The organism is Streptomyces sp. NPDC091280 (assembly GCF_044768565.1).
GTDB lineage: Bacteria > Actinomycetota > Actinomycetes > Streptomycetales > Streptomycetaceae > Streptomyces.
Genome location: NZ_JBIVUZ010000001.1, coordinates 225,913 through 280,715 on the forward strand (window position 1 = coordinate 225,913; position 54,803 = coordinate 280,715).

The following is a 54,803-nucleotide window of genomic DNA, read 5'->3' on the forward strand; positions in this document are numbered from 1 at the left end:
CCTCGTCCACACTCACCCCCATGAACATCAGCGTCCGCACGGCACGACCCGCCGAATACGCGCCCCTCGGCGACATCACGGCCCAGGCCTACCTCCAGGACGGCCTCCTCGACTTCGGTGAAAGCGACTCCTATCTGGGCGAGTTGAGAGCCGTGGCGCGCCGGGCCGCAGCCGCGGACGTGCTGGTGGCCGTCGACGGCGAGCACCTCCTCGGCGGAGTGACCTTCGTCCCGTCCGGCGGCCCGATGGCCGACATCGCCCGGCCCGGCGAGGCCGAGATCCGGATGCTCGCGGTCGCCCGCGACGCCCGCGGCCAGGGCGCCGGCGAGGCCCTCGTCCGCGCCTGCGTGGACCGCGCCCGCGCCACCACGGGCTGCACGGCCGTGGTCCTGTCGACCCAACGCACCATGCACGCCGCCCACCGCGTCTACGAACGCCTCGGTTTCACCCGCTCCCCCGAGCGCGACTGGAATCCCCTGCCGGAGCTCACCGACATCACTCTCCTCACCTATGAGTTGACACTCTGAAACAGCCGCGACACAACATCTGGGGGTGCCATGACTGCCCGGCACAAGATGTATGCTCATGCTCGCTGTCGCCGCAGGGGAATCCGGTGCGAATCCGGAACTGTCCCGCAACGGTGTACTTGCGTGCATTCGCACGCCTGGTCAGTCCGAGGACCTGCCGACGGCGCGCCCGGCCACCCGGCCTGGCGCATGACGTCCGGGCCTCGTGGAGTGGGCCGGTGGACGCGACGCCCCGTGCGCTCGTGAGCTGCCGCCTGCCCTCCGCAAGACCCCGTGCCGAGCGAGGGAGAGCCCCACCGTGACCATCGCGCCAGCAGAGCCGGCCTCAGCGACCCAGGCGAGCGAGGACACCGCGGCCGGAACCGCCGTTCCCGGAGCGGTCGTTCCCGCCGAGGGCGTTCCCGGAGCCGAGGGTCCCGGAACCGACGGTCCCGGTGCCGCGATCCTGCGGACCCTGACCGAGCTGACCGCCGACCTTCCCGACGCCGACCCCGGCCGGGTCGCCGCCGCCGCACTGCGCGGCCGGTCCGCGCACGCGGACGAGACGGAACTGCGCGAACTGGCCACGGAGGCCGCCGCCGGCCTCATCTCCGAGGACCCGGTCTACTCCCGGCTGGCCGCCCGGCTGCTGACGATCAGCATCGCCGCCGAGGCCGCCTCGCAGGGCGTGACGACCTTCACCGAGTCCGTCGCCGTGGGCCACCGCGAGGGCCTCGTCGCGGACCGCACCGCCGAGTTCGTGACCCTGCACGCGCCCCGCCTCGACGCGCTGATCGACACCGCGGCCGACGACCGCTTCGGCTACTTCGGACTCCGCACCCTGCACAGCCGCTACCTCCTGCGGCACCCGATCACCCGCAAGGTCATCGAGACCCCCCAGCACTTCATGCTGCGCGTGGCCGCCGGGCTCGCGGACGACACCGCGCTCGATCCGCGGACGGGGACCCGCGCGCTGGACGAAGTGGCCGCGCTCTACGGGCTGATGAGCCGCCTCGACTACCTCCCCTCCTCCCCCACCCTCTTCAACTCCGGCACCCGGCACCCCCAGATGTCGTCCTGCTACCTCCTCGACTCCCCGCTGGACGAGCTGGACTCCATCTACGACCGCTACCACCAGGTCGCCCGCCTCTCGAAGCACGCCGGCGGCATCGGTCTGTCGTACTCCCGCATCCGCAGCCGGGGTTCGCTGATCCGGGGCACGAACGGGCACTCCAACGGCATCGTCCCGTTCCTGAAGACGCTGGACGCCTCGGTCGCCGCGGTGAACCAGGGCGGCCGGCGCAAGGGGGCCGCGGCCGTCTACCTGGAGACCTGGCACTCCGACATCGAGGAGTTCCTGGAGCTGCGGGACAACACCGGTGAGGACGCCCGCCGTACGCACAACCTGAACCTGGCGCACTGGATCCCGGACGAGTTCATGCGCCGGGTGAACGAGGACGGCAGCTGGTCGCTGTTCTCCCCCGCCGACGTGCCCGAGCTGGTCGACCTGTGGGGCGAGGAGTTCGACGCGGCCTACCGCGCGGCCGAGGAGAAGGGCCTCGCGCGCAAGACCATCCCGGCCCGTGACCTCTACGGCCGGATGATGCGCACCCTCGCGCAGACCGGCAACGGCTGGATGACGTTCAAGGACGCGGCCAACCGCACCGCCAACCAGACGGCCGAGCCGGGCCACACCGTCCACTCCTCGAACCTGTGCACCGAGATCCTGGAGGTCACGGACGACGGCGAGACGGCGGTCTGCAACCTGGGCTCGGTGAACCTGGGCGCGTTCGTCGACACGGCGACCGGTGACATGGACTGGGAGCGGCTGGACGAGACCGTCCGCACCGCCGTCACCTTCCTCGACCGGGTCGTGGACATCAACTTCTACCCGACCGAGCAGGCGGGCCGCTCCAACGCCCGCTGGCGCCCGGTCGGCCTCGGCGCGATGGGCCTCCAGGACGTCTTCTTCACACTGCGCCTCCCCTTCGACTCCCCGCAGGCACAGGCCCTTTCGACGCGGATCGCCGAGCGTGTGATGCTCGCCGCGTACGAGGCCTCCGCCGACCTCGCCGAGCGCAACGGCCCGCTGCCGGCCTGGGAGAAGACCCGTACCGCCCGGGGTGTCCTGCACCCCGACCACTACGGCGTGGAGCCGGCCTGGCCGGAGCGCTGGGCCGCGCTGCGGGAACGTATCGCCCAAGTCGGCCTGCGCAACAGCCTGTTGCTGGCCATCGCGCCCACCGCCACCATCGCGTCCATCGCCGGTGTCTACGAGTGCATCGAGCCGCAGGTCTCCAACCTCTTCAAGCGCGAGACGCTGTCCGGCGAGTTCCTCCAGGTCAACTCCTACCTGGTGAACGAGCTGAAGCAGCTCGGCGTGTGGGACGCCCGCACCCGTGAGGCGCTGCGCGACGCCAACGGCTCGGTGCAGGGCTTCAGTTGGATCCCGGCCGATGTCCGCGCCCTGTACCGCACCGCGTGGGAGATCCCGCAGCGCGGCCTGATCGACATGGCCGCCGCCCGCACCCCGTTCCTGGACCAGTCGCAATCCCTGAACCTGTTCCTGGAGACGCCGACGATCGGCAAGCTCTCCTCGATGTACGCGTACGCCTGGAAGCAGGGCCTGAAGACGACGTACTACCTGCGCTCGCGCCCGGCGACCCGGATCGCCCGCGCGGCCCAGGCGCAAGCCCAAGCCGCCATCCCCGTACAGCAGTTGACCCCCGACGAAGACGCGGTGGCCTGCTCCCTGGAAAACCCCGAGTCCTGCGAGGCCTGCCAGTAATGACCACCCCGAACACCGAGAAGAACCTTCTCGACCCGGGCTTCGAGCTGACCCTCCGCCCCATGCGCTACCCGGACTTCTACGAGCGCTACCGGGACGCGATCAAGAACACCTGGACCGTCGAGGAGGTCGACCTCCACTCGGACGTCGCCGACCTCGCGAAGCTGACGCCGGGTGAGCAGCACATGATCGGGCGGCTGGTCGCGTTCTTCGCGACGGGCGACTCGATCGTGGCGAACAACCTCGTGCTGACGCTGTACAAGCACATCAACTCCCCCGAGGCGCGGCTCTACTTGAGCCGCCAGCTCTTCGAGGAGGCGGTGCACGTCCAGTTCTATCTGACGCTGCTGGACACCTACCTCCCCGACCCGGAGGACCGGGCCGCCGCCTTCGACGCGGTGGAGAACATCCCCTCCATCCGCGAGAAGGCCGAGTTCTGCTTCAAGTGGATCAACGAGGTCGAGAAGCTGGAGAGCCTCCAGACCAAGGCGGACCGCCGCCGCTTCCTCCTCAACCTGATCTGCTTCGCCGCGTGCATCGAGGGGCTCTTCTTCTACGGCGCGTTCGCGTACGTCTACTGGTTCCGCAGCCGGGGTCTCCTGCACGGCCTGGCGACCGGCACCAACTGGGTGTTCCGCGACGAGACCATGCACATGAGCTTCGCGTTCGAGGTGGTCGACACCGTCCGCAAGGAGGAGCCGGAGCTGTTCGACGACCAACTCCAGCAGCAGGTCACGGACATGCTGAAGGAGGCCGTCGAGGCGGAGTTGCAGTTCGGGCGCGATCTGTGCGGCGAGGGTCTGCCGGGCATGAACACCGACTCGATGCGCCAGTACCTGGAGTGCGTCGCGGACCAGCGCCTCCAGCGGCTCGGGTTCGCGCCCGTGTACGGCTCCGAAAACCCCTTCTCCTTCATGGAGTTGCAGGGCGTGCAGGAGCTGACCAACTTCTTCGAGCGCCGCCCGTCGGCGTACCAGGTGGCCGTGGAGGGCACGGTCGACCTCGACGAGGACTTCTAACCGCGCACAGCCCGGCGGCCGTAGCGGCCATAAGGCTGCCGTAAGGACTCGGCCGGCCCATGGAGCGTCCATGGGCCGGCCATGGAGTTTCTATGGGGCGGCAAAGTTCTTGAGGGGCATCTGTTCCCGGTCTCCTCGCCCCGGCTACGTTCTGCGCGTCCTGTTCATGTCATGCACAACGGCACCACGGAACGCTCAAAGTGTCATGCCCATGACGACGTTCAACGCCGCCGCTACGCGCGTCACAGGCCTGCCACCACGCCGAGGAACCCCACTCCAATCGACTCGACGGAGGCAGTACCCCCATGCGTGAGAAGCCCAGACGAAGCCTGCGAAGAATCCTTACGGCAGCGCTGCCCGCCCTCGCCCTGAGCGTCTTCGGCCTGGTGGCCGCGGCGCCCGCCGGCGCGCAGCCGGTCACCCACGCCACCACCCAGTCCGCGCAGGTCTCGAAGGTCGCGCAGAACGCCAAGGCGCTGACCGCCCCCGCGGCCCAGGCCGTCCACTCGACCGGCAAGGCCGGGCAGAAGGTGCCGACCGAGCACCTGTGCGCGACCGCGGCCCCGGGCCACGCGGCCTGTTTCGCCCAGCGGCGCACCGACATCAAGCAGAAGCTGGCCGCCGCCGTGCACGCGGACGCCGCCGCGGCCGTGTCCGGCCTCAGCCCGGCCAACCTGCACAGCGCGTACGCGCTGCCCTCGACCGGCGGTTCCGGCCTGACGGTCGCCGTGGTCGACGCGTACAACGACCCCAACGCGGCCTCGGACCTGGCCACTTACCGCTCGAACTTCGGCCTGTCCGCCTGCACGGTGGCCAGCGGCTGCTTCAAGCAGGTCAGCCAGACCGGCTCGACCACCTCCCTGCCGACCAACGACAGCGGCTGGGCGGGCGAGGAAGCGCTCGACATCGACATGGTCAGCGCGGTCTGCCCGAACTGCAACATCATTCTGGTGGAGGCCAGTTCGGCCACCGACTCCGACCTCGGCACCGCCGAGAACGAGGCCGTGGCGCTGGGCGCGAAGTTCGTCTCCAACAGCTGGGGCGGCTCCGAGTCCTCCTCGCAGACCAGCGAGGACACCTCGTACTTCAAGCACCCGGGTGTCGCGATCACCGTCTCCTCCGGTGACGAGGCCTACGGCGCCGAGTACCCGGCGACGTCCCAGTACGTGACGGCCGTCGGCGGCACCGCCCTCTCCACCTCGTCCAACACCCGCGGCTGGACCGAGTCCGTGTGGAAGACGAGCAGCACCGAGGGCACCGGTTCCGGCTGCTCGGCGTACGACTCGAAGCCGTCCTGGCAGACCGACACCGGCTGCACCAAGCGCATGGAGGCCGACGTCTCCGCCGTCGCCGACCCCGCCACCGGCGTGGCCGTCTACGACACCTACGGCGGCTCCGGCTGGGCGGTCTACGGCGGCACCAGCGCCTCGTCCCCGATCATCGCGGGCGTCTACGCGCTGGCCGGCGCCCCGGGCACCAGCGACTACCCGGCGAAGTACCCCTACTCCCACACCAGCAACCTGTACGACGTCACCAGCGGCAACAACGGCTCCTGCTCGACGGCGTACTTCTGCACCGCCGAGACCGGCTACGACGGCCCGACCGGCTGGGGCACCCCGGACGGCACCGCCGCCTTCACCGCCGGCACCACGACCGGCAACACGGTGACCGTCACCAACCCGGGCAGCCAGTCCACCGCGACCGGCTCCACGGCCAGCCTCCAGATCTCGGCCACGGACAGCGCGAGCGCGACCCTCACCTACAGCGCGAGCGGCCTGCCCACCGGCCTGTCGATCAGCAGCTCGACCGGGCTGATCTCCGGCACCGCGTCCACCGCCGGCACCTACGCCGTGACGGTGACCGCGACCGACTCCACCGGCGCCTCCGGCTCGGCCTCCTTCACCTGGACGGTCAGCACCTCCGGCAGCGGCACCTGCACCTCGTCCCAGCTCCTGGGCAACCCGGGCTTCGAGTCGGGCAACACCACCTGGACCGCGAGCAGCGGTGTCATCACCAACTCCAGCAGTGAGGCCGCGCACGCGGGCTCGTACTACGCCTGGCTCGACGGCTACGGCTCGACCCACACCGACACGCTCTCCCAGTCGGTGACGATCCCGAGCGGCTGCACGGCCACGACGTTCACCTTCTACCTGCACATCGACACGGCCGAGACCACCACCAGCACCGCGTACGACAAGCTGACGGTCACCGCCGGTTCGACCACCCTGGCCACCTACTCCAACCTCAACGCGGCCAGCGGTTATGTCGCGAAGTCCTTCAGCCTGTCGGCCTTCGCCGGCAGCACGGTCACGCTGAAGTTCAGCGGGGTCGAGGACTCCTCGCTCCAGACCAGCTTCGTCGTCGACGACACCGCCGTCACGACCGGCTGACACCCTCATGAGCTGAGCCCCGGCCGTCTCGCAGCGGCCGGGGCTCTGTCATGTCCACGAATACTTCACTTCCCGCGGCGGATCCGGATGCGTCCGTGACACGTCAAAGGGGCAAGGAGGTCCCCCCATGCGTCGATCCACCCTCGCCCCGTCCCTCGCCGTCGCCACCCTGGCACTCGCCCTCACGGGCTGCGGCGGCACGAAGTCCGACACCGGCAGCGGCAGTGTCTCGCCGTCCTCGTCCCCCACACCGAGCAGGAGCGCTCCGGCCTGCACGGCGAAGGAGCAGCTGGCCGCCACCGACAGCAACGGCACGTTCTGTCTGAAGACCGGCAGTACGGTCCGGATTCTGCTGGACGGGACGGCGACCCGGCCGTGGACGCAGGTCAAGACCGCCGGCAGCGGCCTGGAGGCCACCAACAGCGGGATCCTGATCCGGCCCGGTGACGCGAGCAACGCGTTCAAGGCGGTCTCGGCCGGGACCGTGAAGCTCACGTCGTCCCGGCCGCTGTGCGCGACGGCTCCGCACAAGATCTCGTGCAAGGGCATTCAGGAGTGGTCGGTCACCGTCGTGGTGACGAAGCCATGATCCGGTGGGCGGTCCGGATCTGACGGTCGATGCGCCGCTCGTGCGCGATGCCGAGCAGCGACGGGAACGCCACGACGACGAAGATGCCGAAGACGGTCAGAAGGGCGATGAGGTTGTCCGCGACTGTGTTCATGGACACTACTGTCCCGCTTTACACTCCTTACCGTGAGTGGCAGTACTGCCGTACACCCTCGATTTACTGCCAGATCCGGCGCACACTGGCGGCATGCTGAGAAACGTGGCCGTGGTCCTGCTCGACGGCGTGCATCCCTTCGAACTCGGCGTCGTCTGCGAGGTGTTCGGCCTCGACCGCAGCGACGAGGGCCTGCCGGTCTACGACTTCGCGGTCGCCTCGGCCGAGGGGCCGACGCTCGCCACCCACGCGGGCTTCTCGCTGGCCGTCGGGCACGGGCTGGAGCGGCTGGAGAGCGCGGACCTGATCGCCGTACCGGCCGGCGCGGCCTACGCGGCGCGGGAGTACCCGCCGGAACTGCTCGACGCGCTGCGGCGGGCCGTGGACCGGGGTGCCCGGGTGCTCAGCGTCTGCTCCGGGGTGTTCGTGCTGGCGGCGGCCGGGCTGCTGGACGGGCGGCGGTGCGCGGTGCACTGGCACCACGCGGAGCTGCTGGCAAAGCGGTACCCGAAGGTCGTCGTGGAGCCGGACGTGCTGTACGTCGACGCGGACCCGGTGATCACCTCCGCCGGTACGGCCGCCGGTATCGACGCGTGTCTGCACATCGTGCGCAAGGAGCAGGGCCCGGAGGTCGCCAACGCCATCGCCCGGCGGATGGTCGTACCGCCGCACCGCGACGGGGGCCAGGCGCAGTACATCGAGCGGCCGTTGCCGCGCTCGCAGTGCGACACGGTGGGCGAGGTGCTGGTGTGGATGGCCGAGCACCTCGACCAGGAGGTCACCGTCGAACAGCTCGCCGCGCGGGCCCACATGTCGCCGCGGACCTTCGCGCGCCGTTTCCAGCAGGAGACCGGGACCACGCCGTACCGCTGGATCCTGCGTCAACGGGTGCTGCTGGCACAGCAGTTGCTGGAGGGGACGGACGAGACGATGGACACCATCGCCTGGCGCGCCGGCTTCGGCACCGCGCCGGCGCTGCGCCATCAGTTCGTCCGCGCGCTGGGCACCACGCCGCACGCCTACCGGCGCACGTTCAGGGGCCCGGAAGCCGCCTGAACGCACGCCTGCCGCCTCACCTGGGGATCGGCCTGACCATCAGCCGGTGCGGGTGGAGGGTGATGCCGACGCGGGTGGTGTCGTAGGAACCGGACACCCGCTCGAAGCGGTACCTCGTCGCCACCGCCGCCGTGATCAGGCTCAGCAGGGCCATCGAGAAGTGGTCGCTGGGACACTTCCGGTTGCCCACGCTGAACGGGCTCATGGCGAACTTCGGTACGTCCTTGGACCGTTCCGGAAGCCAGCGGTCGGGGTCGAACTCCTCGTTGCGCGCATACGAGCGGGGGTCGCGCTGGATCGCGTAGGGGCTGTAGATGATGTCGGCCCCGGCCGGAATCCGATAGCCGCCCAGTTCGGTGTCGGTGACCGCCCGCCGCGTCAATATCCAAACGGCGGGCCACAGCCGCAGGGTCTCGACGAGGACATTGTTGGTGTGGGTGAGCGCGCGGACGTCGTCGAATGCCACCGGGCGTCCGCCCGTCACGGATTCAACTTCCGCACATACCTTGTCGGCGTGTTCCGGGTGTTCGGTGAGGACCTGGAGCAGCGACATGATCGTGGACGCGACGGTTTCACTTCCGGGGGTGAGGATCGCGACCACCTGGTCGTGGATCTCCTGTTCCCCGATCGGGTCGCCATTCTCGTCGGTCGCCTCCAGCAGCGCCGTCAGCAAATCGTCCGGCTTTTGACCAGATGCCCGGCGTTCGGCGACGATCTCGTCGACGAGGAGATGCAAATCGGCCAGTGCCCGGTCGAATTCGCGGTTGGCCGGAAGAGGCAGCCGGTAGAGCGGTCCGGCCGGGACGACCATCCGCCGGTACATGCCCCGGAACACGGTGGCGAGCGCGAGGCACAGCCGCTCGGCGCGCTCGTCCATGAAGTCGCCGCGCAGCAGACAGCGGGCCGCGATCCGCACCGCGACCCTGAAGGCCTCGGAGGTGCAGTCGACCGTCCCGCCGTGTCGCCAGCGTTCGGTGAGCGCGTGCGCCTCCTCCTCCATGATCGCCCCGTAGCCGGGGATCGCGTCGAGCCGGAACGCGGGCTGGATGATGCGCCGTTGGCGCCGGTGGGTGGGCCCGTTGGCGGTGGCCACCCCTTCCTTGCCGAGCAGTCCCTCCAGGGACTCCCACAGCGGGCCCGCGATGATGTAGTCGGGGCTCAGCGCCACCGCCCCGGTGAGGGCCGGCGCGGTGACGGCGTACACCGTCTTGGGGCCGAGGCGCAGCCGGACCACGTCACCGTGGTCGCGGAGCCCGGCCATGAAGGCCAGCGGGTCGCGGACCAGCTTCCAGCCGTGGCCGAGAAGCGGGACACCGCCGCCCGCGACGGGCGGCTCGGGGGTCTCCGGCACCTCGGGGGGAGCGGGCTTCACAGACTCGACGGTCATTTCTCACCTGCCGCTTCGTTGTCGACGTACGGGGGTGTGGACCGGTCGTCCCAGCTGTCGACCATGTAACGGCCGGACTCGTGGTGGAACCAGTAGACGGAGCTGAACCAGTTGCGCATATTGCCGAGACAGGACCGTACGGCCGCGTTCAATTCCATTCCGTGTACGGTGCCGTCGTCGAGCCGGTCGGCGAACCGTAAGGTCTCCTGCTCCGCGACGAGGAATCCGGTTATGCATTCCTCTATCCGGCACCGGAGTTCGGCGACCGCTTCCTCAAGAGTCAGCCCCTCGTGTTTGATGAGACTGATTCCCAGATTGTGGACCTCGTCGCCCGCGATTTCCTTGGGCAGTGAGCAGAGGTCGTTGTACCAGGCGGCGAATTCCTGACTGAGCAGGGCCGCCCGCCGGAATCCCGGGTGTTTCCGTACACGGTCCGGGAGTTCGCAGCCCGCGCTCGCCTCCAGGAGATCGGTCCAGATCCAGTGGGCGAAGGTGAGCCGGCGCAGTGCGAGATATTCCTCGACCGTGGGAATGATCCCCTCGGTGCGATTGCGGAATTCCCGGTCGTAGGCCTCGATCACCGCGTGGAAGTGCCGGGCGAACCGGGCGTTCCAACTGGCCGGGAGGAACGAGTAGATCCGCGTCACGCTGTCGGCGAACCCCGCGACCAGGGGATCCGGGTGAAGCAGGTGGTGACGTGGTGCGTCCAGCGCGGCGTGCAGGCGGAACCTGAGCCGGCGCCAGGCGTCGGGCCGGTCGTACACGATGTCCCGGTCGTGGCGGTCGTCCCAGACGAAGAACCACGCGCTGTAGTCCGCTATCGCCTGGAGCACCTCGTCCGGTGCGCCCAAGTAGTACCCGGCCATCAAGTCCGTGTAGCAAAGACCGTCGGCATATTCGCGTACCTTGTCCGCCGGCATGAGACGCTTTTCCAGCAGCCAGACACGGGTCTTCTCCTGGAGCCTCGGCCAATACGGATGCAGTCGCCGGGGAAACGCCGCCTCGATCACCGGGAGAGAGAGCGATGGTGGAACCGCGATCGCCGTCGTCGCCGACGTCGATGCCGTTGTGGTGCTGTGCGAGAAAGCAGGCACGAACAAACCCCTCTCAGCCGCCAGTTGCGCACGCCCCTCCCGCCGTGCCGGGCGTGCGCCGTTGCGTATCCCCGCACTTCCCATTCAGCACCACAACTGACCGTTCTGGGAACGGATTTGCTCCCTTCACTACCCCCAAGTGCCGAGAATCCCCCCTTGTCTGACTGATTTTGGATCACTACGAGAGCGGAAACGATCGAATGTGCGACGGACATGCGAACGGCGCCTGGTCAGGGAGGTGCACCTGAACAGACGCCGTACGGAAGGGGGTTGTGATCGTCCCTGGGACTCAGTCGTTGGCGACCACGGGGTAGCGGGGCTCGTTCTCGGCCATCTGCCGCAGCGCGTCCTTGCGGTCACGCTTGGAGAGCCGGTCGATGTAGAGGTAGCCGTAGAGGTGATCGGTCTCGTGCTGGAGGCAGCGGGCGAAGTAGCCGGTGCCGCGGACCTTGATCGGGTTGCCCCGCTCGTCCTGCCCGGTCACCTCGGCGTAGTCGGGCCGCGCGAGCGGCGCGTACGCGGTCGGCACCGACAGGCACCCCTCGTTGCTCTCGTCCAGGTGCCGCTTGTCGGCGGGCAGATCGACCGGCTTCGGGTTGCACACGACACCGACGTGCCGCTTGCCCTCGTCGTCCTGGCAGTCGTAGACGAAGACCTTCAGACCGACTCCGATCTGGTTGGCGGCGAGGCCGACGCCCTCGGCGGTGCGCTGCGAGGCGAACATGTCCGCGACCAGCGTCTCCAGCTCGTCGCCGAACTCGGTGACGTCCGCGCACTCCTTGTGCAGCACCGGATTCCCGACGACCGTGATCGCCCGCGAGGTCCCGCGCTCCCGCCAGGCGTTCTCGCGCTCCTCCGCCTCTTCGGTGTCGATGACGAAGCCCTCGTCGTCCACGGGGAGCACGCCCGCGTGCTGCTGATCGGTGTCCTGCTGAGCCATGCCGACGGAAGCCTTCCTCAAAGCCAAGGGGGTGAGTTGCTGATACAGGGTACGTGCAGCGCCCCCTCAGGGGTGCGGGACCGCGGCCGAAGCCCCGGCCTCAGCAGACCTCTTCCAGATCGCGCCAGTCCCGGGAGTCCGGGCTGTCCGCGACCCACCCGTCCAGCAGCCCCCGTACCAGCGAAGCCGGCGCGGCCAGGCCGCACTCGCGCTCCGGCACCCACAACTGCCCGTCCGTCCGGTGCCCCAGCGGCCCAGGGTGCCCCGGCTCGCTGTGGTCGTGCGGATCGAGGTGCTCCCCGTCGCCCTCGTCGGACGGCATCCGCGACTCCGAACACATCCGGCACAGCAACCGCACCGACGACGACCAGTCCTCCGCCGCGAACCCCGCGTCGGCCGCCAACTGCTCCAACGCGTCCCGGTCCGCCTCGGCGGCGGCCTCCAGCAGCACCACCCACGTCGGCACGGGCGACGGCGCCCACAGCTCGATCTCGTCGAACACGGGGTAGGAGTGCCCGGCCGCGGTCGTCCGCTCACCGTGCGGCACCCCGTCGTGCAGCACGACCTCGCCCCAACGTCGCCCGGACGAGGGAAGCGGAATGGACAGCACCTCGATCCGCGCCGGATCCAGCCGCCGCCCCCACACCACCTCGGCCTCGCCCTCGGGCGACAGCCGCACGGCCGCGCTGCCGAGGTCCATCCCGGCCGGTTCGCCCGCCGCGGCGACCCCGCCCGGGACCCGCAGCCCGTACGCCTGCCAGGCCCGCCGGGCCAGCGGCCAGTCCTGGAGGGCGGTGGCCGCGATGCCCACGTTCCACCAGTCGGGGGCGCCGGCCTCCCGCTCCAGCAGCGCGACCGCGCGGAGCCCGGCCGCCCTGGCCTGCTCCCAGTCGTGCCGGAACTTGTGCAGCAGGGCGAGATTGAACCAGGACTCGGACAGCCAGGGTTCCAGATCGGCGGCACGTGTCAGCAACGCGCCCGCGTCCTCGTAGCGACCGTCGCCGATCAGCGTGAACGCGCGGTCGGTGGCCTGCCGCCAGGAGGCGGAGGGCCGGTGCCGTCCCTTGCCGAAGATCCTCACGATTCCCGCCTGCCAGTTCCGTTCAGTGGGCTGGCTCTGCCCCCGGACACCCTCTTCTTCGCATCCAACCACGTACGGCTGGGAGGGCGCTCATTACCCATGGGTTACCCAGCCGAGGGCAAGGTCAGACAGTCCCGGGTCAGTACCCGGGCCAGCGCTTCCACGACTTCGGGAGCGTAGTCCCCGGCGGTCCCCAGGCGCAGCTCCTCCAGCGCCCGGAGGGGCCCGCCGGGGCCGCCTGCCCGGGTTTTCTCCTCGTACGCGTTCACCGCCCGGACGATCCGCGCGGACACCGGCTGCTCCCGGCACGGATCGGCCTGCCGCTCCACGACGGCCGCGACCTGGGGACTCACCCCGGTCTGCCGTACGACGGCCCCGCCGAGCAGGGCTATCCGCCGCTGTTCGGCCACGGGGAGTACGGCGGTGGCGCCGGCCGGTACCGGGTCGACGAGGCTGAGCTGGCCGATGTCGTGCATCAGGGCGGCGTACTCCAGGACGGTGAGGTCGGGTGCGGACAGCCCCATGTCCCGCCCGACCGCCCGGCAGAGCGCGGCGACGCGGTGGGCGTGCCCGGCCGGGGTGTATCCGGCGATCTCGGTGGAGCGGGCGAGGGAGGCGATGGTCTGCCGGTAGGTGGTCCGTACGGCCGCGTAGCGCCGGAAGGACAGCTGGGTCAGCAGCAGCGGCACGGAGAAGACGGGCAGCGCCCACAGCCCCACCACGGCGACCGCGAGCGCCATCACCGCGCCGGTCGCGCAGACCGCGGACCCGATGCCGGGCATCCCGCGCAGCTCGTCGCGGAGCAGCGGGCCGAAGGGCCAGCGGGTGCGGGAGTGGGCGAGCGCGGCGGCGAGCACGGCGTCGCACAGGGCGGTGAGGGAGAGCAGCGCGAGCAGCAGGAGGGCGTAGGCGGGTCCGCCCCAGTGCTTGAACACGCCCTGGTTGTACAGGGGTTGGAAGCAGACGGCGGCGAAGCCGACCGTGAGGGTGCGGCGCGCCAGCTGGTCGCGGGTGCCGGTGTGGCCGCGCGCGATGTGCGGCACGCAGCCGACGAGGGAGGCGGCGACGACCACGGTGACGACCTGGAGGACGCCGTGGTGGGTGGCCCGGCCTGCGTCGGCGCCGAGGAGGGCGTAGGAGAGGGCGCCGGCGGCGCCGAGCGGGGCGGTTTCGCGCAGCCCGGTCGGGCCGGTCCAGCGGATCGACTCGCCCACGGCGACGAGGAGTCCGAAGGCGAGGGCGACTCCGCGCGCCTCGACGCCGGTCCAGAGGGTGTGGGCGAGGGAGGTGGTGGCGAGGAGTGCGGCGCAGGTGTGGATGAGGGTGCGGGGCAGGGGGTCGCGGCGCGCTGTCATCGGCGTGCTCCGGGCCGGCTCACGACGGGCGCGGGCGGTGGCACGAGGTCGGCGGGCTCGTCCGCGGTCACGGCGGGCCGCCAGCCGTACTTGCCGAGGGCCAGCACCAGCGCGTCCACCATCCGCGGATCGAACTGCGCCCCCGCGCACCGCTCCAGCTCCGCGAGCGCGGCCGGCACCGGGCGGGCCCGCCGGTAGGAGCGGGTCGACGTCATCGCGTCGAAGGCGTCGGCGACGGCCACCACCCGTGCGGACTCCGGGATCTGACCGCCCAGCAGGCCGTAGGGGTATCCGCTGCCGTCAAGCCGTTCGTGGTGGTGCAGGACGGCCGCTCTGGCCTCGCCGAGGAAGGCGATCCCGCGCACGATCTCGTGGCCGTACTCGGGATGCAGTTCGATGACCCGGCGTTCCTCGGGGGTGAGCGGGCCGTCCTTGCGGAGCAGCCGGGTGGGCACGCCGAGTTTGCCGACGTCGTGCAGGATCCCGGCGAAGCGCAGGACCTCGACCCGCGCGTCGTCCATGCCCAGCTCCCGCGCGATCATCATCGACGCCTGGCCGACCCGCTCGCTGTGGCCGCGGGTGTAGCCGTCCTTGATGTCGACGGCCTGGACGAGGGCGCGGATGGTGGCCTGGTGGGCCGCGTGTTCGCGGTGGTACTGGGCGAACACCCACCAGGACACGCCCATCGGCAGCAGCACGAGCAGCGCGGCGACCGGGCCGTAGGGGCTGCGCCACAGGACGGCCATCATCAGTCCGGCGAGCCCGTGGACGCCGATGGGTGCCAGGGACCGCAGGAACAGGCCCCGCCAGGCGCGGCGCAGCGGCAGCCGCTCGGCCACCGCGAGAATGCCGCCGTCGAGGACGGTCAGGACCAGGCAGAAGACGAGGACGGCGGCCAGGGCGGGCAGCAGGGCGTAGGGGAAGTCGGAGGCGACGACCGCGTCCCGGCCGCCCAGCGCCCAGTGGACGCGGCCCGCGGCCCACACGGCGAGGGCGAGCTGTGCGGCCCGCCAGCCGCGCCGGAGCCAGGGCGAGCCCTGGGTGACGTGGGAGAACAGCGCGCCCGGCAGCGGTACGAGCGCGGCGGCGGGCGGGGGCAGGAGGAAGGCCGCGGCCAGCAGCACGGGGTAGAAGGTGCCCGCGAACCGGCGCCGGGCGATCTGCTCGCAGCCCGCGTACAGGGCCGCGAGCAGGGCGACCGCCCACCAGGGTGCGTGGACGGCCGGCAGCGGCAGCAGGCAGAACAGGGCGCCCGCGACGGCACAGAGGACGTACGCCCGTGCCCGTGCCGGTGTCGCCTCCATGGCTGACGCCCTTCCCCCCGACCATGCCTGTCCAGGCCGAGGAGCCTAGGGCGGTCAGGGGGCGGCAGCGGGCTCATCGCCCGGGGATTAGCACATTCGAGTGACGACAGTCCGTTCAGGACTCCTGCGGGGAGGCGGTCACGTCATGCTCGGGCACGACCTGCCCCGACCGGATCATCTCCAGGCGTCCCATCACCTTGGAGCGCAGGTCCGACGGCACGTCGTCCTGTCCGCAGCACCGCTTCACGAGCTTCTTCACGGCCTGCTCCAGGCCGTACTTCTCCAGGCACGGCGAGCACTCCTCGAAGTGCACCTCGAACTTGGTGCAGTCCGCGTCCGGCATCTCTCTGTCGAGGAACTCGTAGAGATGGTCGAGGACTTCACTGCAGTCCGTCTCGTGCGGCTCTCCGCAGCTCATGAGCCCGAGCCTTTCGCTTCGTTCGACTCTCCGGCGCCGGCCGGGACCAGTCCGCGGTCACGCGCGTAGTCCTCCAGCATGCCGCGCAGTTGACGGCGGCCCCGGTGCAGCCGGGACATCACCGTACCGATGGGTGTCCCCATGATGTCCGCGATCTCCTTGTACGCAAAGCCCTCTACGTCGGCGAGATACACGGCGATGCGGAATTCCTCCGGAATGGCCTGGAGGGCTTCCTTCACATCCGAGTCGGGCAGGTGGTCGAGCGCCTGCGACTCGGCCGAGCGCAGACCCGTCGACATGTGCGACTCGGCGCGCGCGAGCTGCCAGTCCTCGATCTCCTCGGCCGCGGAGCGCTGGGGTTCGCGCTGCTTCTTGCGGTACGAGTTGATGAACGTGTTGGTGAGGATGCGGTACAGCCACGCCTTGAGGTTGGTGCCCTCGCGGAACTGGTGGAAGGACGCGTACGCCTTGGCGTAGGTCTCCTGCACCAGGTCCTCGGCGTCGGCCGGGTTGCGGGTCATGCGCAGCGCGGCCGAGTACATCTGGTCGAGGAATTCGAGCGCGTCCCGCTCGAAGCGCGCGCTGCGCTCCGCCGTCGACTCCGTGCTCGTGCCCTGGCCCTCGGGCTGCTCCGCCTGGCCGTGTTCGGTCCCTGCGTCGGTACCGGGAACCGGACCCACCTCCTCAAGATTCCGGGCGGCAACGAAGCCGATGCCACCAGAATCGGAGGATAGACGACGATCCGGTCCGCCCGCCGCCCCAATAGGGGTGGCCTTGGCCGCGTGCAGCACCGACCAGTCGAGGTCGGGGCGGCTGCCACGGGACGGGCAGAAGGTCGAACCCATGCGGAGGACTTCCTTTCTACGACTCTCTGTGCCCTCCACAACAGCGGTAAGGGTCCCGGCATTCCCACCCTTCACCCGAGTGTTCGAGTCCACTCCAGCACGCGCCCGGAGATGATCTCCAGGGCCTCCTCCTGAGCGATCTCCGCCCGCTTCGGCACCGCGAAACCATGGTCGCCGCAGGGCACCTCGACCAGCTCGAAGTCGCCCTCGGGGAACTCCGCCGGTTTCCCGAAGGGGTCGTTGCCGCCCTGCACGACGAGCGTGGGCACCCCGGCGCCGAGCAGTTCGGCGGCCCGTGACTTCTCCGGCTTGCCGGGCGGGTGCAGCGGGAAGCTCAGGGCGAGGACGGCGGCGGCGCCCAGTTCCGTCGCCGTACGGCAGGCCACGCGGGCGCCCGCGCTGCGGCCGGCGGAGATCACCGGCAGCCCGGGCTTCGCGACGGTCGGCCAGATCCCCCGCCAGCCCACGTCGAGCGTCTTCGGCGCGGGCGCCACCTTCTTGCCGGCCACCCGCCAGGGCTGCTCGACCAGCGCGACGGTCACCCCGTGCGCGGGGAGGACGGCGGCCAGGGCCTGGAGGTCCCGGGCCTCGATGCCACCGCCCGCGCCATGACCGACGGCGAGGACGAGCCGCGCCTTGCGGGCCGGGTGCCAGGTGACGCGGGCCGCGCCCGCGTCCGTATCGACGATGATCTCGCTCACATCAGAAGAGTGTGCCCTCCTCGGGCCCCTCCAGTTCCTTCAGCAGCTCCGGTCCGTTGTTGCGGACGTTGCTGACGGCCGTGGACACCGGATAGGCGCGCATCAGCCCGGTGGGCGGCGGGGCGAGCAGCTCGCGCAGCTCGTCCGGGTCGGTACGGGCCGGGTCTAGCCAGGCGTCCCAGCGGTCCGGGGTCAGCATGAGGGGCATCCGGGGGTGGATGTCGGCGAGCGCGTACGGCCCGTCCGCCGGGGCGACCGCGAGCGGGGTCGTCTCCGCCTCGGTGGTGATCACCGAGCAGGTGACCCACCAGGACAGCGGATGGTCGTCGGGCAGCGTCCGGTCCCGCCAGAACTCGTACAGCCCGGCCATCGCGAACACCGACCCGTCGGCCGGGAGCACGAAGTACGGCTGCTTGCGCTGCCGCTTCTTCTTCCCCTCGACCTCCAGCTCGCGTTCGTCCCTGGCGGTGACCCACTCGTAGTAGCCGTCGGCGGGGATGACGCAGCGGCGGGCCGCGAAGGCGCGGCGGAACGAGGGCTTCTCGTGCACGGTCTCCGCGCGGGCGTTGATCATCCGCGCACCGCCCTCGGGGGTCTTCGACCAGCTCGGCACGAGCCCCCACTTCAGCTTGCGCAGCTGGCGAACCGGCCTCGGACTGTCCGCGTCCTTAAGTGGACGGTCCAGGACTGCATAGACCTCCTTGGTCGGGGCCACGTTGTAGTCGGGGGCGAGAACCTCCTCGGGCTCCCACTTCTCGATCTCAAAGACTCCTGCGAGATCCTCGGGCCCACGACTAGCTGCATACCGTCCGCACATACGTGCAACACTGCCAGACTCGACGACCACCTCGGGAGCCTTCGCCGCCCATGGAAAGCACCGCAATCGCCTCGATACCAGCCCTCTGGGACGAGGTCTTCGGCAGCCAGCCGGACCCGGACCTGTGGGTGGTGATCGCCACCCTGGTCGCCGCGCTCGCCGTGGTCGTCCCGCACGGGCTGTGGCGCGTCTCCCGCAACGCCATCACCATCGCCCACGAGGGCGGCCACGGTCTGGTGGCGCTGCTGACCGGCCGCCAGCTCACCGGCATCCGCCTGCACTCCGACACCAGCGGCCTCACCGTCAGCCGGGGCAAGCCGCACGGCCTCGGCATGATCCTCACGGCCGCGGCCGGCTACACCGCTCCCCCGCTCCTGGGCCTGGGCGGCGCCGCTCTCCTGGCCGCCGGTCACATCACGCTCCTGCTGTGGCTGTCGACCCTGCTGCTGATCGCCATGCTGGTGATGATCCGCAACGCCTACGGCGCCCTGACGGTGATCCTCAGCGGCGCGGCCTTCCTCCTGGTGTCCTGGCTGACGGGCCCGCAGGTGCAGGCGGCGTTCGCGTACGCGGTGGTGTGGTTCCTGCTGCTGGGCGGAGTGCGGCCCGCCTTCGAGCTCCAGGCGAAGCGGTCGAGGGGCGGGGCCGGGGACTCCGACGCGGACCAGTTGGCGCGGCTGACGCACGTACCGGCGGGCCTGTGGCTGTTCCTGTTCCACCTGGTGTCGCTGTGCTCGCTGATCGGCGGCGGACGGTGGCTGCTGGAACTGTGACGGTCCCCGAAGGGGCGAGTCACCAGGGGCGCGACCGGCCCCGACGGCGCGGCACCCGCACGACGACCTCCTTATACAGTGGGGCCCATGGCCCCGAACGAAACCGCCCTCTGGCCCGCCCCGCACGCCCGCGGAGCCGTCGACGCGACGGTCCACGTCCCCGGGTCCAAGTCGGTCACCAACCGCGCCCTCGTCCTCGCCGCCCTCGCCAGCGAACCGGGCTGGCTCCGCCGCCCGCTCCGCTCCCGGGACACCCTCCTCATGGCGGGCGCCCTGCGCGCGATGGGCGTGGGCATCGAAGAGGGCGTGGGCACGGAGAAGGGCTCCGGCGAGTTCTGGCGGGTCATCCCCTCGGGCCTGCGCGGCCCGGCCGCGGTGGACGTCGGCAACGCGGGCACCGTGATGCGTTTCCTCCCCCCGGTCGCCGCGCTGGCCGACGGCCCCGTCCGCTTCGACGGCGACCCCAGGTCGTACGAGCGCCCGCTGCACGGTGTGATCGACGCCCTGCGCGTGCTCGGGGCCCGCATCGACGACGAGGGCCGGGGCGCGCTGCCGCTGACGGTCCACGGGGGCGGTGCGCTGGACGGCGGCCCGGTGTCGATCGACGCGTCGTCCTCGTCGCAGTTCGTGTCGGCGCTCCTGCTCTCGGGCCCGCGCTTCAACATGGGCGTCGAGGTCCGCCACACCGGCTCCTCCCTGCCGTCCCTGCCCCACATCCGGATGACCGTCGACATGCTGCGCGCGGTCGGCGCCCAGGTGGACACCCCGGAGTCGGGCGGTGAACCGAACGTCTGGCGGGTGACACCGGGCGCGCTGCTGGGCCGGGACCTGACCATCGAGCCGGATCTGTCGAACGCGCAGCCGTTCCTCGCGGCGGCGCTGGTGACCGGCGGCAAGGTCGTCGTACCGGACTGGCCCTCCCGTACCACCCAGCCCGGTGACCGGCTGCGGCAGATCTTCACCGAGATGGGTGGTTCCTGCGAACTCACCGACTACGGGCTGGAGTTCACCGGTTCGGGTGCGATCCACGGCATCGACGTGGACCTCGGCGAGGTCGGCGAGCTGACCCCGGGCATCGCGGCCGTCGCCGCCCTCGCGGACTCGCCGTCCACGCTGCGGGGCGTCTCGCACCTGCGGCTGCACGAGACGGACCGGCTGGCCGCGCTCACCAAGGAGATCAACGAGCTGGGCGGCGATGTCACCGAGACCGCCGACGGTCTGCACATCCGCCCGCGCCCGCTGCACGGCGGGGTCTTCCACACCTACGAGGACCACCGGATGGCGACGGCCGGGGCGATCATCGGCCTCGCGGTCGAGGGCGTGCGGATCGAGGACGTGGCGACGACCGCGAAGACGCTTCCGGACTTCCCCGATCTGTGGGCCGGGATGCTCGGGAGCGACGGGGCGTAGGGGACTCTCGCCATGCGCCGCTACGGCAAGCACACCGACGAGGACGACATCCGCCAGCGCCCGAACCGCAAGGGCAACCGGCCGCGCACCAACATCCGGCCCAAGCACGAGGAAGCGGTCGAGGGCATGGTCCTCACCGTCGACCGGGGCCGGCTGACCTGCCTGGTCGAGGACCGGGTGGTGATGGCGATCAAGGCCCGCGAACTGGGCCGCAAGGCCGCGGTGGTCGGCGACCGGGTGGCCATCATCGGCGACCTGTCCGGCGACAAGGACACCCTCGCGCGGATCGTCCGCATCGAGCCGCGCACCTCGGTGCTGCGCCGCACGGCCGACGACGACGACCCCTACGAGCGCGTGGTCGTCGCCAACGCCGACCAGCTCGCCATCGTCACCGCCCTCGCCGACCCCGAGCCGCGCCCCCGCCTCGTCGACCGCTGCCTGGTCGCCGCCTACGACGGCGGCCTCGAACCGCTGCTCGTGCTGACCAAGTCGGACCTGGCGTCCCCGGACCAACTCCTGGAGCTGTACGGCGCGTTGGGCGTGCCGTACGTGGTCACGAGCCGGGAGGAGCTGGAGAGCGGCACCGCCGTGGAGCGGGTCCGCAAGCAGCTCGACGGCAAGATCACCGCGTTCGTGGGGCACTCCGGGGTCGGCAAGACGACCCTGGTGAACGCGCTGGTGTCGTCGGACCGGCGGCGCAGCACCGGGATCGTCAACGCCGTCACCGGGCGCGGCCGGCACACCACGACCTCGGCGCGCGCGATCCCGCTGCCCGACGACTCGGGCTGGGTGGTCGACACCCCGGGCGTCCGTTCCTTCGGCCTGCACCACGTGGACCCGTCCCGGGTCATCAAGGCCTTCCCCGACCTGGAGCCCGGCACGGTCGACTGCCCCCGCGCGTGCAGCCACGACGAGCCGGACTGCGCCCTGGACCAGTGGGTCGCGGACGGCCACGCCGATCCGCAGCGGCTCTATTCGCTACGGCGGCTGCTGGCCACCCGGGAGCGGACGGAAGGCGACTGATCACCGGCCGACCATCGCGTGTTTGTGGGGACTCGAGTTCGGTAAGTGCATAATCGCACCGAGCCGGACAAACGGGAGGACAGCACAATGGCGTGGCTGCTGGTTGTCGTGGCCGGAATTCTGGAGACCGGGTTCGCCGTGTGCCTGAAGCTGTCCCACGGCTTCACGCGGCTGTGGCCCACGATCGCCTTCTGCGTCTTCGCCCTGGGCAGCTTCGGGCTCCTCACCCTCTCCCTGCGCAAGCTCGACGTGGGCCCCGCCTACGCGGTGTGGACCGGCATCGGGGCGGCCGGTACCGCGATCTACGGCATGGTCTTCCTCGGCGACCTGGTGTCGACGCTGAAGCTGGTGTCGATCAGCTTCGTCATCGTCGGCGTGATCGGGCTCCAACTGTCCGGTTCCGCGCACTGACGTTTCCGCGTACTGACATTTCCGCGTACTGACATTTCCGCGTACTGCCGTTCGGCGGGCCGCCGTTCCGCGGGCCGCCGTTCCGCGCGCTGAGGTCAGGTGGCGCCCAGCGCGCTGCGCACCAGTTCGCCGACACCGCCCTCCCCCGGCGGCGCGGCCACACAGGACAGGGCGAGGCGGACGACGAGTTCGCAGGAGCGGGCCAGGTCGGCGGTGTCCGGCCGGGCCGCGCCGGGTCCGGCGAGCGCGGCCACGGCACGGTCGCGGACGACGGCCACGAAGTCACCGGGCGAGGGCAGCGGCCCGTCGGCCCGGCGCTGCGCGGGCACGGCGGAGGAGGACGGCACGGCGGACAGAGTCGGTGAGGGCAGCCGCTCGCTCCAGCAGCCGGTGAGCATCGCCCGCACCAGCGCGTTCTCGCGGGCCGCCGACGTGGTCCACTCGGCGGTCGCGGTCAGCCGCTCACGGGCGTCGGCATGGGCGCCGAGGGCCCGGTCGACGCCGACGAGATAACCGTCGGCCTCCCTTCTGACCAGCGCCCGCGCGAGCCCCTCCTTGCTGCCGAACTCGTTGTACAGCGTCTGGCGGGACACTCCGGCGGCGGCGGCCACGTCCACCATCCGCACGGTGGACCACGACCTGCGTGCCAGCGCCGTATAGGCGGCGTCCAACAGGGATTCCCGCGCTGCAGGCATCATTCGCCTCCCGGGGGCGAGCGGCTCCGCGACCAGATTTGACGTGCGCGGGTGCACTGTCAAGGGTTCGCGGCTGCGGCGGGGGGCGCACTTCGGCCATCGCGCGCGGGAGCCGGGCCGTGCCCGGCGGGTCGCCGCCGGCCGGGGCATCCCGCCGGACGCCCCTCACCTCACGTTTCGCCCATCGGACCCGGTAGCCCCGCGCGGACCCCTGAAGATACGGTTCACGCATGGCCGACTATCACGATGACCTGCGCCTCGCCCACGTCCTCGCGGACGCCGCCGACGCCGCGACGACCGCGCGGTTCAAGGCGCTCGATCTCAAGGTCGAGACCAAGCCGGACATGACTCCGGTCAGCGAGGCGGACAAGGCCGCCGAGGAACTGATCCGCGGTCATCTCCAGCGCGCCCGCCCCCGGGACGCGGTCATCGGCGAGGAGTACGGCGTCGAGGGCACCGGCCCCCGCCGCTGGGTGATCGACCCGATCGACGGCACCAAGAACTATGTGCGCGGGGTCCCGGTGTGGGCCACGCTGATCTCCCTGACGGAGGCGGCGGAGGGCGGCTACCAGCCCGTCGTCGGCCTGGTCTCGGCGCCCGCGCTGGGCCGCCGCTGGTGGGCGGCGAAGGGCCACGGCGCCTACACGGGGCGCAGCCTGTCCTCCGCGTCCCGGCTGCGCGTCTCCCGGGTCTCGAAGCTGGCGGACGCGTCCTTCGCGTACTCCTCGCTCACCGGCTGGGAGGACCAGGGCCGGCTCGGCGGCTTCCTCGACCTGACCCGCGAGGTGTGGCGCACGCGCGCGTACGGCGACTTCTGGCCCTACATGATGGTCGCCGAGGGCTCGGTCGACATCTGCGCCGAACCGGAACTCTCCCTGTGGGACATGGCGGCGAACGCGATCATCGTCACCGAGGCCGGCGGCACCTTCACGGGCCTCGACGGCCGCCCGGGCCCGCACAGCGGCAACGCGGCGGCGTCGAACGGCATCCTGCACGACGAGTTCCTGGGGTATCTCAACCAGCGCTACTGACCTGACTTGCGGCCTGGCCTGTGCGTTTCCCCCTTACTCAGGTCCCCTGGGCCGTCGTGGGGCCGTCATCGGTCTTCGGGCCGACCTCGAACGCGCCGTTCACCGCTTCCCGCGTGCGCTTCTCGCTGCTCGGCATCAGGTGGGTGTAGGTCCGCAGCGTGAAGCCCGGGTCGTGGGCCCCGTCCACCCCGCGATCAGTAGGCGAGCCAGGATGCGCACCAGCGCGGTATCCGGCTCGACGAGGCCGGCGTGCTCGCGGTGTGCCCACACGTCCCGTCCTGGTCCGCTCATGCTCTCTTCGTGCCAGAGGTGAACTGCGTCATCAGGTCCGGTGATCGGTTCGTCGCAGTAGCGGCAGAAGCGCAGGGTCATGACGTACCCGCCGTATGCGTGTGGCAGGGACAGGTGCAGCGTGGCACCAGAACGAGGCCAGCCCCGTGGGGTAGTGGGATGTCCTTGGTCTGGCGGCAGTCCTGGTGCAGGTACTGGTAGCCGTCCCGGGCAGCCACCGCACACTCTGCGGAGCACGTCGAAGTGTCGTCGGTGGCTGCGGTCACCGGCGCGCGCCGAGGTTCTCGTAGTGGTCGCACAAAGCGTTCAAGGTGCGTGCCAGGCGTCGAGCATGGCCGACTTCTACGCCGAATCTGCGAATCGGCTCGGCGCGAAGTTTTCCCCTCGCCTCACCTACGCAGGCGAGCGCGCAGTACCGAGGGATGCTGTCTTTCTTCAACCGCCTGGCGGACTGCTCGACCTCGGGGATGAGCAGCTCCAAGTGGCCTCGAACCATCTGTGTCAGCGTCTCTAGTTCATCAGCCGTCGGCGGCAGCGCCATGGCGTCTGGGTCCAACAGAATCTGCGCGGTCTCGCGCATGACCGCAATGTCAGGGCGATCGGCTTGCCGACGCTCAGTGCCCTCGGATGCTGCGGTTGTGCGGTTCGCCATGTCGACCCCTGCCCCGTCGGCCGCACCCGGGGCCGTTCGCGTGGTCACCGGGTCTCATCGTGCCTCTTGAAGCTAGGAGCGCGATGCGCACCGTTACCAGCAATGTGCAGATGTTTGCATTTTGGCTGACTGACCCTGAATCACGGCGATTTTGACCTCTTGACCGGACGCGTCATCTATCGGAACGTGTCGCAAAGAACTGCACATCTCATGGATGGAGACGGTCATGTCGCTACGGTTCATCGGGATCGACCCCGACACCAAGACCGGGGACTCACCGACCGTGTGGGTTGACCAAGAGAAGGGCGAACTGGTCTTCCAAGGATGGAAGCCCGACTCCCAACTCGAAGCAGAGTGCGCCGCGTTCGAAGTGCCAGGTCATGCCGTCGGCATTCCGGTGGACGAGGCCGTCATCCGCGTCCCGGCCAGGATGGTGCACATGATCAGGGAGGCATGCGATGTCCTCGATCGTTCCGACGATCGCTGAACTCATGGACAATTGCACACGCTCCGCTGTGCACCTTGAGATGCGAGACCACTACGGCGTGGCCGCAGAGGCCGATGACTTCCGGGCATGGCTGGAGACCGGCCGTATCGACATCGACCCGGAGTCACCGGACTGGGCGCCTTGGGTGGACCTGGTCTCCCGCGCCGTTGCGCGCGGCGTCGGGGTACGGCGCGCGCGAATCGTGTCCGAACCCGTCACCGACTACATCCGCTACGAACACGCATCCACCGGCGTCAACGTGCACGCCGGCGAACAAGTGCGCTGGCTGCCCCGCCGAGGTGCCTCGGACATCGCCCTGCCGGGCAACGACTTCTGGCTCTTTGACGACCAGGTGATCCGGTGGGGCTACTTCTCCGGCGACGGGGCCATGATCGACCACGAGATCTCGCAGGACCCTGCCGCCGCGAAGCTCTGCACTGAGTCCTTCGAGGCCGTATGGTCGCGCGCGATCCCTCACGACCAGTACCAGATCCACTAACCAGAAAGCACCGGCAGCCAACCCATGCCCGCCTCGCCGTCCTCATCTGCCCAGGCCGCACGTGAAGCCGTCGCTCACCGGCTGCGCGACCTTCGCAAGGAAGCCGGCCTGACGGTCGTGCAGTTGGCTGCCGCGTGCGGCTGGCACTACTCCAAAACCTCGCGCATCGAGAACGCTCTCACCGGGCCGTCCGCGAACGACATCCGACGATGGTGCACCGCGACCGGTTCGGACAGACAAGCACAGGACCTCGTCGTGCAGTCCATCAGCGCCGAGTCGATGTACCGGCAGTGGCGCGACCAGGTCCGCGCCGGACTTCGCCACATCCAGGAAAGCAGGATGCAGGCGTCTCGCGAGACCCAGAACTTCCGGATCTACTCCTCCAGCATCGTCCCTGGGCCGTTGCAGACAGAGGGCTACGCCCTGGCCGTACTCGGTATCGCCGCCGACATCCACGACCTGGACACCGACGACAGCGCAGAGGCAGCGCGTGCGCGGCTCGAACGCTCCCGCATCATCCATGAGCAGGGGCACCGTTTCGTCGTGGTCATCGAGGAGGCCGTCCTCCACTCCCAGGTGGCCGACGCCGACGCGATGGCAGCGCAACTCGGCTACCTCCTCACCGCCGGAGCCCTACCGGCCGTCTCCCTCGGAGTCATCCCGATGACCATCCGTCGGACGCACTGGCCCGAAGAGACCTTTCACCTCTACGACGACAAGCACGTCTCCGTCGAGCTGGTGTCCGCCGAGGTGAACGTCACCCAGCCTTCCGAAATCGCCCTGTACGCGAAGGCATTCGAGCGGTTGTGCAGCATGGCCGTGTACGGCGCGGACGCTCGCGCTCTGATCGTGAAGGCCATCGAAGCCCTGCGCTAAGCCCGGTAGAAAATTCCTAGCTCCATCCGATCCCCGCGTGCGGCATGGCCCCCAGCGGGGCCTACGCTCCTGCCTCCGCCCCGCTCCAGCCCGGCCAGCACCGTTGCCGCGCTCACGCCAGGGAAAGATGTATGCCGTGGCTGGAGCGGCCGGTTCCACGGCTATACGGAGCCACTTTGGCGCGAGCCTGGAAACCACTCCACCGACCCTGCAGAATGTGTACCCTGGTGATGATGGCCGTTTCGCTGCAATAACAAAAGGGCTTATAAATTGATCGAGGACCCCTATTGGGCATGGCTGAAAGAAAATACAGGAAAGGGAAAATATTCACTAAGCGATACTCAACCCAGGACGTCAGTACGCTTGTTCACCGGTGATTTTGACGCCGCTGTTGAGGAGATATTCCGCATGAGGGATGGGTTCCTAGGAGACTACCCGGGGGACTTGTCCAACCCGAAGGGCTCCGAAGCCATGATGTGGGATATTGATGGATACTTAGATCCCACTAATGCACCTCTCAGTAGCAATTCACCCACCACCCCACCCATAGAGGTGGACTGGTACGAGCTAACAACACTGCACTTCCTGCTGCGCTCATCCATTGTCCTAGGCGAAGGCGTTGGCACCGAGGAGATAAAGCGCTTTGGAGAATTTAGCGAGCAATGCGCCAGACAAGCTCATTTCATTCTAGCGACACGCCAGGAACTACCAGCTCCAGTTTGGGTGAGAGATCTCGGCAACTCACTCAAGAGTTCCGGCGTGGCTTCCAGTGCCATCATTGACAAGATCACCATTTCAACAACACTAAAGAGTCAAATATACGCCTACAGCTATCCCGCACGGCACCGCATCGAAGTTTCGGCAGTTACTCGTGAACACTTGAGGATTGTAAATCTGATTCTTTGCTCCGTATCGAGTAGAATACTTGACCCGCGAACTAGGGCGAACTCCTTGGAAACGGGAAAGAATGTTGTAGATTTTTTGCTTCCTTATGTGTTTTCTCTATACTTTCCTCGTGTCAACTACAGCTCTCTTCCTATACCACGAGCACGCAACGGCGAGGTATTTTCCGTAGCACATCGCGCAGCGCAAGTTCAAGCCAAGTTCCTACTTGCACACGAATACGCCCACGTATTGAAGCATGACAATAGGAAACCTGGTCGGGAGTTGGAGCTTGAGGCCGATAACTTTGCCTACGATCTCCTCTTCGACCACCCGGAGTTCGGCGAGAGTGACGACTCCTACCTTATCTACATGTCGACTAAATGGCTATTTCTCTACCTATCGCTCGACAGGATCGTCGGGGCAGTCCTGTCAGACTACGATATCGACTGGGTGGACCTTCCAATACGCACTAGAGATGCACTAGTGATCCCGCGAGCTTCCAAGGTAACAGGCACCATAGAGCAACAGTCTCTTCAGCAGATGGGTGACATCCTTCTATTCAACGCGAAACACACCCTTAAAGCGCGGGGAATTGATTGGATCAAGTCGGCGGCGCGTGAATTTGAACTCCGCCACTGCTTCTAGTCGCACAAGCGATCGAACTAGTCAGCCAGGGAGAATCTGATGAACAAAGAAGAAAAGCAGACATTCCTTCTGCATCTGGAGGTTGATACTGGAGGAGCCTCACTGACTGATCAAAGTGTTCCACTCGTTGACAATTCGGATCTCCTTGTGGAGATCGTAGAAGATCAGGAGGATAGTCACGGATTTGGCTTGGCCGAGGTCATCACAATTAGCATTGCGGTTGGCTCAGGAGTAGCTTCTGAATTGATCGCTACATCCATCAAAAGCTCCGTGAAGGCCATCATTCGGAGGGTTAGGGGCAGAAATGGCGAGAGTGACGGAACTTCCAGTGGCCTAACAGCGGTCATTGAAGCGGAGCGACAGATTCAGAGCAATGAAATCCAAGAAAACACGTAAAAGTCCGCAATAAGGTCACGGGTCGATTAGCAGTAATCGAAACTGTTTACGTTCAATGCCGCCACTCCTACAAAAACCCTACGGACAGCAGCGAAGTACGTCACGCCGGGAACTGGCCGTGAACAACAGCGACTCGCAAGGATCACCTGGCGGCTTCCGTGCTCCCAGGTGATCGATCTCTGTTGCGCTGAGGATCGGAAGGTGCGGCCATGGTGTGCGCACCATGGCCGCACCACAAGCGCACCAGATCGAGCGGGGGAACAGCAGGAAGTCACGATGAAAGCCGCCGAGCCCTACACGGTCACGCCCACGCAGTTCGCCCAGGTCGTCAAACGAACCGCCTTCGGATGCTCGCAGCTTCCCAAGCTGAGGGATCCGGCCGTTGTCACGGGCCGGCCGTGGTCGCTTGCTCTGGTCGACGAAAAACGTCGATAGCATGGCTAGGGCCGGTGAAGAAGGCTCAGCGAGGCACACACGCCTGCTCGGCCGGCGCACCCGCCGCCGTGGCTGGCTTTCGTGGGCTGAGGTTCGTGCCACTGCCGTGCCAGATGCAGCGGTCAACGAGGGTGTCTGGCGGTTGAGTTGCGGGACATCTCGCCAGCATCCAGCCTCTCTCCTAAAGCGGCGCTGAGTCTCTACCCCATTCAGGACGAGGGTGTGAAGCCGGCGGACTGGTCGGGCCGGAACCCGGAGCCGTCGAAGTCCAGCCCTCGCTCAGGGCAAGGCGAACTGCTGCGGCGGTGGGGGATCTGGGACGGGCCATCCCCCTGTTCGAGACCACCCTCACCCAGTACAAGCAGCTCCTGGGCGACACCCACCCCAACTGCCCCTCAAGCGCCAGTGGTTCCCAGCGCGACGTGACGTCGCCATTTCGGCTCCACGGCGCCGCGCTTCCTGACATGCTGCCGTTCGCATTGACCCACAACACGCTGGAGGTAGGGCATGTCAGGCGAGGTGATGGGCTTCTCCATAGACACCTGGTCAGCCATCGGATCGGTGGTCAGCGGCTTGGGCGGCCTCGCAGGTTTCACCGCCCTGGCCATCGAGACGTGGACGCGTCGACAGGCCAAGCGGCTTGCGCCGGCCGAACTCCTGCCACTCCTGCTCACATTGCGCGCCGATCTCAACAACATCATCGGCTCTGGCGGCACACCGTGGACCTGGTTCATCGAGTCGGAACGACGAGGCCGAGAAAGCGAGCTGGCCGCCTGGCACACCATGGTCAATGACAACAAGCACAACCAACTTGTAGCTGATGCACTCAGCGCAATGAACGAGGCAGGCACGCGGGCCCAATCTTCATGGAATCCGGCAGCCATTCAAGCACAGTCAGATGCAGCCCGCGAAGGCGTGAGCAGCATCGATAAGGCAATCACCCGCCTCGCCGAACTCACCCGCAAATACGGCTAACGATCCTCCGGACACACAGGATCCGGTATGAATGTTCGCGCTTGATCCGCTCGAACGCGGCGGTTCCTAAATTTGAAACATCAGCGTACGTGGACATCCAAACATCCCAACGAGCCCTGGAGTTCCGCCACAGGCAAGGGTACGGCGCTCATGATCTAACCCGCGAGCGCCCAGTTCCCACGGATTACACTTACCTGGTGGAGGTGGCCCCCTGAAGGCAACCAATTGACCCCTTACTGAACTCATACATCAATCGCGTCCGCATTAGGACCGTGAAGCGCCCCATACTCCTCTTTGAATTCAGCCTCAACATCTATCATCCACGAAAAGATGTTGAGGAAGTTGGGCATTTCAACTTCGCCGCCGAAGCGCGATGCCATGGCTTGCAGGAAAGCTGATGCGAAGCCTCTGAACTGGATCAAGAATCCAATCGGGTGATCTCCATGCGGGTTTCGTGCACTTCCCTCACCAATGGGCATCGACATCGTCAAATGTTTAATCAAACGCGCCAGAATTTCGTATCTCGTCAGAAAATCAGGATGAGTCGATTTTTCATCCTGCGAGATCCAGTGCCCATTGACATGAGCCAACGATATAAGGGCCAGCATGGAGCCTCCGACTGCGCGATAGACCCGCCCCCGAGTCCTCTGACCGGAAATTTCTCCACTCAGTAGGAGAAAGGATGCGACATCAGCCTCGACTTCCTCTCTTTGATTTTCGTTCAGGGCCTCCACGCTCTCGACTGCACCTATGTCGGCTAGGTACGCTCCAACAATCCTTTTAGCCTTAGCGGCATGCCGGAAGTGCTCCTCGGTGTGTCCCAGCATGTGATGCGAAAACTCATGTCCGACAACAAACATTTCGGTCGCAGTGACAAGTTTGTGATACTCGTGATCCTCCCTTCCGGCGGGAAGTTCGATAAGGAGAGGGTGCGCCGCGTAAACATTCCCCTCAGCCGCCCAAGCGCCGATACTACTGTCGGCAATAAGAATCGGCTCAAATGCCGACCTCTCAAGCTCCTCTATGATCATCTCGGTTATCTGCTCTTCTGCATCGGAAAAGTCCACCTCAGTAGCGGCACTCTTCAATGACGCATAGAAGTGACAAAATAGAGTGCTGTAGACCATAGCCGCGGAAGTCAAGCCGTAATTGAGCTCAATTACACCCGCCCCCTTGAATGAAGAAGCTTCCGCGTTGGCGCCTCCTTTGAATGCGCGAGCCACGAAGATATTGCGCATGGTTGCTTGCCACTCGATGGGGGCCAAGGAGGTCAATTCGTTTGCTACTTCCTGAAGCTCAGGGCAGTTTGAGTTGACTGGCTTCCAATCCAAAAACTCCTCATACTTTTCACCGATCACGAGATCTTGACGTCCAGCTTGCTCAAAAAGCGTCTTCCAAAAATTCTCCTCAGGGCGACCACAGTCGACATAAAACCAGTGCCGCGACCTCCGCAGTTCCCACATGATTCCCCCAGACTCTCCACTTGTCTCTTCAATTAATTATGAGGGTTCTCGGCCTCCATGTCATTGACATGCGGCACACGCACCCCCGCGCACCAGAAGCAGGTTCCCGCATCGCGCGCAGAGAGCGTGAACGAACATAGGAAATCCCTGGGGATGATCTTGCGTCGGGATCCGTGATGCGCCAACGGAGACCGATTCCTTCCAACGCGCTGACCTCACCTCTGACCTTGAGCACAGATGGGCGATCTTCCAGGGTCTAGTTCGGGACGAAGAGGTCCAGCCGTCTTCGTTCGCATGTACGTGCCAGACTTCAGCGCAGGGGAACGAGGCAACCAGCCCACCGGGGGACGACCATGTCAACATCGTTTGCGGGCTTCCTTCTGCCGCTGCTGATCCTGGTAGGGGCACTCTGGCTCGCGTGTGTTGTTCTCGGCCTGCATGGCCTGCTCCTCGGACGTATACCGGGCCGCTGGCTACAACGCCACGTTCGACTGCCGAGACTCTGGGGAGCGGGTGCCCTGCTCGCTGCATGCGGCGGGTTCCAGCACCCCTCATTGACAGCGATCGGACTCGGCCTTATCGCCTTGGGCCACGTGGCGAAGCCAGCTCCATGATCAAGCCCGTGCCAGATGCGTGCCAGTTCGTACGGAGAACCACGGTGAACAGCGGGGAGCCCATTGCCCCTCCGCCAAGGGTCTGCGAGCTTCGTCGCAGTTCAGGCCCAGAGCGAGCCCTAAACACCCCTAGCTTCCCAAGCTGATGTCCGGCGACAGGTTGGGGATCGCCACAGCAGCCTCGTCGGGCCGTCCCTGGGCCGTCCAAGGCTGGCCATCGACGACCACCAACGACCAACGACGGCCGCAACCGCGCAGCTCGTCGGCAGGGTGCAGAGTGAACCCGCACCCCACCACCGAGCCCGATCAATACCAGCGCTACTGAGCCCCGCGAGACGTCCGCACACGCCCCCAACCGGCCGCGCGCCCTCTTGTTGACCCGTGCTTTACCTGCGACTCTGAGAGTCCCCCTACTTGTGAATTTGTGAATCCGGTAACTAACGGACCCTCGGGTCCGTGAACCGAGCGGATTCCCCTAGGAGGTGGCCTCACTCCATGCCGCAATCCATGCTGGTCCGCGACGCCATGAGCACGGTGGTCCTCACCATCGGCCCCGCCCACACCCTCCGCCAGGCAGCCGCCCTGATGTCCTCGCGCCATGTCGGCGCGGCCGTCGTCCTCGACCCGGACGCCGGGGGCATCGGCATCCTCACCGAACGGGACATCCTCAACTCGCTCGGCCGGGGCCAGGACCCGGACACCGAGCGCGCCCACGCCCACACCACCACCGACGTCGTGTTCGCCACCCCGGCCTGGACCCTGGAGGACGCGGCGAGCGCGATGGCCCACGGCGGCTTCCGGCATCTCATCGTCCTCGACCGCGCCGAGCCCGCCGGCATCGTCTCGGTCCGCGACATCATCCGCTGCTGGGCACCCGCGCGACAGCGGGTACCGGCCTGACCGCCGCACGGACACCGGTCCAAGGCGACGCGAGCATAGTTGGATCGAGTCCAAGTCCAGCAGCCCTCCAAAGTCACACCTATTCGGGAACTGGTCACGTTGCTGTTAGGCTGACCTGTATGAGTGACCTTCTGGAGCGGCTGCGCGGACGCGGATGGCGGATGACCGCACAGCGGCGCGTCGTGGCCGAAGTGCTCGACGGCGACCACGTCCACCTGACGGCCGACGAGGTCCACTCCCGCGCCGTGGCCAGACTCCCCGAGATCTCCCGGGCGACGGTCTACAACACGCTGGGCGAGCTGGTCTCCCTCGGCGAGGTCCTCGAAGTCGCCACGGACAAGCGCGCCAAGCGCTACGACCCGAACGCGCACAGCCCGCACCACCACCTGGTCTGCGCCAACTGCGGCCAGATCCGCGACGTCCACCCGGGCGGCAACCCGCTCGCCGACCTCCCCGACTCCGAGCGCTTCGGCTTCACGGTCTCGGACGTCGAGGTGACGTACCGCGGACTGTGCCCGAACTGCGCGAGCGCGTAGCACGATCTCTCGCGGGCCCCGGCATCCGTTCGACACGGACGCCGGGGCTTCGTGCTGTCCACGAGCTTCGTACGGTCCACAGGCTGTACTGTCCACGGGCTTCCCGAATCTGACGGTCCGTCATATCGTCGTGCGGCACCCCCCACCCGTGCAGACGGACGTACCGCACTCCGCGAGGAGCAACCGTGGGAGACCCGCACCCCAAACTCCACGCCACCCATCTGACCCGCGCCTTCGGCCGCGCCCCGCACCAGGTCCACGCCCTCGGCCCGCTCGAACTCACCGTCGCCCCCGGCGAGTTCGTGTGCCTGGTCGGCCCGTCCGGCTGCGGAAAATCCACCCTGCTGCGCATCGCCGCGGGCCTCCTGCGCCCCAGCACGGGCACCCTGGAGATCCGCACGGCCAGCCCCCGCCCGGCCGCCATGATCTTCCAGGACTACGGCATCTACGACTGGAAGTCGGTCCGCGCCAACGTCCGCTTCGGCCTGGACGTCCAGCGCGTCCCGCGCCGCGAGGCCGACGCCCGCGCCGACGAGTGGCTGACCCGCCTGGGCCTCGCCGACTTCGCGCACGCCTACCCGGCGACCCTCTCCGGCGGGATGCGGCAACGCGTCGCCATCGCCCGCGCACTCGCCGTAGAACCCGAACTCCTGCTGATGGACGAGCCGTTCGCCGCCCTCGACGCCCAGCTCCGCACCATCCTCCAGGACGAACTGCTCGATCTCACCCAGGCGTTGCGCACCACCACCCTGTTCATCACGCACAGCCTGGAGGAGGCGCTCGTGCTCGGTGACCGTGTGCTGGTGATGTCCGCGCGTCCGGGCCGGATCATCGCCGAACACCGGCCGCCGTTCCCGCGCCCGCGCACCGGCGACATCCGCGACACCCCCGAATTCACCGCTCTGAAGAGCGAGTTGTGGGAGCTGCTGCGGAAGGAGGCGGTGCCCGCATGACGACCGTCGCCCCCGGCCGCGAGGACGCGGTCCTGGTCCGCCGCCCCGGCCCGCACGAACTCCACCCGGCACGCACCCACCGCCAGCGGCGCGCGCTGGAACTCCTCCTCGCCGCGGCCGTACCGCTCGCCCTGGTCCTCTGGTGGCAACTCGCCGCCACCCAGGGCTGGATCGACCCCCGCGTCTACCCGGCGCCCTCCACGATCCTGGCCGACGGCTGGGACCGGGCCACCGCCGGCGAGCTGTGGCCGGACGTCTGGGCCACCACCCGGCGCGTCCTCGGCGGCTACGCGATCGGCACGGCGGCCGGCTACGCCCTGGGCCTGCTGATGGGCTCCCTCCCGCTCGTCCGGGCCGCGCTGGAACCGCTGCTGGACGCCCTGTACGTCGTACCGAAACTGGCCCTGCTGCCCATCTTCCTGAACATGTTCGGCCTGGGCGAGGGCCCCCAACTGGCGCTGGTGGCCGCCACGGTGTTCTTCTTCGTGTGGATCTCGACCATGTCGGCGGTCGTCGCGATCCCCTCCGGCCACCGCGACGCGGGCCAGGTCTTCGGCGCCTCCCCGTGGCAGATGTTCCGCCATGTCCTGCTCCCCGCCTCGCTCCCCGCGGTCCTGGTGGGCGCGCGGATCGCGGCGGGCGTGGCCGTTCTGGTCATCGTCGCCTCGGAGCAGATCGCCGCGACGGACGGCCTGGGCCATCTGATCTTCGACTCCCGCGCGTTGTTCCAGAACGACGTGATGTTCGTGGGCATCGTCTGCGTCGCGGTCCTGGGGGTCGTCTTCTCCGAACTGGTGCGTGTGGCGGGCCGGTTGCTCACACCGTGGGCACCGAGGGACCGAGGACGGGGGCAGTCGTGAGACGGCGTGCGTACGGTGTGGTGGTGGTCGCGGCGGCGGTGCTGGCGTCGGCGGGCTGTTCGTCGAAGTACGGGCAGGACTCGGGGAGTTCGGCCACGGCGCCGGCGGGCAACCGCACGGTCGCACCGGTGGCCGGCTGCGGCGCGTCCTCCTGGACCGACCCGGCGGACCTCTCCCCCACCCGCGCCCCGGCCCGCTGCGAGCCGCGCACCCCCGCCCCGCGTCCCCTCCGTAAGAACACGAAGGTGACGATCGCGACGGGAACGCTGAGCGCGGAGTACGTGGCCCCGCTCGAAGTCGCCCTGGACAAGGGCGAGTTCAAGAAGGAGGGGCTGGACGTCACCCTCAAGGTGCTCCCGACCCCGGACGCGCTCCCCCTCCTCGCGAAGGGCGACATCGACGCGATGTGGGCGGCCCCGGAGGCGGCCGTCATGAACGGGATCAAGGGCGGCTTCGACATCAAGTGGGTCGCCGGGAACTTCTCGCCCGATCCGCGGTCGAAGAGCGGGCTGTGGGTGAAGCTGAAGAGGGGCGAGGCGGCGGCCGACGTCCGGATGGCGGGCCGCAGGATGGGCACGATGATCGGCAAGGGCTCGGTGATCGCGTACCCCATGGAGAAGGCCCTCGCGACCCACGGCGGCGGCCTCGACGAGATCCAGTACCAGCAGCTCGGCTCGGCCGACGTCCTCACCGCCCTCCAGAACGGCGGCGTCGACTCCGCGTGGCTCCTCGACCCGGTCTGGCGCAAGGTCGACGACAACCCCCGGTACGCCTTCCTGGGCGGCCAGCCCCTCGGCGAACCCCTGGGCGGCATGCTCTACGGCCGCAGCCTCCTGCACGACGACGTGGACGCCGGAGTGGCCCTCCTCCGGGCCTACATCCGCACGGTGGACACGTACTTCGCGGGCGACTACAAGAGCGACCCCGCCTTCGTCACGTACCTCGCGAAGCTCCTGAAGACGGACGAGACGGTCCTGAGGTCGACCCCGTCGCTCACCATGGACTGGGAGATCCGCGCGGGGACGACCACGCGCTTGCAGGCCGCGTACAAGGCGGCAGGGGTCGCACAGGGAGCCCCGCTCCCGGAGTCGCGGACCGTGGACCGCTCCCTCTACGAGGAAGCGGTGGGCCATCGGCCGTGACGACACCGAGGGCCGGAACCCTTTCGGATTCCGGCCCTCGGCCTTCAGTAGCGGGGACAGGATTTGAACCTGCGACCTCTGGGTTATGAGCCCAGCGAGCTACCGAGCTGCTCCACCCCGCGTCGGTGAACCCGACACTACGTCAGTCGTACGGAGAGAAGCAAATCACTTATCGACCCAGGTCAGCCGCAGTCGGTCGCGGGCGGCCCGCCCCTGCGCCGTCCGCTCACGCCCCTACGCCGTCAGCTCCTGCCGCAGCGCGTCCCGCAGCCGGGCCGCCCGCTCCGACACCTCCGCCGGTCCCAGGGACACGGCCCGGTCGGCCCACCGCTGCCCCTCCGCCAGCTCGCCCCGACGCGCATAAACCAGCGCCAGGCGCAACGCAGCCCGTCCGTGCCCCGCGTCGGCGGCCCGCGCCCACCACACCGCCGCCTCCGGCTCGCTCCCCTCCCGGGCCAGCAGCAGCCCGAGGTTGAACGCCCCGTTGCGGGACCCGGCCTCGGCCGCCTCCCGGTACCACCGGGCCGCCTCGACGACGTCCCCGCGCGCGGCGCACAGCATCCCGACCCGCACCTGGGCCCGCCGATGCCCCTGCGAGGCCGCCCGCTCGTACCACTCCTCGCACTCGGTCTTCTCGTGCACCTGCTCGCCCAGCTCGTGCGCGGGCGCCGGCGGTCGCCGCGCGTCGAGCACCGCGGCCAGCCGGTACGCCGCCTCCGCGCTCCCGCCCCCGGCGGCGCACCGCAGATGCCGTTCGGCCGCCGGCTCGTCGCCGTCCCGCAGCCTCGCGATGCCGACCTGCAACGCGGCCTCGGTGTGCCCGGCTGCGGCGGCCCGCTCGTACCAGAGCAGCGCGACCGCCTCCTCGCCGCGCCCGGCGAAGAGGATCCCGAGGTTGAAGGCCGCGTCCACGCTGCCCGCCTCGGCCGCCTTGGAGAACCACGGCTCGGCACCGGTCGCGTCGCCGCCCTGGAGCAGCAGCACGGCGAGCGCGTTCGCCGCCTCGCGGTGTCCGGCGTAGGCCGCGTGCCGGTACCACTGCTCGGCCTGCGCGGTACGGGCCTGCTCGGCGCAGAGCAGGCCGAGGTTGTACGCGCCGTTCACGTCACCGGCGTCCATCGCGGCCCGGTACCAGCGCTCGGCGGTCTGGGTCTCGCCGCGCTCGGCGTGCAGCGCGCCGAGCGCGTTGGCCGCGTTGCCGTCGCCGTCCTGGGCGGCGCGCAGCCACCACACGGCGGCGCTCTCGGTGTCTCCGGCGTCACGCAGCAGGAACCCGAGCGCGCAGGCGGCACGGGCCTCGCCGTCCTTGGCGGACGTCAGATACCAGCGCCCGGCCTCCTTGAGCTCGCCCCGCTTCTCCAGGATCGCCCCGAGGTGCAGCGCGGCCCGCTGATGCCCGCGAGCGGCGGCCTGCCGGTACCACTGCTCGGCCTCGTCGCCCGGGACCACGGCCGAGGAGCCCGACCCGGCACCGCCGTCCGCGCCCCCGCTCAGGCCGCCGGTCCTGTTCCCGCCGCCCTTCTCCCCGCCCTCGCCCCGGTCCAGGCCTCCGTCCGGGCCCACGGGCCCACGACCGTCCCCGAGGCCGACGCCGACCCTGGCCCGGGCTCCGTCCCCGTACTCGTCCTCGTGCGGCGCGCGCCGGTCCAGCGCGCGGGCCAGCCGGTACGCGGCCTCGCGGTGTCCGCGCTCCGCGGCGGACCGCATCCAGCGCTCGGCCGCGGTGTCCCCGCGGTGCTCCAGCAGGTCGGCCAGCGCGTACGCGCCGAGCGCGTGGCCCTGCTCGGCGGACTGGCGCAGCCAGTACTCGGCGGCGGGTTCGTCGCCGCGCTCGCGGTGGTACCGGCCGAGGGCGTGCGCGGCGGCGGCGGACCCGGCGACGGCGGCGATCCGCCACCAGCCGGCCGCCTCGTCGGTGTATCCGCGCTGGTGGAGCAGGACACCCAGGTTGTTGGCGGCGGCCCGGTCGCCCTCGGCGGTGGCGGCACGCAGCAGCGGCTCGGCTCCGTCGAGATCACCGCGGCGCAGCAGCATCGCTCCGAGGACACTCGTCGCCTCGACGTCGCCGGCCTGCGCGGCGAGCCGTGTGCGTGCCTCGTCGGCAGCCTCCCCCGCACCGGTCTCGTCCCGGTCGGAAGGCTGCACAAAACGCCCTGTATCCAACAGAGTTGCCTTGTCCCCCATAACGTCCATCGTCGCACCACCTGCAACCTGGGTACACCTGGTATACCGCAGCCAGTGAGGTCTCTACAGCGTTTTGTCGACATGCCCACAGAGAGACAAGCGAAACACGGTTCCATCAAGTCCCCCGGGCGGCACGGCCGTCACCCCCGTCCACACATGCGTTCGCACAGCGCGAAGGCCCGGATCCTGGAAAGGATCCGGGCCTTCGCGATCAGTAGCGGGGACAGGATTTGAACCTGCGACCTCTGGGTTATGAGCCCAGCGAGCTACCGAGCTGCTCCACCCCGCGCCGTTGTGTGGCAACCGTACCACGGTGCGGGGTGGAGCTCCGATCTGGTGATCAACTGCCGTCCGGGCCGCGCTAACCGCTCGAACTGCTGGGACTGCTGCTCGGACTGCTGCTGGGACTGGCGCTCGGGCTGCCGCTGGCACTCGGGCTGCTGCTGGGGCTCGCCCCGCTCTTGCCCTTGGCCGCCTCGGCCTGCGCCGCCTCGGCCCGCTTCAGCGCGGCCTGGAGATCCTTCTGCGCCTGCCCGTACGCCTCCCAGTCGCCCTTCTTCAGGGCCTGTTGCCCCGCGTCGAAGGCCTTCTGGGCGTCGTTCAGGGCCTGTTGGACCGTCGGATTGCTGGAGGTCGGTGGCGTGGTCGTGCCCGTGTCCGGTGGCGTGGTCGAAACCTCGGCCCCGAAGACCTTGTTGAGCCCCTCGTCCAGCGTGTCCTCGAACGCGGTCTTGTTCCCGTAGGCCACCAACACCTTGCGCAGGAGCGGGTACTTGAGTCCACCACCGCGTACGTAGACGGGCTCCACGTACAGCAGTCCTCCGTCGAGCGGCACCGTCAGCAGGTTGCCGTACTCGATGTCGGAGTCGCCGCCCTTGAGCAGCTTGATGGATTCGGCGATGTCCTGCTGGGAGTTGAAGGCGCTCTGCACCTGTTTGGGTCCGCCGACGGTCGTACTGGTCGGCAGCTTCAGGATTCTGATCTTGCCGTAGTCACTGGTGCCGGCCTCGGAGTCGACGGCCATGAACGCGCTGAGGTTGTCTCTCCCGTTCGGTGTGAACGTCGTCGTCAGGGAGAACGCCTGCGCGGACTGGTCCGGCATCTTCATGCTCAGGTAGTACGGCGGCACCGCGCTGCCCGACTTGTTGGTCGGGTCGTCCGGCACCTGCCACACCTCGCTGCCGCTGAGGAACGTCTGCGCGTCCGTCACGTGGTAGCGGGTGAGCAGTTCACGCTGGACCTTGAACAGGTCCTGCGGGTACCGGAGATGGGCCATCAGCGAGGCCGAGATGTCCGACCTGGGCTCGACCGTGCCGGGGAACGCCTTCATCCAGGTCTTCAGGACCGGGTCCTCGGTGTCCCACTGGTAGAGCTTGACCTGACCGGTGTACGCGTCGACGGTCGCCTTCACCGAGTTGCGGATGTAGTTGACCTGGTTCTGCTGGGCCACCACCGCGCGGTTGTTGTTGGTCGCGGTGAGCGAGTCGGCCGTGGTGTCCCCGAGGGTCGTCCGCGAGGCGTACGGGTATCCGTTGCTGGTGGTGTACGCGTCGACGATCCACTGGATACGGCCGTCCACGACCGCCGGGTAGGCGTCACCGTCGATGGTCAGCCAGGGCGCCACCGCCTCGACGCGCTCCTTGGGCGTGCGGTTGTACAGGATCCGCGAACCCTCGCCGATGGCACCGGAGTAGAGGATCTGCGGTTCGTTGAACGCCACCGCGTACGCGGCCCGGTTGAGCGGGTTGGAGAGGTTGACCCCGCTCTTGCCCTTGTAGCTGGTGGTCTTCTCGCCGCTGTCGTCGGAGTAGTCGATCTCCTTCTGGGGACCGCCGACGATCGAGTACGTGGTGGTCTTCTCGCCGTAGTAGATCTGCTGCTCGTACTTGCCGAGGTCGCCCGTGGACGGCAGATCGGACTCGGTGAAGACCGGACGGCCCTCGGAGTCGACCTCGGTGCCCTTGGCGGCGACCACTCCGTAGCCGTGCGTGTAGCGGAAGTGGTCGTTGATCCAGTTGTTCTTCGGGATGCCGTTCAGGTTCAGCTCGCGCAGCCCGATGACCGTGTCCTGGTCCTTGCCGTCCTCGCTGTAGCGGTCGACATCCAGGTTGGTCGGGAACGCGTAGTAGTTCCTGATCTGCTGGAGCTGCTGGAACGTGGGCGACACGACGTTCGGGTCCACGATCCGGATGCTCGCCGTGGAGTCGACGTCCGCGCGGAGCTTGCTCTTGTCCTTGGTGGTGCTGGTCCCCGAGTACTCCGTGACCTTGGTGTCGTCGATGCCGTAGGCCTCGCGCGTCGCCTTCAGGTTCTTCTGGACGTACGGGGCTTCCTTGGCCTGCTCGTTGGGCTGGACCGTGAACTTCTGGACGATCGCCGGGTACAGGCCGCCGATGAGGATCGCGGAGAGCACCATCAGGCCGAAGCCGATGACGGGCAGCTGCCAGGTGCGCCGCCACAGGGTGGCGAAGAACAGCAGCGCGCAGATGACGGCGATGCAGAACAGGATCGTCTTGGCCGGCAGATACGCGTTCGCGTCGACGTACCGCAGGCCGGTCCAGTCGCCGGTCGCCTTGAAGTCACTGGACTTGACCGCGAGTCCGTACCGGTCGAGCCAGTAGGCGACCGCCTTGAGGGCGACGAAGATGCCGAGCAGCACCGACAGATGCCCGGTCGCGGCGGCCGTGGCCCGCGCGCCCGGGCTGGTGATGCGCAGCCCGCCGTACAGGTAGTGCGTCAGCGCGGCGGCGAGCAGCGAGAGGATCGCGGCGGCGAAGCCGAAGCCGAGCAGGAACCGGTACCAGGGCAGGTCGAAGGCGTAGAAGGAGACGTCGAGATGGAACTGCGGGTCCTTCTGGTGGAAGGGCACGCCGTTGACCCACATCAGCCAGACCCGCCACTGGCTGGACGCCGAGGCGCCCGCGATCAGCCCGACAAGGGCGGTGATCGCCAGCAGCAGCCACTTCTTGTACGGCGCGATGCCCATGCGGTAGCGGTCGAGGCTCTGCTGCTCCATCGACATGGCGCTGAGCGGCGGGCGCAGGCGGTGCGCCAGCCAGATGTTCACGCCGACCGCGGCCGCCATCAGCAGGCCGAAGACGAAGAACAGGCCGATCTTGGTGGACAGGGTGGTGGTGAACACGGACGAGTAATGCACCGACCGGTACCAGAGCCAGTCCGTCCAGAAGCCCGCGAACATCGTGAACGCCATGCCGAGTACGGCAAGGACGCCCAGTGTCATGAGCAAAGTCCGGACCCGCCGGGACGGGCGGCCCACTCTGATCCGCGGCCCTTGCGGGCCTCCGCCGCGGTCCGGCATCTGGAAAGCCAAGGTGCGCACCTCGAAGTTCGCTGTTGGTCGCTGTCGTTGCGTCAGGTCCCCGGTGTCGGGGGCCCTCCGTAGCCCCGCGTGATCGCGGGCCCACACCTATGCAACTTACTCACCGTTTACTCGGTTCCCGATTCCGGCCATGAACGAGGCAGGATTGTGACCATGTCCAACACTCCCATGGCAGCGAACCCCCTCACCCGGGCCGTACTGGAGATCGACGAGTACGCCTCGGGCCTCGGCTGGGACCAGCCCGCTCGCCTCTTCGCCCTCGTAGACACCGCGCGACTGCGGGCCCAGGAGCCCGGTCTCGCGGCCCAGCTCGGCCTGCGGGACGAGCCCGAGACCACCGGTCTCACCCCGATCGAGCAGGAGGAGATCCCGGCGGGAAAGCCGTTGGACGAGTTCCTCGGCACGATCGCCTGGCCCGACGCGGTGGCCGGCTGCGCGCTCACCGTCGAGCGGCTGATGCTGCCGCCGTCCGCCGAGGCCTCCGTCCCGGAGGGGCTCGGCGAGAAGAAGCTCGCCCAGTGGGTCGCCCGGCACCCGGACCGCCAGGAGGTCCGGATGACGGTCGCGGTGCTGCGCGACGGCACCCGCGACTCGGCCGTGCGCCTGCGCGAGAAGGACTCCCCCACGGAGGTCCTCACCGGCGGCTCCCTGGTCCCGGGCCTCGCGGAGGCCCTGTCGGCGACCTTCGAGGACTGACGCCCTCACCGGAGGGCTCTTCCTTCAGCCCGTCAGTCCTTGGTGCAGTGCTTCAGTCCTTGGTGCTGCACTTCGGGAGGTCGGCGGTCTTGCCGCTGCTGATCAGCTTGAGGTCGCTGATCGCGTCCTTGATGGTGTTCACCTTGACGAGCCGGAGACCGCCGGGGGTGTCCTTGGCGGCCTCCGCGCAGTTCTCGGCGGGCGTCAGGAAGTACTGGGCGCCCTTGCTGCGCGCGCCGACCGTCTTCATCGAGATGCCGCCGATCGGGCCGACCTTGCCGGTGTCGTCGATGGTGCCGGTGCCGGCCACGAACTTGCCGCCGGTGAGGTCGCCCGGGGTGAGCTTGTCGTAGATGCCGAGCGCGAACATCAGGCCCGCGCTCGGGCCGCCGACGTCGGCGAGCTTGATGTCGATGCTGAACGGGAACGTGTGATCGGTTCCGGCGGAGATGCCGACGATGGCGCGCTTGGCGCCGCTGTCGTCGGAGGTCGCCGTGGTGATCGTGATGTCCTTCGTCGCCGTCGCCGTCTTGTTCGCCTTCACCGCGGCGGCCTGGTCCTTGGCCGGCACGATCGTGAACACGACCTTCTCGCCCGGCTTGTGCTTGGTGACCAACTTCGCGACGTCGTCGGGCTGCTTCACCGCCGTACCGTCGACGGCCTTGATGACGTCACCGGCGTGCAGCTTGCCCTCGGCCGGGGAGTCCTTGACGACCGTCGAGACGATCACCCAGGACTTCACGGGGATGCCCAGCTGCTCCAGGGCGGCGACCTTGGCGCTCTCCTGGGACTGGCTGAACTCCTCCGCGTTCTCCTGCGTCGACTGCTGCTCCGTCTTGCCGTCCGGGTACAGCGTGTCGTGCGGGACGACCTTGTCGTCGTGGGCGAGCCAGCCGTACACGGCCTCGATGAGGTTCATGTTGTAGTCGGCGCTGGTGACCCGGACCGTCGTCATGTTCAGGTGACCGGTCGTCGGGTAGGTCTTGCGCCCGGTGATCTGGAGCACCGGCTCGCCGTCGTGGTCCCCGAGGGTGTTCACCGTCGGGCCCGGCGACATCTCCGAGTACGGCACGTTGATGAGGACTCCCGCGCACAGGAGCGCGATCAGCATCAGAGTGGAGGCGAGCATCGTCGCGGTGCGGCGTGGCATGGCACGACAGTACGGGACGCTTCTGTCAGCGCACCGTCAGGGCCGCCGTCCGGTCACACTTGCGATCATGTGCCGGAGTGGGACTTCTCCATGGCTTCCCGGAAACGGGCATATCCGTCCAGCTCAGGACCGTCGCTGCGCACCTTGCGGGTCCGGTTGGCCCAACTGCCCCAGAGGCCCGCACCTATCGCGGCCATCAGCGGAATCAACAACCAGGCGAGTGCCGCCATGCCGACCTCCCAACCCCGGACGAGTGAACTCAACTGACTGATCAGCAGATTAGCCAGCCCCACTGACAACGCTCGTGGCAGGGGGGCGGTTACGCAACCGGTGAGCACCCATCAGCAGGCCGCCTCAGCAGGCGCCCACCCACTCGTCCGTGCCGTCGGAGAACGTCTGGTGCTTCCAGATCGGCACCTCGTGCTTGAGATCGTCGATCAGCTTCCGGCAGGCCTCGAAGGCCTCGCCCCGGTGCGGACACGACACGGCGACGACGACCGCCAGGTCCCCGATCCCGAGATCTCCCACCCGGTGGACGGCTGCCAACGCCCGCACCGGGTAGTCCGCGACGACCTTCTCCGCGACGCGCCGCATCTCGGCCTCCGCGCTGGGGTGGCACGAGTACCCCAGCCGGTCGACATCGGCACCGCCGTCGTGGTTGCGCACGGTCCCGACGAACAGCGCGGTCCCTCCGGCCGCGTCGTCCCCGACGGCCCGGAAGACCTCGTCCACGGAGAGCGGCGTCTCCCGGATCCCGATCAGCTTCACGGGATCCTGCGCGGCCTGCTCACCGGGGTGGTCGTTCGTGGGTGCCATGCCTCCATCGTGCCGCACCCCGCCAACAGCGCGGAATAGCACTTTCACCAGGCACGCGCGCGTGCCCGTTTGGAGCGTCCTACAGGAGGACGTTCCCTACGGGAGGTGTCTTGAGGAAGCAACGTCAGATCCGGCGCCGGGCCTTCCGCGCCCGTCGTACCACCGCCGCCGCGCCGAGCAGGGCGACCGTCGCGCCCGCGGCGCCCGCCGCCGTCGCGTCCTTGCGGCCGAGGCGTCGCCCGGCGACCGTGTGGCGTCCGGCGACCTCCTCCAGGAGTTCCGCGAGCACTTCCTCGTTGGTCCACTGGGGCCGCCAGCCCGCGTCGTGCAGCCGGCTTCCGCTGACCACCCAGGGGTACATCGTGTAGGCCAGGTCGCCGGCCGGGGACGGGGTGAGTCCGATCCGGTGCAGGCGGGCCGCCGCGCCGAGCGCGACCGCGGAGGGCAGCTCCATGCGCCGGATGCCGCTCAGCTCCTCGACCTCCTCCTGCTCCAGCCAGCCGTCGCAGCCGACGGCGAGTTCCCCGTCGACCTTCTCCAGGACCGCGTACTCCAGGGCACTGCACAGGTCCTCGACATGGCAGAACTGCCAGGCGGGCCGCGACCCGGCCACCACCAGCAGCCGGGGCGACTCGAAGTACCGGGTCAGCGCGGTGTCGGTGCCGCCGACGAGGACTCCGGGGCGGACGACGGTGACATTGAGCCCGGGATGCGCCCGGGGCGCGCGCCGCGCGAGCCGCTCGACCTCCAGGAGGTCGCCGACACCGGTGGCCTCGGCGGTGGCCCGCAGTTCGGCGTCCTCGGAGAGGGGCAGTTCGTTGTCGGGCAGCGCTCCGTAGACCATCGCCGAGGTGCACAGCACGACCCGGTGGACCCCGGCCGCGGCGGCGGCGGTCAGCACGGTCTGCGTCCCCCGCACGTTGTACGCGGAACGGGCGGCCGGGTCGGTCTCCAGATCGAGGTCCAGCGCCAGATGGACGACGACGTCGGCGCCGCGCAGCTTCTCCGCGATGGCCGGATCGCGTACGTCGAGGATGTGCCACTGGGCCGCCGCGCACTCGCCGCGCCGCTCGTCGATGGCGATGACCTGCTTGATCTCCTCGGAGGCGGCGAGCCGCTCGGTGAGGAGTGCCCCGACCCCGGACGCGGCGCCGGTGACCGCGACGACGGGCCCGCGCACTGCCGGACTGGTTGAGTGGTTTCGCGCTGCGCGAACCTGCGGATCTGGGGAACTCACCGGGCGTCTCCAGCGGTTGTCTTCAGTACGGACGCGCGTGACGCGTCCGGACCAGGTGGCATCCATCCTGCCGCAGGCCAGGTCTCGGCGAAGCACCGAGGCCCGATCGGCTCGCGGTGTCTACGCTGGGTGGTGTTGAAGGGCAGTCGTGCCGTCGGAGAGAGACCGGCGGCCTTAACAGCCGAGGAATCCCGTGAGTGACACCCCATTCGGATTCGGCCTTCCGCCGGAGGAGCCGGACGACGGCGACAAGGGCAAGAAGAAGGACCAGGAGAGCGGTGGTGGTCAGGGACCGGCCAACCCGTTCGGTTTTGGCGGGCTGCCCGGTGCCGGGGGCTTTGGCGGCCCCGGTGCGGACAATCCGCTCGCAGCCATGTTCGGTTCGCTGAACCCCAACGACCTGGGCGCCGCGTTCCAGCAGCTGGGCCAGATGCTCTCGTACGAGGGCGGTCCGGTGAACTGGGACATGGCCAAGCAGATCGCCCGCCAGACGGTCTCCCAGGGCACCCAGGACGGCACGAAGGACGCGAGCGTCGGTCCCGCCGACCGCAGCGCCGTCGAGGAGGCCGTCCGACTTGCCGACCTGTGGCTGGACGACGCGACCTCGCTGCCGTCCGGTGCGGGATCCGCCGTGGCGTGGTCCCGCGCGGAGTGGGTCGAGGCTACGCTCCCGGCCTGGAAGGAACTGGTGGACCCGGTCGCCGAGCGCGTCGGCGCGGCCATGGGTGACGTCCTGCCGGAGGAGATGCAGGCCATGGCGGGCCCGCTGATCGGCATGATGCGCTCCATGGGCGGTGCCATGTTCGGCACCCAGATCGGGCAGGCCGTGGGCACGCTCGCGGGCGAGGTGGTCGGCTCGACCGACATCGGCCTGCCGCTCGGCCCGGTCGGCAAGGCCGCGCTGCTGCCGCTGAACATCGAGGCCTTCGGCAAGGACCTGGGCATCCCCCAGGAGGAGGTGCGGCTCTACCTCGCCCTGCGCGAGGCCGCCCACCAGCGCCTGTTCGCGCATGTGCCGTGGCTGCGCTCGCACCTGTACGGCGCGGTCGACGGGTACGCGCGCGGGATCAAGGTCGACACCGCGAAGCTGGAGGACGTGGTCGGCCAGTTCGACCCGCAGAACCCGGAGCAGTTGCAGGACGCTCTCCAGCAGGGCATGTTCCAGCCCGAGGACACGCCGGAGCAGAAGGCGGCGCTGGCCCGTCTGGAGACGGCTCTGGCGCTCGTGGAGGGCTGGGTGGACGCGGTGGTCCACGCCGCCGCGAAGCCGCGTCTGACGTCCGCCGACGCGCTCCGTGAGACCCTGCGGCGGCGTCGCGCGACGGGTGGTCCCGCCGAGCAGACGTTCGCCACGCTGATCGGGCTGGAGCTGCGCCCGCGCCGGCTGCGCGACGCCTCGCGGCTGTGGGCCTCGCTCACGGACGCGCGCGGTGTCGACGGCCGTGACGGTCTGTGGGCCCACCCGGACATGCTGCCGACCGCCTCCGACCTGGACGACCCGGACGGCTTCGTGCACCGCGAGCAGCTGGACTTCTCCGAGCTGGACAAGCTGCTCGGCGAAGCGGCCGAGAAGCCCGACCTGAAGAAGGACGACGACACCGAGTGAGCCTGTACGACGACGCGGTCCTCGTACTGAAGGGCTACGAGGACCGCACGGAGCTGCGCCAGGCCTACCTGGACCACCTGGCGGCTCATCCGGACGGCATGTGGAAGTCCTGCCACGCCGGCCATGTCACGGCGAGCGCGCTGGTGATCGACCCCGAGCAGGGCCGTGTGCTGCTGACCCTGCACAAGAAGCTGCGGATGTGGCTCCAGATGGGCGGCCACTGCGAGCCGGAGGACACCTCCCTGGAGGCGGCGGCCCTCCGCGAGGCCACGGAGGAGTCCGGCATCACCGGACTCACCCTGCTGCCGGGCGGTCCTGCCCGCCTCGACCTCCATCCCATCCCGGCACCGTGCCACTTCCACTACGACGTCCAGTACGCGGTCGTGGCACCGCCCGGTGCCGTGCAGGAGATCAGCGACGAGTCCCTGGACCTGCGCTGGTTCCCCTACGACGAGGTGGCGGCCGTGGCGGACGAGTCGGTCGTACGGCTGCTGGAGGCGACGCGCGCCAGGCTGTGAACGTGTAAGGGGCGCCCGGCATTGCGGGCGCCCCTTACGTTCGGCTACTGGACGCTCAGCTCCAGACGTTGCCCTGGTTCTGGGCGTGGGCGCCGTGCTGGCCCATCCCGTACTGCGCGGCGAGACCCTGGCCGATCGCGGCGTTCTGCGGGGGCAGCAGTTCGCTGGGCTGGACGAGCGCGTAACCGCTGCCCATGAAGCTCAGCTCCCAGCCCTCGCCGGTGTTGCCGCGACGCCGCCACACGCCCGAGGAATGCGTCTGGGCCTGCATCTGGACGCGCAGTCCGGTGGACCAGGCGACGATCGCGTCGGCGTCGCAGTTGACGTACTTGTCGGGCGTGACCTGCATCATCAGCGGCGCGCCCGAGGTCATCAGGGCGACCTTGCCGCGACCGCTGATGTTGAGCTGGTACTTCCCGGAGCCGGAGATGCCGTACTGGCTGTCCACGGCGATGACCTCGTGGTGCAGCGAGGAGTCCATCGCCAGGACGTAGCTGCTGTCGACGGTCAGGCCGTCCTGGTCCACGTCCACTACGTGGATGTGCTGGGCGAGGTTGGCGAAGAAGACCGTGCCCTGCCCGTGGCAGCGCATCAGGTTGAGGCCCTCGCCGGTGGCCGCGCGGGCGTAGGCCTGCTGGCTGCTCTGGTACTCGGCGTCGAACTCGACGAGCCCCTGGTAGGCGACCATGGTGCCCTTGCGGGCGAGGACGTCGTCGTGGCCCTCCAGGAGAACGCGCAGCATCTGCTTGTTCTGGAGGCTGTAGCGGTCCTGGGACTGCGAGTCGTTGAACGCGAAAAGCGGGCTCTGCATGGTGTCGTGTTCCCCCTCAGCCCCGGAACCGGAGACGGTCGGTGCTGTCCTCGCTGGGCTGGACGACGACGATGCCCTGCCCGGAGAAGGCCATCTGGTACGCCTCGCCGCTGCCCCGGCCGATCAGCGACTGCGCCTTGAAGCTGCGCTTGCCCTTCACCTTGAGGTTCGGGGACCAGGCGACGAGCGCGTCCGGGTCGACGTAGGTCTCGTCGTCCCCGCCGCCGCAGTCGACGACGATCGGCTTGCCACGGGAGGTCAGCGCGACCCAGCCCTGGCCGCTGATCTTGGTGTTCCACAGGCCCTGCCCGGCGAACTTCGCCAGTCCCTTGACCCGCTCCACGCCCCAGGTGAGGGAGGTGTCGAAGGCGAGCAGGTTGGTGGCGTTGACGGAGATCCCGTCGCCGTTGAGGTTGATCACGACGACGTCGGCGCCGTAGTCGGCGAGGTAGAGCAGTCCGTCCCCGGAGCACTTCATCAGGGGCGCGCCCTCGCCGGTCATCCAGTCGCGCGCGATCTGGCGCACGGCCGGCGGATTGGGCTCGTACTGGATGAAGCCCTCATAGGCGATCATCGAGCCCACGCGCGCGAAGAGGTCGCTTCCGGTCTGCATGGCGACCTTCAGCATGTTGTTGCCGTGGTTCTCCATGCGGGCGGTGACGGGTGCGGGGGCGTAGCCCGCGAGCGGCTGGTTCATGACGGGCTCCCTCAGACCTCGTACGGCTGGACGACGACGAAATTGCCGGGGGCGGCCCGGAACTGGAGGTTGACGCTCTCCCCGGTGTCTCCGGGGTACGCGTTGCGGCGCATCCGGACCTGGCTGGAGACGATGACCTGGGCGGCGGCGGACCAGGCGACGACCGCGTTGCAGTCGGCGAACGTGGTCGGCGTGACCGGCAGGACGACGGGCTCGCCGTGGGTCTTCACGACGATGGTGCCGGTCCCCTGGAACTGCATCGTGAACAGCGCGCCTCCGGGAATGCCGTGTCCCTCGATGCGTCTGACCTCGTACTGGAGGCTCTCGTCGAAGGCGAGGACGTTCTCGGCGGAGACGCAGATCGCGTCCCCCTGGAGCTCGACGGGGTGCAGGTTGGTGGAGTTCTCGGCGAGGAACACCTGTCCATGGCCGGTGCAGCGCATCAGCTGCATCTCCTGGCCGGTGGCGTGGCCCGTGATCCGGCCGGTGAACCCGGCGCCCTTGTAGCCGAAGTCGACCTTGCCCTGGTAAAGCACCATGCTGCCCTGGCGGGCCAGTACGGGCTGGCCGCCGATGCCGAGGTCGACGCGGACCAGCTTCTTGTTCTGCTGCGTCCAGCGCTGCCCGGTGGGCGTCTCCTTGAACTTCTGCAACGCGGCCGACACCCCGGCGCCCTGGGGAGCGCCCTGGGGCACTCCGTAGGCGGCGGGCTGGGCGGGCACTTGACCGTAGCCGGGCGGCGCGGGCGGCTGGCCGTAGCCGGGCGGGGGCGGCGGTGCCTGCGGCGGCTGGCCGTACCCGGGAGGCAGCGGCGCGCTCTGGCCCGGGGCCTGCTGTCCGTACGGCTGCGGCGGCTGGCCGTAGGGCGCGGGGACGGGGCCCGGGGGCGGCACGGTCCCATGGCCGGGCGGGACCATCGGGGCGATGATCGTCGGCGCCGCGTGCACGGAGGGCGCGGGCGCCGGGGGCGGAGTGGCTCCCGGCGGGGGCGCGAAGCCCTGCGCGACCGGCTGGGGAGCCGGCGCGGGCGCGGGGGCGGACGGGGCGCCGAACGCGGGCGGCGCGGAGGTCTGCGGGGGCGGGGCGAAGCCCGGGGCGGCGCCGGTCTGCGGCTGCGGCGCGGCGGGCGCCTCTTCCTCCATGACCTCGCCGCCGAAGTTCTTCAGCAGCGCTTCCAGGCCACCGTCGAAGCCCTGGCCGACGGCGGCGAACCGCCAGACGTCCTTCAGGTAGAAGTCGCCCAGCATCACGGCCCGCTCGGTGGAGAACTCCGAACCGTTGAACGAGTAGCGGGCCACTTCCTCGCCGCCCGCGACGATCCGGATGTACCCGGGGGCGATCTGGGACATCTGTCCGGCGCCGTCGAGCGTGGCCGTGAACGCCAGCTTGTGGATCTGCGGCGGGATCCTGTCGAGCGTGACGCGGAAGGACTCGGCGTCGCCCGCCTGGGCGCCCAGCAGCTGGATGGACTCCTCGGGGGACTTCGGCTGGTTGAAGAAGACGAAGTACCGGTCGTCCGAAAGTCGCTCCTCGGCGTCGAGGCCGAAGCAGCTGATGTCGAACGTCAGTCCGGGGCCGGTGATCTGCACGCCTACGTACAGATCGGTGCCCGCGGTGAGGTCACTGATCTTGGCCTTGTGGCCGCGTTGGAATTCCCTGGCCATGCGTAACGACCGTCCCCCATCCCGATGCAAGTGCGTCGCGTCAGGCTAACGGCAATCTCCGACACCGGAGTAAGTCGGTACAGAGCCGGTACACAATCCCCCACAGGGGGCGGTCACTCTTCGCGGGCGCCCGGCGGATGGGGCAGCCGCTCGGCCGCGACCACGCCTTCGAGGTAGCCCTTGGCCCGCTCGGTGCGTGGATAGGCCTCCAGGAGCCGCCAGAAACGCGGCCCGTGCCCGGGCACCAGGAGATGCGCGAGCTCGTGCAGCAGCACGTAGTCGACGACGTACTCGGGCATGCCCTGGAGCCGGTGGGAGAGCCGGATGCTGCCCTCGGAGGGCGTGCAGGATCCCCAGCGGGTGTTCTGGTTGGTGACCCAGCGCACCGAGGTGGGCCGGGCCCGGCCGTCGAAGTACTGGGCCGACAGGCGCTCGGCGCGCTCGGCCAGCTCCGTGTCACCGAGCACGCGTTTGCTTTCCTGAGCGGCCAGCTTGTCGAGCATGACGGTGACCCAGCGCTTCTCCTCCGCCTCGGACATTCGGGCGGGGATCAGCACGACGGTGCGATCGCCCTCGCGGTACGCGGAGACCGTTCTGCGCCGACGCGCACTCCTGCGAACCTCGATCGCGCTCGCCCCCGAGCCGCTTGGCGGCTGGCTCGTCGTACTGCGCTGTGGTTTTCCGGCGCTGTGCAGTGGGTCGGCGGGCACGCCATGACGTTACCCTCTGCACACGCGGGAAGTCCCGACTCCGGGACGGTTTCGGTGTCGATCCCCCACCAAGCGTTTGATTCGTACGACTAATCCCCACCGCCTGTGGACAACTTTCGGCGCCCCACGGCCCGGCCGGGCACTCTGGCACCACCGGCGGAGCACCGACCAGCTCCACCGGGACACGGGACGTACTTCCTACGGCTACGGGGGCCTGCCATGCATCCGATGATGAAGCCCGCGCTGCGGCGCGGCTGGCGCGATCTCAACACCGTGCAGTTCGGGATGACTCCCGCGCACGCGCTGACGCTCGGCCCGATGGACACGGCGACGGGCAGTTTCCTGGAGCTGCTCAACGGCACGCGCGGACTGCCGCTCCTGCGCGAGGAGGGGCGCCGGATGGATCTACCCGAGGGGCATGTCGACCAGCTGGTGGCGCGGCTCACGAACGCCGGGCTGGTCGACGACGCGCGGGGCGGCGGTCCCGCCGCCGACGCTCTCCGCGCGAAGAAGGACGTCCTGGACCGGCTGCGTCCGGACCTCGCGTCGCTCTCCCTGATGTCCGGTGAGCCGGGCGCGGCGATGGGCCGACTGGCGGCGCGCGGCGGGCTGCGTGTGCAGGTCAGAGGCGCGGGCCGGGTGGGCGCGGTGCTCGCCGCGCTGTTGTCGGGCGCGGGAGTGGGCGAGGTCGACGTGCGCGACGGCGGGACCACCGAGCCCTGGGACGTCGCTCCGGGCGGGCTGCCCGCCGAGGCGGTGGGCGAGCGCCGGGACGAGTCGGCGCGGCGCGCGGTCCGCCGCGCGGCCCCGGGGCGTCCGCCGCGCCGGGCCGCGCGGGCGGTCCCGGAGGACAGCGACCCGGGTTTCTCCCTGGTGGTCATCGCCCCGCGCGACGACGTCGCCGTGCACGCGCCCGATCCGTCCGCCACCGCCGACCTGATCGCCTCGGGCACCCCTCATCTCCACGCCGGTGTCGTGGAGGCCACGGGAGTCGTGGGCCCGCTGGTGCTGCCCGGCGAGTCGGCCTGCGCGGGCTGTCTGCACCACGCGCGCACCGACCGGGACCCGACCTGGCCGCGGCTGGTCGCGCAGTGGCGTTCCGGTAGGCAGCCCCGGGTGCGGCCCTGTGATCTGGCGCTGGCCACGACCGTCGCCGGGCTGGCCGCCGCGCACGCGCTCGCCTTCCTGGACGGGCAGTCGCCGTCGAGCGCGGGCGCGCGCTGGGAGGTCTCGCTACCCGGTCTGCACTGGCACGCGCGGCCGGTCTGGGCGCATTCCGCGTGCCCTTGTGGAGCGGCGGAGAAAGGTAAGGAGGGACACACCTCTACGGACGAGGATCGACACGCGACAATGGCAGAGGACCGGCCGTCGAGGGGTGTGCGCCGTAAGGCAGACTCGGCCCGGCCGGCTGGGACTTGGAGGGCGCATGTCTGATCTTCCCCGCAAGGCGGTCACCCGTACCGCCAAGCTCGCCGCGCTCCCGCTCGGCTTCGCCGGGAGAGCCACGTGGGGGCTCGGAAAGCGGATCGTGGGCGAGTCCGCCGAGATCGTCGGCCGTGAGCTGCAACAGCGCACGGCGGAGCAGCTGTTCAAGGTGCTCGGCGAGCTCAAGGGCGGGGCGATGAAGTTCGGGCAGGCGCTGTCCGTCTTCGAGTCGGCGCTGCCCGAGGAGGTCGCCGGTCCCTACCGTGCCGCGCTGACCAAGCTCCAGGAGGCGGCGCCGCCGATGCCGACGCGCACCGTGCACGGTGTGCTGGCGGAGCGGCTCGGCGAGGACTGGCGCGCGTTGTTCGTGGAGTTCGAGGACAAGCCCTCGGCCGCGGCGTCGATCGGCCAGGTGCACCGGGCGGTGTGGCACGACGGCCGCGAGGTCGCGGTGAAGGTGCAGTATCCGGGCGCCGGCGAGGCCCTGCTCTCCGACCTGACCCAACTGAGCCGTTTCGCACGCCTGTTGGGCCCGCTCATCCCCGGGATGGACATCAAGCCCCTCATCGCCGAACTGCGCGACCGGGTCTCCGAGGAACTGGACTACGGCCTGGAGGCACAGGCCCAGCAGGTGCACGCGGAGGAGTTCGAGGACGATCCGGATGTCGTGGTGCCCGCCGTGGTCCACCAGTGCGACCAGGTCCTGGTCACGGAGTGGATCGACGGGATTCCGCTGTCCGAGGTGATCGCCGACGGCACCCAGGAGCAGCGCGACCGGGCCGGTCAGCTCCTGGCCCGCTTCCTGTTCTCCGGCCCGGCCCGCACCGGTCTGCTGCACGCGGACCCACATCCCGGCAACTTCCGGCTGCTGCCCGCCGATCCGGACGGCAAGGGCGACTGGCGCCTGGGTGTCCTGGACTTCGGCACGGTCGACCGGCTCCCCGGCGGTCTGCCGACGCCCATCGGCGATTCTCTGCGCATGACACTCGACGGCGACGCCGAGGCGGTCTACGAACTGCTCTGTACGGAGGGCTTCGTCAAGGAGTCGATAGAGCTGGACCCGGACGCCGTCCTCGACTACCTGGTGCCGATCATCGAGCCGGCCCAGGTCGACGCGTTCACCTTCACCCGCGGCTGGATGCGCAGCCAGGCCGCGCGTATCGCCGATCCGCGGTCCCCCGCCCACCAGTTGGGCAAGCAGCTCAACCTGCCTCCGGCGTACCTGCTGATACACCGAGTGACATTGAGCACAATCGGCGTCCTGTGTCAGCTGGGTGCGACGGTACGGCTGCGCGAGGAGCTGGAGGAGTGGCTGCCGGGGTTCGTACCGGAGGATCCGGACGAGTACGAGGAGTTCCCGGACGAGGAGGAGCCGGCGGCGGGGGCCTGAGCCTCACGGCTCGGACGGGCATGGACATGGGCACGAGCACGCGCACGAGCACGCGCGCGGGGGCTCGTGCGGGGGCTCGTGCGGGGGCTCGTGCGGGGGCTCGTGCGGGGACGATCTACCACCAGTCCGAGTCCAGCCGTCCCTCGATCGCCCTGAGGTTCTCCCTGGCGCAGGCGTCGCAGAA

General features: G+C 69.0%; 53 protein-coding genes, 2 tRNA genes, 1 pseudogene and 1 riboswitch (1 of these 57 running past the window's edge). Of the genes and pseudogenes, 28 read left to right on the forward strand and 28 right to left on the reverse strand.

The features are described 5' to 3' along the window. The first annotated feature begins 20 nt into the window (after positions 1–20). The 5 genes from ACIQPR_RS01050 to ACIQPR_RS01070 all read left to right on the forward strand — a co-directional run bounded on the left by ACIQPR_RS01050 (position 21) and on the right by ACIQPR_RS01070 (position 7,292). The gene (locus tag ACIQPR_RS01050; RefSeq protein WP_403639997.1) at positions 21–527 is read left to right on the forward strand and encodes a GNAT family N-acetyltransferase; all 507 of its coding nucleotides are present in this window, start codon (positions 21–23) and stop codon (positions 525–527) included. A gap of 77 nt (positions 528–604) precedes the next feature. After that, positions 605–682, forward strand: a riboswitch (cobalamin riboswitch). A 143-nt stretch (positions 683–825) separates the two neighbouring features. After that, the gene (locus ACIQPR_RS01055; RefSeq protein ID WP_403639999.1) at positions 826–3,294 is read left to right on the forward strand and encodes a ribonucleoside-diphosphate reductase subunit alpha; all 2,469 of its coding nucleotides are present in this window, start codon (positions 826–828) and stop codon (positions 3,292–3,294) included. Then, entirely contained in the window at positions 3,294–4,313 is a 1,020-nt protein-coding gene (locus ACIQPR_RS01060) for a ribonucleotide-diphosphate reductase subunit beta (RefSeq protein ID WP_403640002.1), read from the forward strand. The genes ACIQPR_RS01055 and ACIQPR_RS01060 overlap by 1 nt, the downstream gene beginning before the upstream one ends. A 305-nt stretch (positions 4,314–4,618) precedes the next feature. After that, positions 4,619–6,703, forward strand: a complete 2,085-nt coding sequence (locus tag ACIQPR_RS01065) for a putative Ig domain-containing protein (RefSeq protein ID WP_403640005.1) — start codon at positions 4,619–4,621, stop codon at positions 6,701–6,703. 127 nt (positions 6,704–6,830) lie between these two features. Next, positions 6,831–7,292: a hypothetical protein gene (locus tag ACIQPR_RS01070; protein ID WP_403640007.1), complete on the forward strand. Its 462-nt coding sequence runs from the start codon at positions 6,831–6,833 to the stop codon at positions 7,290–7,292. Here ACIQPR_RS01070 and ACIQPR_RS01075 read toward each other — a convergent pair. Beyond that, positions 7,267–7,425 (reverse strand): hypothetical protein, encoded by a 159-nt coding sequence (locus ACIQPR_RS01075; protein WP_403640010.1) that lies wholly within the window; start codon positions 7,423–7,425, stop codon positions 7,267–7,269. The genes ACIQPR_RS01070 and ACIQPR_RS01075 overlap by 26 nt on opposite strands. Before the next feature lie 93 nt (positions 7,426–7,518). Here ACIQPR_RS01075 and ACIQPR_RS01080 point away from each other — a divergent pair, with 93 nt between their 5' ends. After that, on the forward strand, positions 7,519–8,481 hold the full coding sequence (locus ACIQPR_RS01080) for a GlxA family transcriptional regulator (RefSeq protein WP_403640013.1): 963 nt from the start codon (positions 7,519–7,521) through the stop codon (positions 8,479–8,481). Positions 8,482–8,497: 16 nt separating this feature from the next. Here ACIQPR_RS01080 and ACIQPR_RS01085 read toward each other — a convergent pair whose 3' ends face one another. The 10 genes from ACIQPR_RS01085 to ACIQPR_RS01130 all read right to left on the reverse strand — a co-directional run bounded on the left by ACIQPR_RS01085 (position 8,498) and on the right by ACIQPR_RS01130 (position 18,423). Next, positions 8,498–9,868, reverse strand: a complete 1,371-nt coding sequence (locus tag ACIQPR_RS01085; protein WP_403640016.1) for a cytochrome P450 — start codon at positions 9,866–9,868, stop codon at positions 8,498–8,500. Then, entirely contained in the window at positions 9,865–10,962 is a 1,098-nt protein-coding gene (gene cyc1 / locus ACIQPR_RS01090) for an epi-isozizaene synthase (RefSeq protein WP_403640019.1), read from the reverse strand. The genes ACIQPR_RS01085 and cyc1 overlap by 4 nt, the downstream gene beginning before the upstream one ends. A gap of 289 nt (positions 10,963–11,251) precedes the next feature. Then, the gene (gene def / locus ACIQPR_RS01095; protein WP_403640022.1) at positions 11,252–11,902 is read right to left on the reverse strand and encodes a peptide deformylase; all 651 of its coding nucleotides are present in this window, start codon (positions 11,900–11,902) and stop codon (positions 11,252–11,254) included. A 100-nt stretch (positions 11,903–12,002) separates the two neighbouring features. Beyond that, positions 12,003–12,983 (reverse strand): tetratricopeptide repeat protein, encoded by a 981-nt coding sequence (locus ACIQPR_RS01100; RefSeq protein WP_403640025.1) that lies wholly within the window; start codon positions 12,981–12,983, stop codon positions 12,003–12,005. Between the two features lie 104 nt (positions 12,984–13,087). Beyond that, the gene (locus ACIQPR_RS01105; RefSeq protein ID WP_403640028.1) at positions 13,088–14,338 is read right to left on the reverse strand and encodes an HD-GYP domain-containing protein; all 1,251 of its coding nucleotides are present in this window, start codon (positions 14,336–14,338) and stop codon (positions 13,088–13,090) included. Further along, positions 14,335–15,642 (reverse strand): HD-GYP domain-containing protein, encoded by a 1,308-nt coding sequence (locus ACIQPR_RS01110; RefSeq protein WP_403640031.1) that lies wholly within the window; start codon positions 15,640–15,642, stop codon positions 14,335–14,337. The genes ACIQPR_RS01105 and ACIQPR_RS01110 overlap by 4 nt, the downstream gene beginning before the upstream one ends. Before the next feature lie 115 nt (positions 15,643–15,757). After that, complete coding sequence (rsrA, locus tag ACIQPR_RS01115; RefSeq protein ID WP_403640034.1) at positions 15,758–16,060, reverse strand: mycothiol system anti-sigma-R factor; 303 nt, start codon at positions 16,058–16,060, stop codon at positions 15,758–15,760. Further along, positions 16,057–16,740 carry an RNA polymerase sigma factor SigR gene (gene sigR, locus ACIQPR_RS01120; RefSeq protein WP_019072149.1) on the reverse strand — a complete coding sequence of 228 codons (684 nt, stop codon included), beginning with the start codon at positions 16,738–16,740 and terminating at the stop codon, positions 16,057–16,059. Before sigR ends, rsrA begins: the two co-directional genes overlap by 4 nt. 236 nt (positions 16,741–16,976) lie before the next feature. Further along, positions 16,977–17,606 carry an alpha/beta family hydrolase gene (locus ACIQPR_RS01125; RefSeq protein WP_403640037.1) on the reverse strand — a complete coding sequence of 210 codons (630 nt, stop codon included), beginning with the start codon at positions 17,604–17,606 and terminating at the stop codon, positions 16,977–16,979. A gap of 1 nt (position 17,607) precedes the next feature. Next, positions 17,608–18,423, reverse strand: coding sequence for an SOS response-associated peptidase (locus ACIQPR_RS01130; protein ID WP_403640040.1), 816 nt, complete (start codon positions 18,421–18,423; stop codon positions 17,608–17,610). Positions 18,424–18,473: 50 nt separating this feature from the next. On the opposite strand from ACIQPR_RS01130, the gene ACIQPR_RS01135 reads away from it, so the two are divergent. The 4 genes from ACIQPR_RS01135 to ACIQPR_RS01150 all read left to right on the forward strand — a co-directional run bounded on the left by ACIQPR_RS01135 (position 18,474) and on the right by ACIQPR_RS01150 (position 22,040). Continuing rightward, positions 18,474–19,196 (forward strand): M50 family metallopeptidase, encoded by a 723-nt coding sequence (locus tag ACIQPR_RS01135; RefSeq protein WP_403640043.1) that lies wholly within the window; start codon positions 18,474–18,476, stop codon positions 19,194–19,196. 87 nt (positions 19,197–19,283) lie between these two features. Further along, positions 19,284–20,606 carry a 3-phosphoshikimate 1-carboxyvinyltransferase gene (gene aroA / locus ACIQPR_RS01140; protein WP_403640046.1) on the forward strand — a complete coding sequence of 441 codons (1,323 nt, stop codon included), beginning with the start codon at positions 19,284–19,286 and terminating at the stop codon, positions 20,604–20,606. A gap of 12 nt (positions 20,607–20,618) precedes the next feature. Further along, positions 20,619–21,629, forward strand: a complete 1,011-nt coding sequence (rsgA, locus tag ACIQPR_RS01145) for a ribosome small subunit-dependent GTPase A (protein ID WP_403640049.1) — start codon at positions 20,619–20,621, stop codon at positions 21,627–21,629. 87 nt (positions 21,630–21,716) lie between these two features. After that, positions 21,717–22,040 carry a DMT family transporter gene (locus tag ACIQPR_RS01150; RefSeq protein WP_403640052.1) on the forward strand — a complete coding sequence of 108 codons (324 nt, stop codon included), beginning with the start codon at positions 21,717–21,719 and terminating at the stop codon, positions 22,038–22,040. A gap of 95 nt (positions 22,041–22,135) precedes the next feature. On the opposite strand, the gene ACIQPR_RS01155 is transcribed toward ACIQPR_RS01150, so the two are convergent. After that, the gene (locus ACIQPR_RS01155) at positions 22,136–22,738 is read right to left on the reverse strand and encodes a TetR/AcrR family transcriptional regulator (protein ID WP_403640055.1); all 603 of its coding nucleotides are present in this window, start codon (positions 22,736–22,738) and stop codon (positions 22,136–22,138) included. A gap of 227 nt (positions 22,739–22,965) precedes the next feature. Between ACIQPR_RS01155 and hisN the strand changes: the two genes are divergently transcribed. Continuing rightward, positions 22,966–23,766 (forward strand): histidinol-phosphatase, encoded by an 801-nt coding sequence (hisN, locus tag ACIQPR_RS01160; protein WP_403640058.1) that lies wholly within the window; start codon positions 22,966–22,968, stop codon positions 23,764–23,766. A gap of 37 nt (positions 23,767–23,803) precedes the next feature. Here the strand turns inward: hisN and ACIQPR_RS01165 are convergent. After that, positions 23,804–23,947, reverse strand: a pseudogene (locus ACIQPR_RS01165) (site-specific integrase); the annotation flags it as partial. 372 nt (positions 23,948–24,319) lie between these two features. Next, entirely contained in the window at positions 24,320–24,637 is a 318-nt protein-coding gene (locus ACIQPR_RS01170; protein ID WP_403640061.1) for a DUF6415 family natural product biosynthesis protein, read from the reverse strand. A 298-nt stretch (positions 24,638–24,935) separates the two neighbouring features. Here ACIQPR_RS01170 and ACIQPR_RS01175 point away from each other — a divergent pair, with 298 nt between their 5' ends. From ACIQPR_RS01175 to ACIQPR_RS01205, 7 genes are all read left to right on the forward strand, one after another. Then, positions 24,936–25,196: a hypothetical protein gene (locus tag ACIQPR_RS01175; RefSeq protein WP_403640064.1), complete on the forward strand. Its 261-nt coding sequence runs from the start codon at positions 24,936–24,938 to the stop codon at positions 25,194–25,196. Next, the gene (locus ACIQPR_RS01180) at positions 25,168–25,695 is read left to right on the forward strand and encodes a DUF6879 family protein (RefSeq protein WP_403640067.1); all 528 of its coding nucleotides are present in this window, start codon (positions 25,168–25,170) and stop codon (positions 25,693–25,695) included. Before ACIQPR_RS01175 ends, ACIQPR_RS01180 begins: the two co-directional genes overlap by 29 nt. A 24-nt stretch (positions 25,696–25,719) precedes the next feature. Then, entirely contained in the window at positions 25,720–26,571 is an 852-nt protein-coding gene (locus tag ACIQPR_RS01185; protein WP_403640070.1) for a helix-turn-helix domain-containing protein, read from the forward strand. Positions 26,572–26,841: 270 nt separating this feature from the next. Continuing rightward, positions 26,842–28,101: an ImmA/IrrE family metallo-endopeptidase gene (locus tag ACIQPR_RS01190; RefSeq protein ID WP_403640073.1), complete on the forward strand. Its 1,260-nt coding sequence runs from the start codon at positions 26,842–26,844 to the stop codon at positions 28,099–28,101. A 39-nt stretch (positions 28,102–28,140) separates the two neighbouring features. After that, positions 28,141–28,497, forward strand: coding sequence for a hypothetical protein (locus ACIQPR_RS01195; protein ID WP_403640076.1), 357 nt, complete (start codon positions 28,141–28,143; stop codon positions 28,495–28,497). A 276-nt stretch (positions 28,498–28,773) separates the two neighbouring features. Then, positions 28,774–28,932, forward strand: a complete 159-nt coding sequence (locus ACIQPR_RS01200) for a hypothetical protein (protein ID WP_403640079.1) — start codon at positions 28,774–28,776, stop codon at positions 28,930–28,932. Between the two features lie 507 nt (positions 28,933–29,439). Next, on the forward strand, positions 29,440–29,907 hold the full coding sequence (locus ACIQPR_RS01205) for a hypothetical protein (protein ID WP_403640082.1): 468 nt from the start codon (positions 29,440–29,442) through the stop codon (positions 29,905–29,907). Positions 29,908–30,149: 242 nt separating this feature from the next. Here the strand turns inward: ACIQPR_RS01205 and ACIQPR_RS01210 are convergent, their stop codons facing one another. After that, the gene (locus ACIQPR_RS01210) at positions 30,150–31,370 is read right to left on the reverse strand and encodes a hypothetical protein (protein ID WP_403640085.1); all 1,221 of its coding nucleotides are present in this window, start codon (positions 31,368–31,370) and stop codon (positions 30,150–30,152) included. Between the two features lie 1,121 nt (positions 31,371–32,491). On the opposite strand from ACIQPR_RS01210, the gene ACIQPR_RS01215 reads away from it, so the two are divergent. The 5 genes from ACIQPR_RS01215 (at position 32,492) to ACIQPR_RS01235 (ending at position 36,375) form a co-directional block, all read left to right on the forward strand. Beyond that, entirely contained in the window at positions 32,492–32,884 is a 393-nt protein-coding gene (locus tag ACIQPR_RS01215) for a cyclic nucleotide-binding/CBS domain-containing protein (protein ID WP_403642808.1), read from the forward strand. 119 nt (positions 32,885–33,003) lie between these two features. Continuing rightward, positions 33,004–33,420 carry a Fur family transcriptional regulator gene (locus tag ACIQPR_RS01220; RefSeq protein ID WP_403640088.1) on the forward strand — a complete coding sequence of 139 codons (417 nt, stop codon included), beginning with the start codon at positions 33,004–33,006 and terminating at the stop codon, positions 33,418–33,420. A gap of 185 nt (positions 33,421–33,605) precedes the next feature. Continuing rightward, positions 33,606–34,373, forward strand: coding sequence for an ABC transporter ATP-binding protein (locus ACIQPR_RS01225; protein ID WP_403640091.1), 768 nt, complete (start codon positions 33,606–33,608; stop codon positions 34,371–34,373). Continuing rightward, positions 34,370–35,233: an ABC transporter permease gene (locus ACIQPR_RS01230; RefSeq protein ID WP_403640094.1), complete on the forward strand. Its 864-nt coding sequence runs from the start codon at positions 34,370–34,372 to the stop codon at positions 35,231–35,233. Before ACIQPR_RS01225 ends, ACIQPR_RS01230 begins: the two co-directional genes overlap by 4 nt. Beyond that, complete coding sequence (locus ACIQPR_RS01235; RefSeq protein WP_403640097.1) at positions 35,230–36,375, forward strand: ABC transporter substrate-binding protein; 1,146 nt, start codon at positions 35,230–35,232, stop codon at positions 36,373–36,375. The genes ACIQPR_RS01230 and ACIQPR_RS01235 overlap by 4 nt, the downstream gene beginning before the upstream one ends. Positions 36,376–36,423: 48 nt before the next feature. Here the strand turns inward: ACIQPR_RS01235 and ACIQPR_RS01240 are convergent. The 4 genes from ACIQPR_RS01240 to ACIQPR_RS01255 form a co-directional block, all read right to left on the reverse strand. Beyond that, positions 36,424–36,497: transfer RNA gene (locus ACIQPR_RS01240), tRNA-Met, on the reverse strand. Between the two features lie 112 nt (positions 36,498–36,609). Continuing rightward, positions 36,610–38,568 carry a tetratricopeptide repeat protein gene (locus ACIQPR_RS01245; protein WP_403640100.1) on the reverse strand — a complete coding sequence of 653 codons (1,959 nt, stop codon included), beginning with the start codon at positions 38,566–38,568 and terminating at the stop codon, positions 36,610–36,612. A gap of 206 nt (positions 38,569–38,774) precedes the next feature. Further along, a tRNA-Met gene (locus ACIQPR_RS01250) sits at positions 38,775–38,848 on the reverse strand. Positions 38,849–38,920: 72 nt separating this feature from the next. Beyond that, complete coding sequence (locus tag ACIQPR_RS01255; protein WP_403642810.1) at positions 38,921–41,878, reverse strand: UPF0182 family protein; 2,958 nt, start codon at positions 41,876–41,878, stop codon at positions 38,921–38,923. 174 nt (positions 41,879–42,052) lie between these two features. On the opposite strand from ACIQPR_RS01255, the gene ACIQPR_RS01260 reads away from it, so the two are divergent. After that, entirely contained in the window at positions 42,053–42,595 is a 543-nt protein-coding gene (locus ACIQPR_RS01260) for a PPA1309 family protein (protein ID WP_403640103.1), read from the forward strand. Positions 42,596–42,647: 52 nt separating this feature from the next. Here ACIQPR_RS01260 and ACIQPR_RS01265 read toward each other — a convergent pair whose 3' ends face one another. The 4 genes from ACIQPR_RS01265 to ACIQPR_RS01280 all read right to left on the reverse strand — a co-directional run bounded on the left by ACIQPR_RS01265 (position 42,648) and on the right by ACIQPR_RS01280 (position 45,798). Beyond that, positions 42,648–43,745, reverse strand: a complete 1,098-nt coding sequence (locus ACIQPR_RS01265) for a PDZ domain-containing protein (protein WP_403640106.1) — start codon at positions 43,743–43,745, stop codon at positions 42,648–42,650. Between the two features lie 65 nt (positions 43,746–43,810). Beyond that, positions 43,811–43,975: a hypothetical protein gene (locus ACIQPR_RS01270; protein ID WP_366433838.1), complete on the reverse strand. Its 165-nt coding sequence runs from the start codon at positions 43,973–43,975 to the stop codon at positions 43,811–43,813. 124 nt (positions 43,976–44,099) lie between these two features. Further along, positions 44,100–44,561 (reverse strand): molybdenum cofactor biosynthesis protein MoaE, encoded by a 462-nt coding sequence (locus ACIQPR_RS01275; protein ID WP_403640109.1) that lies wholly within the window; start codon positions 44,559–44,561, stop codon positions 44,100–44,102. A gap of 124 nt (positions 44,562–44,685) precedes the next feature. Next, entirely contained in the window at positions 44,686–45,798 is a 1,113-nt protein-coding gene (locus tag ACIQPR_RS01280; protein ID WP_403640112.1) for an SDR family oxidoreductase, read from the reverse strand. A gap of 193 nt (positions 45,799–45,991) precedes the next feature. On the opposite strand from ACIQPR_RS01280, the gene ACIQPR_RS01285 reads away from it, so the two are divergent. Together ACIQPR_RS01285 and ACIQPR_RS01290 are read left to right on the forward strand one after the other, a co-directional pair. Then, positions 45,992–47,404 (forward strand): zinc-dependent metalloprotease, encoded by a 1,413-nt coding sequence (locus ACIQPR_RS01285; protein WP_403640115.1) that lies wholly within the window; start codon positions 45,992–45,994, stop codon positions 47,402–47,404. Further along, a complete protein-coding gene (locus ACIQPR_RS01290; RefSeq protein ID WP_403640118.1) occupies positions 47,401–47,922 on the forward strand; it encodes an NUDIX hydrolase in 522 nt (173 codons plus the stop codon). The genes ACIQPR_RS01285 and ACIQPR_RS01290 overlap by 4 nt, the downstream gene beginning before the upstream one ends. A 55-nt stretch (positions 47,923–47,977) precedes the next feature. On the opposite strand, the gene ACIQPR_RS01295 is transcribed toward ACIQPR_RS01290, so the two are convergent. The 4 genes from ACIQPR_RS01295 to ACIQPR_RS01310 all read right to left on the reverse strand — a co-directional run bounded on the left by ACIQPR_RS01295 (position 47,978) and on the right by ACIQPR_RS01310 (position 51,804). Beyond that, positions 47,978–48,733, reverse strand: a complete 756-nt coding sequence (locus tag ACIQPR_RS01295; RefSeq protein ID WP_403640121.1) for an AIM24 family protein — start codon at positions 48,731–48,733, stop codon at positions 47,978–47,980. A 16-nt stretch (positions 48,734–48,749) separates the two neighbouring features. Continuing rightward, entirely contained in the window at positions 48,750–49,430 is a 681-nt protein-coding gene (locus tag ACIQPR_RS01300; RefSeq protein ID WP_093629034.1) for an AIM24 family protein, read from the reverse strand. Positions 49,431–49,441: 11 nt separating this feature from the next. Further along, positions 49,442–51,094: a TerD family protein gene (locus tag ACIQPR_RS01305; protein ID WP_403640126.1), complete on the reverse strand. Its 1,653-nt coding sequence runs from the start codon at positions 51,092–51,094 to the stop codon at positions 49,442–49,444. 113 nt (positions 51,095–51,207) lie between these two features. After that, the gene (locus tag ACIQPR_RS01310; RefSeq protein WP_201052424.1) at positions 51,208–51,804 is read right to left on the reverse strand and encodes a M48 family metallopeptidase; all 597 of its coding nucleotides are present in this window, start codon (positions 51,802–51,804) and stop codon (positions 51,208–51,210) included. 219 nt (positions 51,805–52,023) lie between these two features. On the opposite strand from ACIQPR_RS01310, the gene ACIQPR_RS01315 reads away from it, so the two are divergent. Both ACIQPR_RS01315 and ACIQPR_RS01320 read left to right on the forward strand, forming a co-directional pair. After that, complete coding sequence (locus ACIQPR_RS01315) at positions 52,024–53,238, forward strand: TOMM precursor leader peptide-binding protein (RefSeq protein ID WP_403640129.1); 1,215 nt, start codon at positions 52,024–52,026, stop codon at positions 53,236–53,238. After that, positions 53,231–54,619, forward strand: coding sequence for an ABC1 kinase family protein (locus ACIQPR_RS01320; RefSeq protein WP_403640132.1), 1,389 nt, complete (start codon positions 53,231–53,233; stop codon positions 54,617–54,619). Before ACIQPR_RS01315 ends, ACIQPR_RS01320 begins: the two co-directional genes overlap by 8 nt. A 115-nt stretch (positions 54,620–54,734) precedes the next feature. Here ACIQPR_RS01320 and ACIQPR_RS01325 read toward each other — a convergent pair whose 3' ends face one another. Then, a protein-coding gene (locus ACIQPR_RS01325; protein ID WP_403640134.1) for a hypothetical protein crosses the window boundary here: on the reverse strand, positions 54,735–54,803 show its 3' portion. The gene runs 144 nt beyond the window's last position; 69 of the gene's 213 nt are visible here — the last part of the coding sequence; the start codon falls outside the window, past its right edge; its stop codon occupies positions 54,735–54,737.

What these genes read in the sequence shown, in the direction of transcription:
- ACIQPR_RS01230 (WP_403640094.1), top strand. Translation starts at nt 34,370, where the DNA reads ATGACGACCGTCGCCCCCGGCCGCGAGGACGCGGTCCTGGTCCGCCGC.
- ACIQPR_RS01075 (WP_403640010.1), bottom strand. Translation starts at nt 7,425, where the DNA reads ATGAACACAGTCGCGGACAACCTCATCGCCCTTCTGACCGTCTTCGGC.
- ACIQPR_RS01065 (WP_403640005.1), top strand. Translation starts at nt 4,619, where the DNA reads ATGCGTGAGAAGCCCAGACGAAGCCTGCGAAGAATCCTTACGGCAGCG.
- ACIQPR_RS01215 (WP_403642808.1), top strand. Translation starts at nt 32,492, where the DNA reads ATGCTGGTCCGCGACGCCATGAGCACGGTGGTCCTCACCATCGGCCCC.
- ACIQPR_RS01295 (WP_403640121.1), bottom strand. Translation starts at nt 48,733, where the DNA reads ATGCAGAGCCCGCTTTTCGCGTTCAACGACTCGCAGTCCCAGGACCGC.
- ACIQPR_RS01070 (WP_403640007.1), top strand. Translation starts at nt 6,831, where the DNA reads ATGCGTCGATCCACCCTCGCCCCGTCCCTCGCCGTCGCCACCCTGGCA.
- ACIQPR_RS01245 (WP_403640100.1), bottom strand. Translation starts at nt 38,568, where the DNA reads ATGGACGTTATGGGGGACAAGGCAACTCTGTTGGATACAGGGCGTTTT.
- ACIQPR_RS01150 (WP_403640052.1), top strand. Translation starts at nt 21,717, where the DNA reads ATGGCGTGGCTGCTGGTTGTCGTGGCCGGAATTCTGGAGACCGGGTTC.
- ACIQPR_RS01105 (WP_403640028.1), bottom strand. Translation starts at nt 14,338, where the DNA reads ATGACAGCGCGCCGCGACCCCCTGCCCCGCACCCTCATCCACACCTGC.
- ACIQPR_RS01270 (WP_366433838.1), bottom strand. Translation starts at nt 43,975, where the DNA reads ATGGCGGCACTCGCCTGGTTGTTGATTCCGCTGATGGCCGCGATAGGT.
- ACIQPR_RS01155 (WP_403640055.1), bottom strand. Translation starts at nt 22,738, where the DNA reads ATGATGCCTGCAGCGCGGGAATCCCTGTTGGACGCCGCCTATACGGCG.
- ACIQPR_RS01080 (WP_403640013.1), top strand. Translation starts at nt 7,519, where the DNA reads ATGCTGAGAAACGTGGCCGTGGTCCTGCTCGACGGCGTGCATCCCTTC.
- ACIQPR_RS01300 (WP_093629034.1), bottom strand. Translation starts at nt 49,430, where the DNA reads ATGAACCAGCCGCTCGCGGGCTACGCCCCCGCACCCGTCACCGCCCGC.
- ACIQPR_RS01175 (WP_403640064.1), top strand. Translation starts at nt 24,936, where the DNA reads ATGTCGCTACGGTTCATCGGGATCGACCCCGACACCAAGACCGGGGAC.
- ACIQPR_RS01050 (WP_403639997.1), top strand. Translation starts at nt 21, where the DNA reads ATGAACATCAGCGTCCGCACGGCACGACCCGCCGAATACGCGCCCCTC.
- ACIQPR_RS01305 (WP_403640126.1), bottom strand. Translation starts at nt 51,094, where the DNA reads ATGGCCAGGGAATTCCAACGCGGCCACAAGGCCAAGATCAGTGACCTC.
- ACIQPR_RS01320 (WP_403640132.1), top strand. Translation starts at nt 53,231, where the DNA reads ATGTCTGATCTTCCCCGCAAGGCGGTCACCCGTACCGCCAAGCTCGCC.
- ACIQPR_RS01130 (WP_403640040.1), bottom strand. Translation starts at nt 18,423, where the DNA reads ATGTGCGGACGGTATGCAGCTAGTCGTGGGCCCGAGGATCTCGCAGGA.
- ACIQPR_RS01170 (WP_403640061.1), bottom strand. Translation starts at nt 24,637, where the DNA reads ATGCGCGAGACCGCGCAGATTCTGTTGGACCCAGACGCCATGGCGCTG.
- def (WP_403640022.1), bottom strand. Translation starts at nt 11,902, where the DNA reads ATGGCTCAGCAGGACACCGATCAGCAGCACGCGGGCGTGCTCCCCGTG.
- rsgA (WP_403640049.1), top strand. Translation starts at nt 20,619, where the DNA reads ATGCGCCGCTACGGCAAGCACACCGACGAGGACGACATCCGCCAGCGC.
- ACIQPR_RS01060 (WP_403640002.1), top strand. Translation starts at nt 3,294, where the DNA reads ATGACCACCCCGAACACCGAGAAGAACCTTCTCGACCCGGGCTTCGAG.
- ACIQPR_RS01185 (WP_403640070.1), top strand. Translation starts at nt 25,720, where the DNA reads ATGCCCGCCTCGCCGTCCTCATCTGCCCAGGCCGCACGTGAAGCCGTC.
- ACIQPR_RS01135 (WP_403640043.1), top strand. Translation starts at nt 18,474, where the DNA reads ATGGAAAGCACCGCAATCGCCTCGATACCAGCCCTCTGGGACGAGGTC.
- ACIQPR_RS01275 (WP_403640109.1), bottom strand. Translation starts at nt 44,561, where the DNA reads ATGGCACCCACGAACGACCACCCCGGTGAGCAGGCCGCGCAGGATCCC.
- hisN (WP_403640058.1), top strand. Translation starts at nt 22,966, where the DNA reads ATGGCCGACTATCACGATGACCTGCGCCTCGCCCACGTCCTCGCGGAC.
- ACIQPR_RS01260 (WP_403640103.1), top strand. Translation starts at nt 42,053, where the DNA reads ATGTCCAACACTCCCATGGCAGCGAACCCCCTCACCCGGGCCGTACTG.
- ACIQPR_RS01085 (WP_403640016.1), bottom strand. Translation starts at nt 9,868, where the DNA reads ATGACCGTCGAGTCTGTGAAGCCCGCTCCCCCCGAGGTGCCGGAGACC.
- ACIQPR_RS01210 (WP_403640085.1), bottom strand. Translation starts at nt 31,370, where the DNA reads ATGTGGGAACTGCGGAGGTCGCGGCACTGGTTTTATGTCGACTGTGGT.
- ACIQPR_RS01195 (WP_403640076.1), top strand. Translation starts at nt 28,141, where the DNA reads ATGAACAAAGAAGAAAAGCAGACATTCCTTCTGCATCTGGAGGTTGAT.
- ACIQPR_RS01220 (WP_403640088.1), top strand. Translation starts at nt 33,004, where the DNA reads ATGAGTGACCTTCTGGAGCGGCTGCGCGGACGCGGATGGCGGATGACC.
- ACIQPR_RS01265 (WP_403640106.1), bottom strand. Translation starts at nt 43,745, where the DNA reads ATGCCACGCCGCACCGCGACGATGCTCGCCTCCACTCTGATGCTGATC.
- aroA (WP_403640046.1), top strand. Translation starts at nt 19,284, where the DNA reads ATGGCCCCGAACGAAACCGCCCTCTGGCCCGCCCCGCACGCCCGCGGA.
- ACIQPR_RS01200 (WP_403640079.1), top strand. Translation starts at nt 28,774, where the DNA reads ATGAAAGCCGCCGAGCCCTACACGGTCACGCCCACGCAGTTCGCCCAG.
- ACIQPR_RS01315 (WP_403640129.1), top strand. Translation starts at nt 52,024, where the DNA reads ATGCATCCGATGATGAAGCCCGCGCTGCGGCGCGGCTGGCGCGATCTC.
- ACIQPR_RS01110 (WP_403640031.1), bottom strand. Translation starts at nt 15,642, where the DNA reads ATGGAGGCGACACCGGCACGGGCACGGGCGTACGTCCTCTGTGCCGTC.
- ACIQPR_RS01255 (WP_403642810.1), bottom strand. Translation starts at nt 41,878, where the DNA reads ATGCCGGACCGCGGCGGAGGCCCGCAAGGGCCGCGGATCAGAGTGGGC.
- ACIQPR_RS01180 (WP_403640067.1), top strand. Translation starts at nt 25,168, where the DNA reads ATGTCCTCGATCGTTCCGACGATCGCTGAACTCATGGACAATTGCACA.
- ACIQPR_RS01205 (WP_403640082.1), top strand. Translation starts at nt 29,440, where the DNA reads ATGTCAGGCGAGGTGATGGGCTTCTCCATAGACACCTGGTCAGCCATC.
- rsrA (WP_403640034.1), bottom strand. Translation starts at nt 16,060, where the DNA reads ATGAGCTGCGGAGAGCCGCACGAGACGGACTGCAGTGAAGTCCTCGAC.